51 protein-coding genes (2 of these 51 only partly in view) are annotated in these 57671 nt (G+C 65.2%); 26 read left to right on the plus strand and 25 right to left on the minus strand.

Annotated elements, in window-relative coordinates; all coding sequences use genetic code 11:
• The 6 genes from MTX21_RS21905 to MTX21_RS21930 all read left to right on the plus strand — a co-directional run.
• On the plus strand, nt 1-136 hold the 3' end of the coding sequence (locus tag MTX21_RS21905) for a phosphoglycerate kinase (protein WP_280966762.1). It extends 1058 nt beyond the left edge of the window; only the last 136 of its 1194 coding nucleotides appear in the window; its start codon lies beyond the left edge, outside the window; it ends in the stop codon at nt 134-136.
• Nucleotides 137-175: 39 nt separating this feature from the next.
• Nucleotides 176-1243, plus strand: coding sequence for a class II fructose-bisphosphate aldolase (gene fba / locus MTX21_RS21910; protein WP_280966763.1), 1068 nt, complete (start codon nt 176-178; stop codon nt 1241-1243).
• Nucleotides 1244-1532: 289 nt separating this feature from the next.
• Nucleotides 1533-2558, plus strand: coding sequence for a class I fructose-bisphosphate aldolase (locus tag MTX21_RS21915; protein ID WP_280966764.1), 1026 nt, complete (start codon nt 1533-1535; stop codon nt 2556-2558).
• Nucleotides 2559-2560: 2 nt separating this feature from the next.
• Nucleotides 2561-3235, plus strand: coding sequence for a thiamine phosphate synthase (locus MTX21_RS21920; RefSeq protein ID WP_280966765.1), 675 nt, complete (start codon nt 2561-2563; stop codon nt 3233-3235).
• Nucleotides 3236-3244: 9 nt separating this feature from the next.
• The gene (locus MTX21_RS21925; RefSeq protein WP_280966766.1) at nt 3245-4345 is read left to right on the plus strand and encodes a tetratricopeptide repeat protein; all 1101 of its coding nucleotides are present in this window, start codon (nt 3245-3247) and stop codon (nt 4343-4345) included.
• 100 nt (nt 4346-4445) lie between these two features.
• Nucleotides 4446-5237, plus strand: a complete 792-nt coding sequence (locus tag MTX21_RS21930; RefSeq protein WP_280966767.1) for an inositol monophosphatase family protein — start codon at nt 4446-4448, stop codon at nt 5235-5237.
• A gap of 131 nt (nt 5238-5368) precedes the next feature.
• On the opposite strand, the gene MTX21_RS21935 is transcribed toward MTX21_RS21930, so the two are convergent.
• Both MTX21_RS21935 and MTX21_RS21940 read right to left on the minus strand, forming a co-directional pair.
• Nucleotides 5369-8518: a multidrug efflux RND transporter permease subunit gene (locus MTX21_RS21935; RefSeq protein WP_280966768.1), complete on the minus strand. Its 3150-nt coding sequence runs from the start codon at nt 8516-8518 to the stop codon at nt 5369-5371.
• A gap of 6 nt (nt 8519-8524) precedes the next feature.
• Complete coding sequence (locus tag MTX21_RS21940; protein WP_280966769.1) at nt 8525-9721, minus strand: efflux RND transporter periplasmic adaptor subunit; 1197 nt, start codon at nt 9719-9721, stop codon at nt 8525-8527.
• A 412-nt stretch (nt 9722-10133) separates the two neighbouring features.
• On the opposite strand from MTX21_RS21940, the gene MTX21_RS21945 reads away from it, so the two are divergent.
• The 3 genes from MTX21_RS21945 to MTX21_RS21955 all read left to right on the plus strand — a co-directional run bounded on the left by MTX21_RS21945 (nt 10134) and on the right by MTX21_RS21955 (nt 12729).
• Nucleotides 10134-11150: a flagellar motor protein MotA gene (locus tag MTX21_RS21945; protein WP_280966770.1), complete on the plus strand. Its 1017-nt coding sequence runs from the start codon at nt 10134-10136 to the stop codon at nt 11148-11150.
• Nucleotides 11151-11254: 104 nt separating this feature from the next.
• A complete protein-coding gene (locus MTX21_RS21950; protein ID WP_280966771.1) occupies nt 11255-12283 on the plus strand; it encodes a peptidoglycan -binding protein in 1029 nt (342 codons plus the stop codon).
• Nucleotides 12283-12729: a GNAT family N-acetyltransferase gene (locus tag MTX21_RS21955; RefSeq protein WP_280966772.1), complete on the plus strand. Its 447-nt coding sequence runs from the start codon at nt 12283-12285 to the stop codon at nt 12727-12729. The genes MTX21_RS21950 and MTX21_RS21955 overlap by 1 nt, the downstream gene beginning before the upstream one ends.
• A 276-nt stretch (nt 12730-13005) precedes the next feature.
• Here MTX21_RS21955 and MTX21_RS21960 read toward each other — a convergent pair whose 3' ends face one another.
• The gene (locus MTX21_RS21960; RefSeq protein ID WP_280966773.1) at nt 13006-14853 is read right to left on the minus strand and encodes an ABC transporter ATP-binding protein/permease; all 1848 of its coding nucleotides are present in this window, start codon (nt 14851-14853) and stop codon (nt 13006-13008) included.
• Between the two features lie 202 nt (nt 14854-15055).
• On the opposite strand from MTX21_RS21960, the gene rpmE reads away from it, so the two are divergent.
• Entirely contained in the window at nt 15056-15283 is a 228-nt protein-coding gene (gene rpmE / locus MTX21_RS21965) for a 50S ribosomal protein L31 (RefSeq protein ID WP_063701089.1), read from the plus strand.
• 115 nt (nt 15284-15398) lie between these two features.
• On the opposite strand, the gene MTX21_RS21970 is transcribed toward rpmE, so the two are convergent.
• Both MTX21_RS21970 and MTX21_RS21975 read right to left on the minus strand, forming a co-directional pair.
• Complete coding sequence (locus tag MTX21_RS21970) at nt 15399-15908, minus strand: DUF1465 family protein (RefSeq protein ID WP_280966774.1); 510 nt, start codon at nt 15906-15908, stop codon at nt 15399-15401.
• A gap of 536 nt (nt 15909-16444) precedes the next feature.
• The gene (locus MTX21_RS21975; protein WP_280966775.1) at nt 16445-16636 is read right to left on the minus strand and encodes a DUF1192 domain-containing protein; all 192 of its coding nucleotides are present in this window, start codon (nt 16634-16636) and stop codon (nt 16445-16447) included.
• A gap of 114 nt (nt 16637-16750) precedes the next feature.
• Between MTX21_RS21975 and MTX21_RS21980 the strand changes: the two genes are divergently transcribed.
• Both MTX21_RS21980 and MTX21_RS21985 read left to right on the plus strand, forming a co-directional pair.
• Nucleotides 16751-17749, plus strand: coding sequence for an NAD(P)H-quinone oxidoreductase (locus MTX21_RS21980; protein WP_280966776.1), 999 nt, complete (start codon nt 16751-16753; stop codon nt 17747-17749).
• Nucleotides 17750-17890: 141 nt separating this feature from the next.
• Complete coding sequence (locus tag MTX21_RS21985; protein ID WP_280966777.1) at nt 17891-20767, plus strand: EAL domain-containing protein; 2877 nt, start codon at nt 17891-17893, stop codon at nt 20765-20767.
• Nucleotides 20768-20956: 189 nt separating this feature from the next.
• Here the strand turns inward: MTX21_RS21985 and MTX21_RS21990 are convergent, their stop codons facing one another.
• Nucleotides 20957-21217, minus strand: a complete 261-nt coding sequence (locus MTX21_RS21990) for a hypothetical protein (protein ID WP_280966778.1) — start codon at nt 21215-21217, stop codon at nt 20957-20959.
• Nucleotides 21218-21364: 147 nt separating this feature from the next.
• On the opposite strand from MTX21_RS21990, the gene MTX21_RS21995 reads away from it, so the two are divergent.
• Entirely contained in the window at nt 21365-22861 is a 1497-nt protein-coding gene (locus MTX21_RS21995; protein ID WP_280966779.1) for a sensor domain-containing diguanylate cyclase, read from the plus strand.
• 230 nt (nt 22862-23091) lie between these two features.
• Here MTX21_RS21995 and MTX21_RS22000 read toward each other — a convergent pair whose 3' ends face one another.
• Complete coding sequence (locus MTX21_RS22000; RefSeq protein ID WP_280966780.1) at nt 23092-23967, minus strand: UTP--glucose-1-phosphate uridylyltransferase; 876 nt, start codon at nt 23965-23967, stop codon at nt 23092-23094.
• Between the two features lie 199 nt (nt 23968-24166).
• Between MTX21_RS22000 and MTX21_RS22005 the strand changes: the two genes are divergently transcribed.
• Both MTX21_RS22005 and MTX21_RS22010 read left to right on the plus strand, forming a co-directional pair.
• Nucleotides 24167-25546 (plus strand): lytic murein transglycosylase, encoded by a 1380-nt coding sequence (locus MTX21_RS22005; protein ID WP_280966781.1) that lies wholly within the window; start codon nt 24167-24169, stop codon nt 25544-25546.
• 171 nt (nt 25547-25717) lie between these two features.
• Nucleotides 25718-27436 (plus strand): SGNH family hydrolase, encoded by a 1719-nt coding sequence (locus MTX21_RS22010; protein ID WP_280966782.1) that lies wholly within the window; start codon nt 25718-25720, stop codon nt 27434-27436.
• 196 nt (nt 27437-27632) lie between these two features.
• Here MTX21_RS22010 and MTX21_RS22015 read toward each other — a convergent pair whose 3' ends face one another.
• Nucleotides 27633-28010 (minus strand): CsbD family protein, encoded by a 378-nt coding sequence (locus tag MTX21_RS22015; RefSeq protein ID WP_280966783.1) that lies wholly within the window; start codon nt 28008-28010, stop codon nt 27633-27635.
• Between the two features lie 64 nt (nt 28011-28074).
• Nucleotides 28075-28812 carry an SDR family oxidoreductase gene (locus tag MTX21_RS22020; protein WP_280966784.1) on the minus strand — a complete coding sequence of 246 codons (738 nt, stop codon included), beginning with the start codon at nt 28810-28812 and terminating at the stop codon, nt 28075-28077.
• A 101-nt stretch (nt 28813-28913) separates the two neighbouring features.
• Between MTX21_RS22020 and MTX21_RS22025 the strand changes: the two genes are divergently transcribed.
• Together MTX21_RS22025 and MTX21_RS22030 are read left to right on the plus strand one after the other, a co-directional pair.
• Nucleotides 28914-29693, plus strand: coding sequence for an SDR family NAD(P)-dependent oxidoreductase (locus MTX21_RS22025; protein ID WP_280966785.1), 780 nt, complete (start codon nt 28914-28916; stop codon nt 29691-29693).
• 98 nt (nt 29694-29791) lie between these two features.
• Nucleotides 29792-30679, plus strand: a complete 888-nt coding sequence (locus MTX21_RS22030) for a TauD/TfdA family dioxygenase (protein ID WP_280966786.1) — start codon at nt 29792-29794, stop codon at nt 30677-30679.
• 194 nt (nt 30680-30873) lie between these two features.
• Here MTX21_RS22030 and MTX21_RS22035 read toward each other — a convergent pair whose 3' ends face one another.
• On the minus strand, nt 30874-31518 hold the full coding sequence (locus tag MTX21_RS22035; RefSeq protein ID WP_280966787.1) for a YqgE/AlgH family protein: 645 nt from the start codon (nt 31516-31518) through the stop codon (nt 30874-30876).
• Between the two features lie 140 nt (nt 31519-31658).
• Between MTX21_RS22035 and MTX21_RS22040 the strand changes: the two genes are divergently transcribed.
• The 3 genes from MTX21_RS22040 to MTX21_RS22050 all read left to right on the plus strand — a co-directional run bounded on the left by MTX21_RS22040 (nt 31659) and on the right by MTX21_RS22050 (nt 35143).
• Nucleotides 31659-32501 carry a protein-disulfide reductase DsbD domain-containing protein gene (locus tag MTX21_RS22040; protein ID WP_280966788.1) on the plus strand — a complete coding sequence of 281 codons (843 nt, stop codon included), beginning with the start codon at nt 31659-31661 and terminating at the stop codon, nt 32499-32501.
• A gap of 261 nt (nt 32502-32762) precedes the next feature.
• Nucleotides 32763-34166, plus strand: a complete 1404-nt coding sequence (locus tag MTX21_RS22045; protein ID WP_280966789.1) for a flippase — start codon at nt 32763-32765, stop codon at nt 34164-34166.
• Nucleotides 34167-34318: 152 nt separating this feature from the next.
• Nucleotides 34319-35143 (plus strand): sulfite exporter TauE/SafE family protein, encoded by an 825-nt coding sequence (locus tag MTX21_RS22050; RefSeq protein WP_280966790.1) that lies wholly within the window; start codon nt 34319-34321, stop codon nt 35141-35143.
• Nucleotides 35144-35350: 207 nt separating this feature from the next.
• Here the strand turns inward: MTX21_RS22050 and MTX21_RS22055 are convergent, their stop codons facing one another.
• From MTX21_RS22055 to cysG, 12 genes are all read right to left on the minus strand, one after another.
• On the minus strand, nt 35351-36139 hold the full coding sequence (locus tag MTX21_RS22055) for a 3-hydroxybutyrate dehydrogenase (protein ID WP_280966791.1): 789 nt from the start codon (nt 36137-36139) through the stop codon (nt 35351-35353).
• Nucleotides 36132-37316: a DUF3734 domain-containing protein gene (locus tag MTX21_RS22060; RefSeq protein ID WP_280966792.1), complete on the minus strand. Its 1185-nt coding sequence runs from the start codon at nt 37314-37316 to the stop codon at nt 36132-36134. The genes MTX21_RS22055 and MTX21_RS22060 overlap by 8 nt, the downstream gene beginning before the upstream one ends.
• A gap of 78 nt (nt 37317-37394) precedes the next feature.
• Nucleotides 37395-37898 (minus strand): CAP domain-containing protein, encoded by a 504-nt coding sequence (locus MTX21_RS22065; protein ID WP_280966793.1) that lies wholly within the window; start codon nt 37896-37898, stop codon nt 37395-37397.
• Nucleotides 37899-38113: 215 nt separating this feature from the next.
• Nucleotides 38114-39148 (minus strand): sulfate ABC transporter ATP-binding protein, encoded by a 1035-nt coding sequence (locus MTX21_RS22070; RefSeq protein ID WP_280966794.1) that lies wholly within the window; start codon nt 39146-39148, stop codon nt 38114-38116.
• Nucleotides 39138-40049 (minus strand): sulfate ABC transporter permease subunit CysW, encoded by a 912-nt coding sequence (gene cysW / locus MTX21_RS22075; RefSeq protein WP_280966795.1) that lies wholly within the window; start codon nt 40047-40049, stop codon nt 39138-39140. The genes MTX21_RS22070 and cysW overlap by 11 nt, the downstream gene beginning before the upstream one ends.
• Nucleotides 40050-40059: 10 nt before the next feature.
• Entirely contained in the window at nt 40060-40896 is an 837-nt protein-coding gene (gene cysT / locus MTX21_RS22080) for a sulfate ABC transporter permease subunit CysT (RefSeq protein ID WP_280971310.1), read from the minus strand.
• Between the two features lie 38 nt (nt 40897-40934).
• A complete protein-coding gene (locus MTX21_RS22085; protein ID WP_280966796.1) occupies nt 40935-41924 on the minus strand; it encodes a sulfate ABC transporter substrate-binding protein in 990 nt (329 codons plus the stop codon).
• 124 nt (nt 41925-42048) lie between these two features.
• Complete coding sequence (locus MTX21_RS22090; protein WP_280966797.1) at nt 42049-42780, minus strand: phosphoadenylyl-sulfate reductase; 732 nt, start codon at nt 42778-42780, stop codon at nt 42049-42051.
• Nucleotides 42777-43292: a DUF934 domain-containing protein gene (locus MTX21_RS22095; RefSeq protein WP_280966798.1), complete on the minus strand. Its 516-nt coding sequence runs from the start codon at nt 43290-43292 to the stop codon at nt 42777-42779. The genes MTX21_RS22090 and MTX21_RS22095 overlap by 4 nt, the downstream gene beginning before the upstream one ends.
• Complete coding sequence (locus MTX21_RS22100) at nt 43279-44934, minus strand: nitrite/sulfite reductase (RefSeq protein ID WP_280966799.1); 1656 nt, start codon at nt 44932-44934, stop codon at nt 43279-43281. The genes MTX21_RS22095 and MTX21_RS22100 overlap by 14 nt, the downstream gene beginning before the upstream one ends.
• 10 nt (nt 44935-44944) lie before the next feature.
• Complete coding sequence (locus MTX21_RS22105; RefSeq protein WP_280966800.1) at nt 44945-45262, minus strand: DUF2849 domain-containing protein; 318 nt, start codon at nt 45260-45262, stop codon at nt 44945-44947.
• On the minus strand, nt 45259-46686 hold the full coding sequence (cysG, locus tag MTX21_RS22110; protein ID WP_280966801.1) for a siroheme synthase CysG: 1428 nt from the start codon (nt 46684-46686) through the stop codon (nt 45259-45261). The genes MTX21_RS22105 and cysG overlap by 4 nt, the downstream gene beginning before the upstream one ends.
• A 244-nt stretch (nt 46687-46930) precedes the next feature.
• Between cysG and cysD the strand changes: the two genes are divergently transcribed.
• The 4 genes from cysD to MTX21_RS22130 all read left to right on the plus strand — a co-directional run bounded on the left by cysD (nt 46931) and on the right by MTX21_RS22130 (nt 52546).
• On the plus strand, nt 46931-47725 hold the full coding sequence (gene cysD / locus MTX21_RS22115) for a sulfate adenylyltransferase subunit CysD (RefSeq protein ID WP_280971132.1): 795 nt from the start codon (nt 46931-46933) through the stop codon (nt 47723-47725).
• A 20-nt stretch (nt 47726-47745) separates the two neighbouring features.
• A complete protein-coding gene (gene cysC / locus MTX21_RS22120) occupies nt 47746-49683 on the plus strand; it encodes an adenylyl-sulfate kinase (RefSeq protein ID WP_280966802.1) in 1938 nt (645 codons plus the stop codon).
• A gap of 416 nt (nt 49684-50099) precedes the next feature.
• A complete protein-coding gene (locus tag MTX21_RS22125; protein WP_280966803.1) occupies nt 50100-52265 on the plus strand; it encodes a malate synthase G in 2166 nt (721 codons plus the stop codon).
• Between the two features lie 80 nt (nt 52266-52345).
• On the plus strand, nt 52346-52546 hold the full coding sequence (locus MTX21_RS22130) for a CsbD family protein (RefSeq protein ID WP_280966804.1): 201 nt from the start codon (nt 52346-52348) through the stop codon (nt 52544-52546).
• Nucleotides 52547-52823: 277 nt separating this feature from the next.
• On the opposite strand, the gene MTX21_RS22135 is transcribed toward MTX21_RS22130, so the two are convergent.
• The gene (locus tag MTX21_RS22135; protein ID WP_145927457.1) at nt 52824-52979 is read right to left on the minus strand and encodes a Thivi_2564 family membrane protein; all 156 of its coding nucleotides are present in this window, start codon (nt 52977-52979) and stop codon (nt 52824-52826) included.
• A gap of 267 nt (nt 52980-53246) precedes the next feature.
• Here MTX21_RS22135 and MTX21_RS22140 point away from each other — a divergent pair, with 267 nt between their 5' ends.
• A complete protein-coding gene (locus MTX21_RS22140) occupies nt 53247-55343 on the plus strand; it encodes a methyl-accepting chemotaxis protein (protein ID WP_280966805.1) in 2097 nt (698 codons plus the stop codon).
• 140 nt (nt 55344-55483) lie between these two features.
• On the opposite strand, the gene MTX21_RS22145 is transcribed toward MTX21_RS22140, so the two are convergent.
• Nucleotides 55484-56140 (minus strand): DUF2865 domain-containing protein, encoded by a 657-nt coding sequence (locus tag MTX21_RS22145; protein ID WP_280966806.1) that lies wholly within the window; start codon nt 56138-56140, stop codon nt 55484-55486.
• Nucleotides 56141-56162: 22 nt separating this feature from the next.
• Nucleotides 56163-56945 carry a L,D-transpeptidase gene (locus MTX21_RS22150; protein WP_280966807.1) on the minus strand — a complete coding sequence of 261 codons (783 nt, stop codon included), beginning with the start codon at nt 56943-56945 and terminating at the stop codon, nt 56163-56165.
• Nucleotides 56946-57158: 213 nt separating this feature from the next.
• Between MTX21_RS22150 and MTX21_RS22155 the strand changes: the two genes are divergently transcribed.
• A protein-coding gene (locus MTX21_RS22155) for an AI-2E family transporter (RefSeq protein WP_280966808.1) crosses the window boundary here: on the plus strand, nt 57159-57671 show its beginning. The gene runs 603 nt beyond the window's last position; the window shows 513 of its 1116 coding nt (coding positions 1-513); it begins with the start codon at nt 57159-57161; its stop codon lies beyond the right edge, outside the window.

Consider the following 57671-nt stretch of genomic DNA (forward strand, 5'->3'; position numbering starts at 1 on the left):
CGGCGACACCGTCGCGGCGTTAAACCAGGCCGGCGTGGGCGCCGATTTCACCTACGTCTCGACGGCCGGTGGCGCATTTCTTGAATGGATGGAAGGCAAGCCCCTGCCCGGCGTCGAAGTTCTGCGCGTCAAGTAATCTATCGGCCGGACAGGCCCAAACGGGAGAAAAGGACAGATGGCTCGGATCACGTTACGTCAATTGCTCGACCACGCGGCGGAGAACGATTACGGCGTACCGGCCTTCAACATCAACAACATGGAGCAGGCGCTGGCGATCATGGACGCGGCCAACCAGGTCGACGCGCCCGTCATCATCCAGGCCTCGCGCGGTGCGCGCTCCTACGCCAACGATGTCATGCTCAAGCACATGATGGACGCGGTGACCGAGATCTATCCGCACATCCCGGTCTGCGTGCATCTCGACCACGGCAACGAGCCCGCGACCTGCATGACCGCGATCCAGGCCGGCTTCACCTCCGTGATGATGGACGGCTCGCTGAAGGTCGACGGCAAGACCCCCGGCGACTGGGGCTATAATGTCGGCGTCACCAAGACCGTGACCGACATGGCCCATCTCGGCGGCATCTCGGTCGAGGGCGAGCTCGGCGTACTCGGCTCGCTCGAGACCGGCATGGGCGACAAGGAAGACGGCCACGGCGCCGAAGGCAAGCTGTCGCACGACCAGCTCCTGACCAATCCGGACGAGGCCGTGAAGTTCGTCAAGGAGACCAAGGTCGACGCGCTCGCGATCGCGATGGGCACCTCGCACGGCGCCTACAAGTTCACCCGCAAGCCGGACGGCGACATCCTCGCCATGAACGTGATCGAGGAGATCCACCGCAAGCTGCCGAACACGCACCTCGTCATGCACGGCTCCTCGTCCGTGCCGCAGGACCTCCAGGACATCATCAACGCGCATGGCGGCAAGATGAAGCCGACCTGGGGCGTGCCGGTGTCGGAGATCCAGCGCGGCATTAAGAACGGCGTGCGCAAGATCAACATCGACACCGACAACCGCATGGCCATGACCGGCCAGATCCGGAAAGTGCTCAAGGACCATCCGGAAGAGTTCGATCCGCGCAAGTACCTGAAGCCCGCCATGGAGGCGATGACCAAGTTGTGCAAGCAACGGCTCCAGGAGTTCAACACCGCGGGCCAGGCCTCCAAGATCAAGAAGGTCCTGACCACCGCCGAGATGGCCAAGCGCTACGCCAAGGGCGAGCTCGACCCGAAGGTGGCGTGATCTATCCCTCCCTCTCCCCGCTCTTCGCGGGGAGAGGGTTGGGGTGAGGGGCTGCCTCAACGTTCACGGTAGCAGGACGAATTCGCGGAGAGCCCCCCTCACCCGGAATCCGCGCTTTCAGCGCGCATTCCGACCTCTCCCCGCAAGCGGGGCGAGGTAAAGGCCCAGCCGGCCCAACGCCTACCCCAGCCGATGCCCCTTTACCCTGCGACGAACGTTAACTCGGCAATTGCCCGAGAACGGTCTATTTTCGCAGGCAAGGGCAGAATCGTTTTGGGAGGACCTCTCGATGAATCTGACTGAGCTCAACAGGATCGCGACCGCCATGGTCGCTCCCGGCAAGGGAATCCTTGCCGCCGACGAATCTTCCGGCACCATCAAGAAGCGTTTTGACGCGATCGGCGTGGAATCGACCGAAGCCAACCGCCGTGACTATCGCGAGATGCTGTTCCGGTCGAAGGAGGCCATGAGCCAGTACATCTCCGGCGTCATCCTGTTCGACGAGACGATCTGGCAGGACGCCAAGGACGGCACGCCGCTGATCAAGCTGATCGAGGAGAGCGGCGCCATTCCCGGCATCAAGGTCGATGAGGGCACGCAAGCCCTGCCGATGTGCCCGGGCGAACTCGTCACGGTCGGGCTCGACAAGCTCGCCGAGCGCTTGAAGAAATATCATGAGCGCGGCGCGCGCTTCGCCAAATGGCGCGCGGTGATCGATATCGGCAGCGGCATCCCCTCGATGACGGCGATCCGCGTCAACGCGCATGCGCTGGCGCGGTATGCCGCGCTGTGCCAAGCCACGCAGATCGTGCCGATCGTCGAGCCGGAAGTGCTGATGGACGGCGATCATGACATCGACCGCTGCTTTGAGGTGACCCAGCGCGTGCTCAACAAGACGTTCCAGGAATTGCGCGTGCAGCGCGTCGCGCTCGAAGGCATGGTGCTCAAGCCCAACATGGCGATATCAGGCAAGAAGTGCGCAAAGCAGGCCTCCGTGGAGGAGGTCGCGGAGAAGACGGTGCGGCTCCTGAAGTCCTGCGTGCCGGCGGCGGTGCCCGGCATCGCCTTCCTTTCCGGCGGCCAGTCGGACGAGGAAGCGACCGCGCATCTCAACGCGATGCACAAGCTCGGTCCGCTACCGTGGGGACTGACCTTCTCCTACGGCCGCGCATTGCAGGCCGCGCCGCAGAAGGCCTGGTCGGGCAAGGCCGAGAACGTCGCAGCCGGGCAACGTGCCTTCAGCCATCGCGCGCGGATGAACGGCCTTGCCGCGAAGGGCGAATGGACGAGCAGCCTGGAAAAGAAGGCGGCCTAGACTTGTCGGACAAATCGCCTCCGCCGCGCCCGGCGCCGCGCCTCTATCTCGCGACGCCGATCGTCGATGATCCCGCCTCGCTCCTCGCCGAGTTGCCTGGCCTGCTCGCATCCGCGGATGTCGCAGCCGTCCTGCTGCGGCTGAAACAGACCGACCAGCGCACCATGATCTCGCGGATCAAGGCCTTCGCACCGGTCGTGCAGAACACGGGCGCCGCGCTGCTCATCGACGGCCACAGCGAACTGGTCGCGCGCGGCGGCGCCGATGGTGCGCACCTCTCCGGCATCGCCGCGCTGGAAGAGGCGGTGCCCTCGCTCAAGCCCGATCGCATCGCCGGCGTCGGCGGGCTCACCACGCGGCACGATTCCATGAGTGCGGGCGAGATGGGCGCGGACTATGTGCTGTTCGGCGAGCCGGATGCAGAGGGCCAGCGGCCGTCGGCCCAGGCCATCGCCGAGCGGCTGGACTGGTGGGCGGAGCTGTTCGAGCCGCCCTGCGTCGGCTTTGCCACTTCGCTCTCGGAAGCCCACGACTTCGCCGGCAGCGGCGCCGATTTCGTGCTGGTCGGCGATCTCATCTGGGGCGATCCACGCGGGCCTAAGGCCGCGCTGGTCGAGGTCGACGCCGCCATCAAGAAAGCCTATGCGGCTCCCCCCGCGCGCCAGGGGCACGGCTAGCGGCAGACCATGAAGCTCTCTCGCATCACCTTCTTGGCCACGCTGGCTCTGACAGCGCCCGCGGCCGCGCAACTCCAGATCACTCCGCCGGCGGCAACTCCGAGCGCGCCCTCCGCAAAACCCAACGAAAAGCCCAAAGAAGCGCCCAAAGAAACGCCAAAGACGAAGCCGCACACGATCACAAAGAAGAAGGACGCCACGCCGTCGCCAAAGCCGTCGGCATCGCCGAGCCCGCCGCCCGCCGCCACCGTGATCCCCGCACCCCCGACCGACAATTCCAATGTCGATCTGGTGTTCGGCGCTTATCAGCGCGGCCAATACAAGACGGCCTTCGATCTCGCCACCAGCCGCGCCCAGGCCGGCGATCCCAAGGCGATGACCATGCTGGGCGAGCTCTATGCCAATGCTATGGGCATCAAGCGCGACTACGCCAAGGCGGTGGAATGGTACAAACGCGCCTCGGATGCCGGCGACCGCGAGGCGATGTTCGCACTGGCGATGATGCGCATTGCCGGTCGTGGCGGACCGGTCGACAAGAGCGAGGCGGTCAAGCTGATGGCGTCCGCCGCCAAGCTCGGCGAGCCGAAGGCCGCCTACAATCTCGCGCTGCTTTATCTCGACGGGCAGACGCTGCCGCAGGACGTCAAGCGCTCCGCCGAGCTGCTCCGCCAGGCGGCCGATGCCGGCCTGCCCGAGGCGCAATACGCGCTCGCGACCTTCTACAAGGAAGGCACCGGCGTACCGAAGGACCCCGACAAGGCGGTGCGGCTCTTACAGGCGGCCTCGCTCGCCGACAATGTCGATGCCGAGGTCGAATACGCGATTGCCATGTTCAACGGCACCGGCACGCCGAAGAACCAGCCGGCCGCCGTCGCGTTGCTCCGCAAGGCGGCGCGCCAGAACAGCGCCATCGCGCAGAACCGGCTGGCCTGGGTGCTGATCAACGGCATGGGCACGCCGGTGGACAAGGTCGAGGGGTTCAAATGGCACATCGTCGCCAAGACCGCCGGCAAGGGCGATCCGGAGCTCGACAAGCAATTGGCCGATTTACCGGCCGACGACCGGGCCAAGGCCGAGGCCGCCGCCAAGAAATGGCTCGGGACCAAATGACTTGACGCAATGACTTGACGCAAAGCCCCTCGCAGGGCACCCAATCCCCTCAAATGGGCGCGGTTCCGCGCCGTCTCTCCCCCGATCAAGACCAGAGCTCATGCTGTATTCCGCCACTATCAATGTCATGGTCAAGGCAGCGCGTCGCGCCGGCCGCAGCCTCAAGCGCGATCTCGGCGAGATCGAGCATCTCCAGGTCTCGCTGAAGGGTCCCGCGAATTTCGTCTCGCTCGCCGACAAGCGCGCGGAAGAGATCCTCTACCAGGACCTCGCCAAGGCCCGGCCCGGCTACGGCTTCATCGGCGAAGAGGGCGGCACCCGTGAGGGCACCGACAAGAGCCACACCTGGATCGTCGATCCCCTGGACGGCACCACCAACTTCCTGCACGGCATCCCGCAATTCGCCATCTCGATCGGGCTCGCGCGCGAAGGTACTGTCATCGCGGGCGTGATCTACAATCCCGCCAACGACGAGCTCTACATCGCCGAGCGCGGCAAGGGCGCCTTCCTCAACGACCAGCGCCTGCGCGTCGCCGGCCGCCGCCAGCTCAACGAATGCGTGGTGGCCTGCGGCCTGCCCCATATCGGCCGCGGCGACCACGAGGAATTCCGCCGCGAGATGACCGCGATCCAGAACCGCGTCGCAGGCCTGCGTCGCTTCGGCGCCGCCTCGCTCGACCTCGCCTTCGTCGCCGCCGGCCGCCTCGACGGCTACTGGGAGCGCAACCTCTCCCCGTGGGACATCGCCGCCGGCCAGATCATGGTCAAGGAAGCAGGCGGCACCGTGAGCGACATCGAAACGCCGGGCGATGCGCTGACAACCGGCCACGTCGTGTGCGGCAACGAGTTCGTGCACGGCGAGCTGGTGAAGATCTTGCGGAAGGCGGCTTAGGGCGAAGGCCGCGCCGCGTACTGTCATCACCCGCGAAAGCGGGTGATCCAGTATTCCAGAGACGGCGCAGCTAGGATCGAGAAGCCGCGGCGTACTGGATGCCCCGCCTTCGCGGGGCACGACAGTATGCGTTATGGCTTCACCGGTGCCGGCGGTCCATACACTTCCGCCTTCGCCGCTTTCGGCTCCCGGTCCCCTGCGAGCACGCGCTGCACGGAGACGAAGAACACCGGCACCATCAAGAGCGCGAGGATGACCACCGCGATCATGCCGCCCATCACGACGGTGCCGAGCGATTGCTGGCTGGCACCGCCGGCGCCGTGGGCGATCGCCATCGGCAGCACGCCGCAGATGAAGGCAAGGCCGGTCATCAGGATCGGGCGGAAGCGCAGGCGGCAGGCCTCGATGGTGGCTTCCAGCAGCGGCTTGCCTTCCTTGCGCAGGTCCTTGGCGAACTCGATGATCAGGATCGCGTCCTTGGCGGCAAGGCCGATGATGGTGATCAGGCCGACGGTGAAATAGACGTCGTTCGGCAGGCCGCGCAGCATCGCCGCGATCACCGCGCCGGTGACACCGAGCGGCACGGTGAGCAGCACCGCGAGCGGAATGGTCCAGCTCTCGTAGAGCGCGGCCAGACACAGGAACACCACGAACACCGACAGCGCCAGCAGGAACGGCGCCTGCGAGCCCGACAGCTTCTCCTGCAGCGACTGTCCGGTCCATTCATAGCCGAAGCCGCGCGGCAGCCTGCCCGCAAGCTTCTCCATCTCGGCGATCGCATCGCCCGAGGTGAAGCCGGGCTTCGCCTCGCCGGAGATGCGCACGGCCGGATAGTAGTTGAAGCCGGCGATCTGGGTCGGACCGCGCGCCCATTCGACGGTTGCGAAGGACGAGAACGGCACGAGCTGGCCGCGGCTGTTCTTGACGTTGTAGTTGAGGATGTCCTCGGTCCTCATGCGGTCGCGGCTGTCGGCCTGGACCACGACGCGCTGCATGCGGCCGCGGTTCGGGAAGTCGTTGATGTAGTTCGAGCCGAGATTGGTCGAGATCGTGTTGTTGATGTCCTCGAACGTCACGCCGAAGGCGCCGGCCTTCTCGCGGTCGATCACGAGATTGACGACGCCCGCCTCGGGCAGGCCCTCGATATAGACCTTCTGCAGCACCGGGCTCGCATTGGCGTCCGCGATGAGCTGGTCGGCGGCGCGCATCAGGGCCGAATAGCCCTTCTGGCCGCGGTCCTGAAGGCGGAACGAGAAGCCCGAGGAGTTGCCGAGATTGTCGATCGGCGGCGGCTGCAGCGCCGAGATTTTTGCATCGCGGATCGAGGACAGGTCGCGGTTGATGTCCGAGACGATCGCGGCTGCCGAATCCTTCGGCCCGCGCTCCGACCAGTCCTTCAGCGTGATGAAGGCCTGCGCCGTGTTCATGCCCTGGCCGGAGAAGCTGAAGCCGGTGAGGAAGGTGACATCCTTCACGCCTGGCCGCTGCGCCAGATATTTCTCGACCTTCTCGATCACGGCCTCGGTGCGGGCATAGGACGAATCCGACGGCGTCTGCACGTCGGTGGTGACAAAGCCCTGGTCGTCGACGGGCAGGAAGCCGCCGGGCAGGTTGATGAAGGCCCAGGATAGGCCGACCAGTAGTGCCGCATAGACCAGCATCAGCCGGCCCGTGCGCTTGAGCGAGAAGGCGACGGTGCGGGAATAGCCCTCCTTGCCGCCTTCGAGCATGCGGTTGAACCAGCCGAACACGCCCTTCCGCGCGTGGCCATGGCCGGCCGCAACGGGCTTGAGCAACGTCGCGCACAGCGCCGGCGTCAGCGACAGCGCGAGGAAGGCGGAGAAGCCGATCGCGGCGACCATGGTGACGGAGAACTGGCGGTAGATGATGCCGACCGAGCCCGGGAAGAACGCCATCGGCACGAACACCGCCATCAGCACCAGCGTGATGCCGATGATGGCGCCGGTGATCTGCGACATCGCCTTGCGTGTCGCCTCCTTCGGCGGCAGGCCTTCCTCGGCCATGATACGCTCGACGTTCTCTACGACGACGATGGCGTCGTCGACGAGGATGCCGACCGCGAGCACCATGCCGAACATCGAGAGCATGTTGATGGAGTAGCCGGCAAGCAGCAGCGTGGTACAGGCGCCCAGGAGCGCCACCGGCACCACGATAGTCGGGATGATGGTGTAGCGGATGTTCTGGAGAAACAGGAACATCACCACGAACACCAGCACCACGGCTTCGACCAGCGTCGTCAGCACCTTCTTGATCGAGGCCTCGACCACGGGCGTGATGTTGTAGGGGATCTCGTAGCTGATATTGGCCGGGAAGAAGCGCGACAGCTCCTTCATCTTCTCTTCGACCGCGCTCGCGGTCGCGAGCGCATTGCCGGTCGGCGACAGCAGCACCGAAAGACCCGCGGTCGGCTTGCCGTTCAGCCGCGTATTGAACTGGTAGCTGAGGCCGCCGACCTCGACGCGCGCGACGTCGCGCAGGCGCACGGTCGAGCCATCGGGATTGGCGCGCAAGATGATGGCGCCGAATTCATCGGGCGAGGAGAGCTGGCCCTTGACCAGCACCAGCGAGGACGTGCGCTGGTTCGCGGTCGACGGCTCGGCGCCGATGCTGCCCGAGGCGACCTGCGCGTTCTGCGCCGCGATCGCCTTGTTGACGTCGTCGGCCGTCAGCCCATAGCCGACGAGCTTGGCCGGATCGACCCAGACGCGAAGCGACCGCTCCGTCGAATAAAGCGTGGCGCGGCCGACGCCGGGGATGCGGCGGATCTCGCCGAGCACGTTGCGGATCATGAAGTCGCCGAGCCCGACTTCATCCAGGCTGCCGTCGGTCGAGTTCAGCGTGATGATCTGAAGCACTGCGCTCGAGGCTTCCTCGATCAGAATGCCTTGCTGGATCACCGCACGCGGCAGGCGCGCCTCGACGCGCTTGATGCGGTTCTGCACCTCGACCGAGGCCGCGCCGGTGTCGGTGCCCGGCACGAAATTGGCAATGATCTCGACCTGGCCGAGCGAGTCGCTGGTGGATTCGAAATTGAGGATGCCGGAGGCGCCGTTGAGCTCCTCCTCGATCAGGCGCGTAACGCTGTTGTAGAGGTTTTCCGGCGAGGCGCCCGGGTAGCTCGTCGAGATCGAGATCGAGGGCGGCGCGATGATCGGATATTGCGCGATCGGCAGCAGCGGGATCGCGATCGCGCCGATCAGACAGATGAATAGCGCGACGACCCAGGCGAAGATCGGCCTGTCGATGAAGAAGCTCGGCATGGCGCGTTACCGCGTGACCTGCTGCGCGTGCCGGTTGTCCGCGGTCGCATCCGCTTCCGACCAGGATTGCGGCTTGACCTTGTCGCCGGCCGCGAACTTCTGGAAACCTTCGACCACGACCTTGTCGCCGGCCTTCAGCCCGTCGGTGACGAACCAGATGCCGTCCTGCACCGAACCGGTGCGCACCGCCTGCACCGCGATGCGATTGTCGTCCTTGACGACGAACACCTCGCTGCCGCCGCCGCCATTGCGCTGAATCGCCTGCTGCGGCACCGCGATCGCGTCGGAGTCGAGACCCTGGTCGATGCGCACGCGGACATACATGCCCGGCAAGAGCTCGCGCTTGGGATTGCGGAACTCGCCGCGCAGGGTCACCTGCCCGGTATGGGCGTCGACCTTGGCATCGGAGAAAAGCAGCTTGCCGTCGAGCGAATAAAGGGTGTTGTCGTCGAGCACGAGGCGCACCTTGGCGGCATCGGCGGCGATGCGCTCGAGGTCGCCGCTCTCGAAGGCGCGGCGGAGCTGGTTGAGCTCGGTCACCGACTGGGTGAAGTCGGCATAGATCGGATCAAGCTGCTGGATGGTGGCGAGATTGGTCTCGTTCTGGACCGCGAGCGCGCCCTCGCTGACCAGGGCCGCGCCGACCACGCCGTCGATCGGCGCGCGCACGGTGGCGTAGTCCAGATTGAGTTTTGCGCGCGCGAGCTCGGCCTTGCGGCCCTCGACCTCGGCATGGGCCTGGCGCTCGGCCGCAACCGCCTTCTCATTCTCGGCTTCGGGGGCAGCGCGCTGGCTCGTGAGCGTGGCAATGCGGCGCGCCTGCTGCTGCGCCTGCATCAAGGCCGCCTCGGCCTTGGCGAGCGCCGCTTCGTTGGCCATCACCTCGACCTCGAACGGGCGCGGATCGATCCGGTAGAGCGGATCACCCGCCTTCACCTCGCTGCCCTGACGGAACAGGCGCTCGACCACGATGCCGGAGACGCGAGGCCGCACTTCGGAGACGCGCGTCGGCGCGATGCGGCCGGGCAGTTCGCGCACCACGGCGCGCGGCTGCGGCTTGACGACGACGATGCTGACATCGGGGTCGGCGGGCTGGGTGGCGGAGGAGATGGCTGAGCTGGATTCGTCGCAACCTGCAAGCAGCGGCGCGAGGGCCGCGAGCATCAATGCAACGCATGCCGATCGCGCACGAAGTCCTGACATGGAGAGAAGTGCCCCGAAGTTGTTGATACTGAATCACGCTCCGCGCGAGCCCGTTCTGGGCAATTCCGCGCGGTTGATGCCGTCAAAATAGAATGGACGTGCTGCGACGCAACGCATGATCCGGGCGGCTCAATGTCACACGGCCTATCGTGCTGAGTTCAGGCCGCTTTTCTGGATTCACCGGATTGTGAGTCGGGTTCCATCGCTGCGCGCTGCGACAGAACATCGCAATAATTCGGCTGCCATCGTCCGATCGTGGCCGACGCGCCGCTGAGGAAATGCTGCGCGATCGAAGTGCGGTTTCGGCCTTGGGTTCCCTGCCTGCCCGAATTCGGCGATCGGGCGCTTTTTTTGGGCTCGCGCTGTGCCATAGTGCGGGCCGCTCAGGCTTTCGTAACGGATGACATCGGCTATGCGCACGCCGTCAGGCACCTCGCCTCACATGGACATCGAACTCACCAAACTGTCGTCGCCCAGCGTGTTTCTCGTGCGGATGCTCGTCTTCCTGGTGCTCTGCACTCTGATCTCCGTGGTGCTCTACAAGCAGATAGCGAATGCCTTTTTCTTCAATCCGGGCCTCAACGCGCTGATCGGGGCGGTCCTTGTCATCGGCATCATTCTCTCCTTCCGGCAGGTCATCCGGCTCTATCCAGAAGTGAGGTGGGTCAACAGCTTCCGGATTGCCGACCCGGGGCTGGTGCCGAGCGGCCACCCGCGGTTGCTGGCGCCGATGGCGGCGATCCTCGGCGGCGAGCGGACCGGACGCATGACGATCACGCAGCAGACCATGCGCCATCTGCTCGACTCGATCGCGACGCGCCTCGACGAAGCCCGGGATATCTCCCGCTACCTGACCGGACTCTTGGTCTTCCTCGGCCTGCTTGGCACCTTCTGGGGCCTGATCGAGACGGTCGGCTCGGTTGGCGCGATTATTGGCGGCCTGAAGGTCGGCGGCGATGCCGGCGCGCTGTTCGACACGCTGAAAGAGGGCCTCGCCGCCCCGCTCGGCGGCATGGGCATCTCGTTCTCGAGCTCGTTGTTCGGCCTCGCCGGCTCGCTGATCCTCGGCTTTCTCGACCTGCAATCGAGCCAGGCCCAGAACCGCTTCTACACCGACCTCGAAGACTGGCTCGCCACCACCGTGCGCGAATATGGCCGCGGCGAGGTGACCGTCGCAGCCGGCGGCGGCGTCGCCGGCGGCGAGCTGCAGGCCGCGGTCGAGCGGCTGCGTTCGGTGCTGGAAGAGGGCAGCGCGAGCCGCGGCACCACGGCCGCGATGGCAAGCCTTGCCGAAGCCATCCAGGCGCTGGTCTCGCACATGCGCACCGAGCAGCAGATGATCCGCGAATGGGCCGACGGCCAGGGCGAGCAGAACCGCGAGATCCGGCGCCTTCTGGAACGCATCGCGCGCCAGCCGGAGAAGAGTTGAGGATTCGCTGAGCCCAGCGCGTTACTTAAGATGTGGGTCCCGGCTCTGCGGAGCAGCGTTGCACGCTGCGCCGCGTCCGGGACTCGGAAGTGGAGATAAACGAAATGGCTCTAGCCCGCGCCCGCCGCAGCGACGGCCCCTTCAATTACTGGCCCGGATTCGTCGACGCGCTGTCGACGCTGGTGCTGTCGATCGTGTTCCTGTTGTCGGTGTTCCTGGTCGTGCAGTTCTTCCTGTCGCAGGAGGTGACCGGCAAGGACAAGGCGCTGGAACAGCTCAACGCCAAGATCGCGCAGCTCAACGAACTCTTGTCGCTGGAGAAGCTGGGCAAGCTCAGCCTCGACGACCAGGTGGCACAGCTCAAGGCCGGCCTCGCTTCCGCCGAATCCGAGCGCGACCGCATGAAGGGCCTCTATGAGGGGCTCGCCAGTGCCGGCAACGACGCGCAAGGCAAGACCACCGAGCTCAACAAGGCGCTGGACTCGGAGAAGGCCGTCTCGGCCCGGGCGCTCGCCCAGATCGAGGTGCTGAACCAGCAGATCAGCGCGCTGCGGCGGCAGCTCGCGGCGCTCGAGGAAGCGCTCGATGCCTCCGAGAAGCGCGACAAGGAATCGCAGAGCCGGATCGCCGATCTCGGCGCGCGCCTCAACGTGGCGCTGGCGCAGCGCGTGCAGGAATTGTCGCGCTATCGCTCCGAATTCTTCGGCCGCCTGCGCGCCATTCTCGGCAATCGTCCCGACATCCGCGTCGTCGGCGACCGCTTCGTGTTCCAGTCGGAAGTGTTCTTCGACACCGGACAGGCGACCCTGTTGCCCGAGGGCCGCGCCGAGCTCGATACCGTGGCGAACGCGCTGATCGAGCTCGACAAGAAGATCCCGACGGAAATCGCCTGGGTGCTGCGTGTCGATGGTCATACCGACATGCGGCCGGTCAACGGCCCGAACTTCAAGTCCAACTGGGACCTGTCCGCGGCCCGCGCCATCTCGGTGGTGCAATATCTGATCTCGCTCGGTGTGCCGGCCCAGCGCCTGGTCGCCGCCGGCTTCGGCGAATTCCAGCCCCTCGACCCCGGCAACACCGAAGAGGCCTACAAGCGCAACCGCCGCATCGAGCTGAAGCTGACGGAGCGGTAGTGAGCGCCCTCCGCCTCCGCCCCTACCGCGCAGAGGACGAGGCCGCGTCCATCGACCTCTGGCATCGCACCTGGCAACAGGCTTATCCGCAGATCGACTTCGCGGCGCGCCTCGAATGGTGGCGCGAACGCTGGCGCAAGGACCTGGTGCCGAAGGCCTCAATCGTGGTCGCCGAACAGGACGCCGCGCTGATCGGCTTCGTCACCATCGACGGCGAAGGCTATCTCGACCAGCTCGTGGTCGATCCCGACCACTGGGGCTCGGATGCAGCGCGGCTGCTGGTGGATGAGGCCAAGCGCCTGTCACCGACCGGCGTCACCCTGCTCGTCAACAAGGACAACGCCCGCGCCATCCGCTTCTACGAGCGCAACGGCTTTGCGCATGCGGGCGACGACGTGAACCCAACCTCAGGACGGCCGGTGCTGCGGATGGCGTGGAAGCCGTAACGCGCCGCGTCCCAACTAAAATCTCGAAAACAACCCCATGCAAAGTAGAACCGCAGTCGCCGGCGGCGGGACGTAAGTGCATCAAGCCCAATCATTTACGGGCGCAATGGAGCAATCCAGGTCCTCTCCGCAGTCATGCCCCGCGCAGGCGGGGCATCCAGTAAGCCGCGGCTTCCCCGTATCCTCGCACTGCCTCTGGGATACTGGATCACCCGCTTTCGCGGGTGATGACACCGTGAGTGGGGTGGCGGTCAGAACGCCTTACGCGCTCTCGAACTACGCGCCCTCGAACTGCAACCTTGCCAGCCTGGCATAAAGCCCGTTCGCCGCGACCAGCTCTGCATGCGTGCCCTGCTCGACGATCCTGCCCTGGTCCATCACCAGGATGCGGTCGCAGGAGAGCACGGTTGCGAGCCGGTGTGCGATCACCAGCGTGGTGCGGTGGCTCATCAGCTCTTCGAGCGCGGTCTGCACCAGCGTCTCGCTTTCGGCATCGAGCGCCGAGGTCGCCTCGTCGAGCAGCAAGAGCGGCGCATCACGCAGGATCGCGCGCGCGATCGCGATGCGCTGGCGCTGGCCGCCGGACAATGTCACGCCGCGCTCGCCGAGCGGAGTCTCGAAACCGTCGGGCAGGCGGCGAATGAACTCGGCGGCGTGGGCGAGCTCGGCGGCGCGCTCGACCTCGGCATCGGTCGCATCGGGTCGCCCGAAGCGGATGTTCTCGCGGGCGCTGGCGGCAAACACAGTCGACTCCTGCGGCACCAGCGCGATGCGTGCGCGGAAATCGCGCGGGTCGGCCGCCATGACCGGCACGCCGTCGAGCGAGATCGCGCCGCCCCGCGGATCGTAGAAGCGCAGCAACAGATGAAAGATCGTGCTCTTGCCGGCGCCGGACGGGCCGACGATCGCGACCTTCTCGCCGGGGCGCACCGTGAACGAGACGGCGTCCAGCACATTGACGTCGGGCCGCGCCGGATAGGCGAAGCTGACATGATCGAAGCCGACCTCGCCGCACGCCGGCGTCGGCAGCGCCCGCGGAGAAGCGGGCGCGGTGATCTCCGGCTGCACATGCAAAATCTCGAACAGGCGCTCGGCGGCGCCCGAGGCGGCCGAGACCTCACCCCAGACCTCGCTGAGCTGGCCGAGACCGGCGGCCGCGAACGCGGCATAGAGCACGAACTGGCCGAGCCGGCCCGGCGTGATGGCGCCGGTCAGCACGTCGTGCGAGCCGATCCAGAGAATCGCGACCACGCTGGCGAACACGATGAAGATGATGATGGCGGTGAGCACCGCACGCGCCTGGGTCGAGGTGCGCGCGGCCTCGTAGGCCTGCTCGACCTCGCCGCCGAACCGCTTCTCCGCCAGCCCCTCGCTGGTATAGGCCTGCACGGTGCGGATCGCGCCGACCAGCTCGCCGGCATAGGCCGAGGCATCGGCGAGCGTATCCTGCGCGTTGCGCGACAGCCGCCGCACCCAGCGTCCGAACGCGACCAGCGGCAGCACGATCAGGGGGATCGCCAGCAGCACGAAGCCGGACAGGCGCGGACTCGTGATCACCATCATCGCCGCGGCGCCGAGGAACATCATGAGGTTGCGCAGCGCGATTGAGACGGACGCGCCGACCGCGGATTTGATCTGGGTGGTGTCGGCGGTGAGGCGCGACACCAGCTCGCCGCTGCGCGCAGAGTCGAAGAAGGCCGGCGACAGCGAGAGCAGATGGGCGAAGACGTCGCGCCGGAGGTCAGCGACGATGCGCTCGCCGATCGTCATCACGAGGTAGTAGCGCGAGGCACTTGCGAGCGCGAGCACGGCGACCACCGCGATCATCACGGCAAAGTAGCTGTTGATCAGCGCGATGCCTTCCGGCGTGAGGCCGAAATCGATCATCCGCCTTACCGCGACAGGCACCAGCAGCGTCGTCAGCGCCGCGATCGTCAGCGCGACGAAAGCGAGCGCCGCCCGGCCGCGATAGCGGCTGACATAGGGCGCGAGCGCGAGCAGCGGACGCAGTCGCGCCCGGCCCTTCGCCGGCTGCTCGATCAGCTCCGCCTCGATCGACGGGGTCTCGGCAGGCCCGGCTTCGCCCTCATGGTACCGATGGTCAAGCCGTTCCACTGCGCTCATGACATCCCGACCCGATAGACAACTCCGCTCCACATAGGCCGGTTGCCGGGGGAGTGGCAAATCCGGGATGTCCCTTAAGTGACAGCCCGGTTCTGCTTGTCCGGCAGTGGCTTGTTTTAGGGGTTTCCGTGCGGTATAGAGCCGGCCAAATCCGTCATCGATAGTCACTCAAGTGAGAGGCGCCGGGCGCCGGCGAATTGCCATGAAAGCCGAAATTCATCCGAATTATCATACGATTACGGTCGTGATGACCGACGGAACCGAGTACCAGACCCGCTCCACCTGGGGCAAGGAAGGCGACAAGCTGCACCTCGACATCGACCCGAAGTCGCATCCGGCCTGGACCGGCGGCGCCCAGCAGATCATGGATCGCGGCGGCCGCGTCTCGCGCTTCCAGAAGAAATTTTCCGGTTTTCTCAAAAAGGATTGATCCGGCCACTTCGGCCGCGAACGCAAAACGCCCCTGGGAGACCAGGGGCGTTTTTGTTTTCCGGGTTGTCATTCCGGGTTCGCGCTTCGCGCGCCCGGAATGACGGTGAATGGACTTACCGCTCGAACGCGGCCTTGAGCGCGTTCAGGTGCGGCACCAGCGGGTTGCCGATCGCGGCGTGATCGGTCGGCGGGGTGTGGATGGTGGTGTCGAGACGGCGCACACGCGCCTGCAGGCTCATCGAGCGGTGGATCAGATCCTGCAACTGCGCCGGCAGCTTCTCGATGGTATCGGCGGGACCGGGATCGGCGGCGGTGAGCTTGACCTTGGTCTTCTCGCGGTTGGCCTGGACGAGCGTCATCTCACCTTCCTTGACCGCGCGATGCAACAGCAGCCACGAGGCGAGCTGCATCAGGCGCGTGGTGAGACGCATGCTCTCGGTCGCGTAGGTGAGGCTGACGGCACGATCGAGCGCCTTGGCCTCAGTGCGGCCGGCGCCGTCGAGATAGGCGGCGGTTTCTTCGACGAGGTCCATCCCCTCACGGAACAGGGCGCCGAACGCCGCAGAATTGGTGAACCGCTCGCTGAGTTGAACGAGAGCGCCGTCGGCTTGCAAACGTTCCATGGTTAACGCCCCTTACGCAACTGTTACCGTCCGGCTTTGGCGCCGGCTTATGATGAACAAATCATTGCGCGGGCGGGAGGCGGAGTCCAGCGGCAAGCGCGGATATGGTTTCCGCGGGTCTTTCCTCGGAATACAACCGACGCGAGACAAAAAAGAGCCGCCGGAGACCGGCGGCTTTGAAAGTTGATAACAGGGAGGCGTCAAACAGAGTGGACAGGAGCCACTCGGTGTCCAAACGAGGACGGTTCCAGTCATAAACCCGAAAGCTTAATCGACCGTAAACGAGCAAATATTTTGAGAGTTCGTTAGCCATGTCGGTCATTGGCCGAGCGGGGTCCGCGCGTTTCTCTGTCCCGCCGTCATTCCGGGACGCGACGAAGTCGCGAGCCCGGAATCCATAGCCACGAGCGGACGGAATGGCCCGGCCCTATCAGCCTGCCTGTTTCAAAGGCCTGGATTCCGTGCTCGGCGCTGGCGCGCCGCCCCGGAATGACGCAGGGATGTTCGACGCCGCGCGTCGCAAAATGCGCGCGTTGCTACGACTTGAAGAAATTATTCGCCGCATCGCGCGAGGCGCGCTTCTTGGTGGCGGCTTCCTCTAACCTTGCGATTTCCGCCTTCAGCAGCGCGACGCGCTCGGTCAGCTCCTCCACCGACAATAGTGAGAGATCCTGTCCGATCTCGTGGCTGATCTTCTTGCGAGGCCGGTCGTCGTCTTCCATCGGCATCGTCGTTCCTCCTGCGTTCGCGCGGCCAAACGAGGCTGAGACGGTTGCCAGCGTGAAGCGCGCTGGCTAATCAATGGCCCACATTTCCATCTCGCACCCTTGCAAGGACAAATCATGGAAAAGCTGCCCGCGCAAATGACCGTGGTCGCCATCTCCAAGCCCGGCGGACCCGAGGTGCTGGTGCCGGAACAGCGGGCGCTGCCGCAGCCTGGCCCCGACGAGATCCTGATCAAGGTGCAGGCCGCGGGCGTCAACCGGCCCGACGTGGCGCAGCGCTCCGGGTCTTACCCGCCGCCGCCCGGCGCCAGCGACCTGCCGGGACTCGAGGTCGCCGGTGAGGTGGTGGCTGTCGGCAGCAACGCCAAGCGGCACAAGATCGGCGACAAGGTGATGTCACTCGTCGCCGGCGGTGGCTATGCGCAGTATTGCATCGCTCAGGACGGCCAGGCCATGAAGGTGCCCCCGGCGTTGTCGATCAAGGAAGCCGGCGCGCTGCCGGAGACCTTGATGACGGTCTGGCACAACGTGTTTGAACGCGGCGGGCTGAAGGCCGGCGAAACGCTGCTGATCCATGGCGGCTCCTCGGGCATCGGCACCATGGCGATCCAGCTTGCGAAAGCGTTCGGCGCGAAGGTGATCGTCACCGTCGGCTCGCAGGACAAGATCGATGCCTGCCTGAAGCTCGGCGCGGACCGCGCCATCAACTACAAGACCGAGGACTTCGTCGCTGTGGTCAAGGCGGAGACCAACAATGCCGGCGCCAACCTGATCCTCGACATGGTCGCCGGCGAGTATGTCGATCGCAACTATGATGCCGCAGCGGTCGACGGCCGCATCGTGCAAATCGCGACCCTCAACGGCCCCAAGGTCAACGTCAACATCGCCAAGGTGATGGTCAAGCGCCTGACGCATACCGGCTCGACGCTGCGCCCCCGTAGTAATGCGGACAAGGCGGCGATGGTGGCCGCGATCGAGGCGAAAGTGATGCCGCTTCTGAGCGAGGGCCGCGTCAAGCCACTGATGGACAGCAGTTTCCCGCTGGAAAAGGCCGCAGACGCGCACCGGCGGATGGAGACCAGCGCACATATTGGCAAAATTGTGTTGGAGGTCTAGGCCAACGGCCCACAGGGGATAAGCGGAAACCCTTTGATTTTCCTCGCTTTCGTGGCATCTATCGCAGAGCGCCGAACCGTCTCGTTCGTTCGGACAAACGCCTTGCACTGAAGAGTTTGCGTCGAACGCGGAGAACTGGCCTTGCGTCTGATCAGGTGCCTCGCGCCCATAGCGCTGGGCCTCATGATTCTTGTCGGCGCGTGCCCGGCGCGCGCGCTTGACGCCGTCAGCGTCCGCAGCGACGCGCCCGCGATCGACCTTACCGGCGTTCTCGAACATCAACGCAGCGACACCGACCGCATCCAGGTCTCCACCGCGCCCGGCACCGATGGCATCGTCCGCCGCATCGAGGTACGCGCCCGCGAAGGCGGCCAGAACTGGGTGGTGTTCGCGCTCGCCAACAATACCGACGACCAGCTCGACCGCCTGATCGTCGCCCCGCATTATCGCATCGTGTCATCGGGCCTGCTGTGGCCCGACCTCGGGCTGTCGCGCATCGCGACCATCACGCCCTCGGTCGGCGACCGACCGGAGCGTCAGGAAAGCGCGACCGCAGACGTGTTCCGCATCACGCTCGACCCCGGCGCCGTCGTCACCTTCGTCGCGGAATTGCGCACCGACAAGCTGCCGCAGCTCTATCTGTGGGAGCCGGAGGCCTATAAGGACAAGGTCAACTCCTTCACGCTCTACCAGGGCATCGTGATCGGCATCTCCGGCCTGCTTGCACTGGTGCTGACCATCCTGTTCGTGGTGAAGGGCAGCATCATGTTCCCGGCGGCCGCGGCGCTGGCCTGGGCGGTGCTGGTCTATATCGGCGTCGATTTCGGCTTCTGGGGCAAGGTGCTCGACATGTCGAACAACGCCGAGCGCATCTGGCGCGCGGCGGGCGAGGCGATCCTCGCGGCGACGCTGCTGGTGTTCCTGTTCGCCTATCTCAACTTGAGCCGCTGGCATGTGCGCTATTCGCACATCACCGTGGGCTGGCTCGCGTTCCTGGGCTCGCTGGTCGCGCTCGCTTTGTTCGATCCGGCCGTGGCCTCCGGCATCGCGCGCATGTCGCTGGTGCTGATTGCCTTCGCCGGCTTTGCGCTGATCGTCTATCTCTCCACCCACGGCTTCGACCGCGCCGTGCTGCTGATCCCGACCTGGTTCCTGCTGGTGGTCTGGGTGGTCGCGGCCGGTATGACGGTCGCCGGCTCGGTCACCAACGACATCGTCGGTCCGGCGCTGCTCGGCGGCCTCGTACTGATCGTGATGCTGATCGGATTCACGGTGATGCAGCACGCCTTCGCCGGCGGTGGCGCCACCACCGGCGTCGTCTCCGACATCGAGCGGCGGGCGCTGGCGCTGGCCGGCTCCGGCGACCTGATCTGGGACTGGGACGTGTCGGCCGACAAGGTTTTCACCAGCCCCGAGACAGAGGCCCTGCTCGGCCTGAAGCGCGGCACGCTGGAAGGTCCGGCCGCGTCGTGGCTCGAGGTGCTGCATCCGCTCGACCAGGATCGCTTCCGCGCCGCGCTCGACAGCGTGCTCGACCAGCGCCGCGGCCGCCTGGTGCAGGACTTCCGCCTGCGCACGCCGGACGGTCACTTCATGTGGTTCGCGCTGAAGGCGCGTCCCGTGGTCGGCTCGGACGGCGAGGTTTCGCGCGTGGTCGGCACCCTCACCGACGTCACCGAGCTGCGCAACGCGGAAGAGCGCCTGCTGCACGACTCCGTGCACGACAACCTCACCGGCCTGCCCAACCGCAAACTGTTCATGGACCGGCTCGGCGCGGTCGCGCATTTCGCCAAGACCATGCCGACGCTACGGCCGACGCTGATGGTGATCGACCTCGACCGCTTCAAGCAGGTCAACGATTCCGTCGGTATCGCGGTCGGCGATTCCATCCTCTTAACGCTCGCCCGCCGCCTCACCCGCATCCTGAAGCCGCAGGATACGCTGGCGCGGCTTGCCGGCGACCAGTTCGGCCTGATCCTGCTGTCGGAGCAGGATCCCGCCCGCATCACCGCCTTCGCCGAGACCATCCGCAAGACGATCCGCGCGCCGATCGCCTTCAACGACCGCGAGATCTTCCTGACCGCCTCGATCGGCCTCGCTTTGTCCGATCCGCAAGTGCAGCTCACCGACGAGATCATCAAGGATGCTGAGCTTGCGATGTATCATTCCAAGCGCATCGGCGGCGACCGCATCGACGTCTACAAGCCGGTGATGCGCGCCCGCAAGACCGACCGGCTGACGCTGGAAAGCGAGCTGCGCCGCGCCATCGAGCGCCAGGAGATCACGATCTTGTACCAGCCGATCGTGCGGCTGGAGGATCGTTCGATCGCCGGCTTCGAGGCGCTGTCGCGTTGGGATCATCCCAAGCTCGGGCGCATGTCGCCGTCGGAGTTCATCAGCATCGCGGAAGAAACCGGCCTGATCGTCGATCTCGGCATGTTCGTGCTCGACCAGACCGCAAAGCAGCTCGCGATCTGGCAGCGCGCGATGCGCTCGCGCGATCCGATCTTCGCCTCCGTCAACGTCTCCTCGCGGCAGTTGCTGCGCCACGATCTCATCCACGACATCCGCACCGTGCTGTCGCGCTCCTCGGTCGCGCGCGGCACGCTGAAACTGGAGCTGACGGAATCGCTGGTGATGGAGAATCCCGAGCATGCGGCGCAGATGCTGACGCGGATTCGCGAGCTCGGCACCGGGCTCTCGCTCGACGATTTCGGCACCGGCCACTCCTCGCTCGCCTATCTGCAGCGATTCCCGTTCGACACAATCAAGATCGACCAGTCCTTCGTCCGCACCACCAGCCGCGGCACGCGGCCGGTGATCCTGAAGTCGATCATCGCGCTTGCGCACGATCTCGGCATGGATGTTGTCGCCGAAGGCGCCGAGACCGATTCCGACGCGGTCGAGCTGTACCAGATGGGCTGCGAATACGCGCAAGGCTTTGCCTTCGGCGAGCCGATGGATGCCGACGCCGCGATGCGGCTGCTCACCGAAGTGCGGCTGGAAGCGGCGAGCTGATCTCGACGCAGGCGGGCTCTTCTGCCTTCTCCCCTTGTGGGAGAAGGTGGCGCGAAGCGCCGGATGAGGGGTCTGTCTCCGCAAACTCAACTCGACGAATTGACGCGCGGAGAGAGACCCCTCACCCGTCTCGCCGCTACGCGGCGAGCCACCCTCTCCCACAAGGGGAGAGGGAAAGACAGCGCGCCCTCACCTCTGCGCCGATTTCTGCTTCCTGAACCGCACGCTCTGGCCGTCCGGCATCCGCGTCGCGACGAAGCCGGCGGCAAGGCAGGCTTCGCGCTGCGGCATCCGGATGTCGGGGCTGCGCAGGCTATCCCACCATGAGGCGCGCTGCGCTGCGCGCGGCAGCGCGGCACCGATGATCTCCTCGATCTGCTCAAAGCTCAGCACGAACTCCGTCTGCTTCTGTCGCATCAGGTAATCGCGTAGCGCGTCGTAGTCGTTCACCGCCGTCCTCATCTCGCTGGTCCGAAGCTCTGCTTTGCGCAAAAGCGTGAGCTTCGGAAACCAATTCTTAACTCATTGCACCACCGCCGTCCCGACTTAAACACTACGCAATCATTCGGGCGCATCCACTAATGTCGGGAGCAAGCGATGCTGTCTGGATGGCGCGAAGCCATGGCCCGCCGGCCGTGGCGGATTTCGGCGAAGCTGCTGATCATCTCGTCGGTCGTGACGGTGATCGGCTTTTCCGCCATTTGCGTCAACGTCATGCTGGACATGCGGCGCGGCGAGGAGGCGCTCGCGCGCCAGACGCTGGAAAACCTGGCCACCACCATCGAGGCCGACATCAGCCGCAATATCGAGATCTATGACCTGTCGCTGAAGGCGGTCGCGAGCAGCATGCTGCTGCCCGAGATCGGGACCGTTTCGAAGCCGATCCGCCAGCTCATCCTGTTCGATCATGCCACTACGGCTAGGCACTTCGGCGCCATCCAGGTGTTCGATGCCGAAGGCAAGCTGACCATCGACGCCTCCACGCTCGATCCGCTGCCGGAGAGCCGCGGCGACGAGGACTATTTCAGGGTTCACCGCGACAATCCCGGCGCCGGACTGTTCATCAGCCGTCCGATGTTGTTCCGCGGCGCCTATTCGATCGTGCTGAGCCGACGCATCAGCGACACCGATGGCGGCTTCATGGGGGTCGTCGCCGGCTCGATCCGCTTCAGCTATTTCCACGAGCTGTTCGAGCGGTTGAACCTCGGGCCCGAGGACACCATCACCGTGCTCAAGCGCGACCGCACCATCATGATGCGGCGGCCGTTCGACCTCGACGTGATCGGCAAGAACCTGTCCGAGCGCCAGAACTGGAAGGCCGACAATCTGAAGGCCGGCGGCTCGTTCGCAGGACAGGGACCGATCGACGAAACGCCACGCCTCTACGTCCGCAGCAGCGGGGCCAGTCCGCTGTTCGTGGTGGCCGGCAAGCCGCTCTACGTGGTCTTTGCGCTGTGGCAGACGGAGGCCCTGCGCATCGGCGTCGTGGTGCTGGTGCTCGCACTTTTCATGCTGGGCTCGACGGTCGTGCTCGCCCGCGAGATCGGCCGGCGCGCCGAGGCCGAGCGCAAGCTCGAGGAGATGGCGACGACGGACGCGCTGACGGGCCTGCGCAACCGGCGCAAGTTCGATTCCGTCATCGACCAGGAATGGCGCCGCGCCATGCGCCAGCAGACGCCCGTCGCGCTTCTGATGATCGATGCCGATCACTTCAAGGCCTACAACGACACGTTCGGCCATCAGGCCGGAGACCAGGTGCTGATCGGCATCGCCATCTGCATTTCCGATTCGGTGCGTCGCGCCGGCGATTGCGCCGCGCGTTATGGCGGCGAGGAATTCGCCGTGCTGCTGCCGAACACCTCGGCGACCGACGCGTTCAAGATCGCCGAGATGATCCGCGCCAAGGTGCAAGGCTGGTCCGATGACCAGACGATGTCGACCGTGTCCTGCGGTGTTGCGAGCATCGTTCCCACTGCCGGCCTGGACTGGTCGATCCTGGTGAACGCCGCCGACAAGGCGCTCTACGCCGCCAAGGCCGGCGGCCGCAACCAGTCCGTGGTCGCGAGCCTGCCGAAGCTGTCGCTGGTGGCGTGAGTCTCCGGCGCAACGCAGTCATTTTGAGTGCGAAGCAATCCCCGCATCTTCGGTGTCGCCCCGGCGAAGGCCCATACCGGGGAGTCCATCGATTGCGCACGGTCGTCCTACCGAACAACGAGTCTTCGCCAAACTACTCCCTGTGGTTATGGGTCCCGACCTTCGCCGGGACGACGCCAGGAGAGATTGGCGAGTTGGATTCGAAATAACGCGTGGCGAGATACCTCCCGCTACTGCCCCAGATACTTCTTCATCTCCGCGATCAGGCCGTCGCGCAGGTCGGGGCGCTTCAGGCCGTAGGCGATGTTGGCGCGCAGGAAGCCGGCCTTGGAGCCGCAATCATGGCGCTCGCCCTCGAACTCGACGCCGTAGAACTTCTGCGACTTGGCGAGCCCGATCATGGCGTCGGTGAGCTGGATCTCGCCGCCGGCGCCGCGCTCCTGGGTCTCCAGGATCTTGAAGATCTCGGGCTGGAGAATGTAGCGGCCGGTGATCGACAGATTGGAGGGCGCAGTGCCCTTCGGCGGCTTCTCGACCATGCCGTCGACCTCGAACATCTTGCCGTTGCGCTTGCCGACGCCGCAGATGCCGTATTGATGGGTCAGATGATCCGGCACCGCCTCGACCGCGAGCAGGTTGGATTTTTCACCGAGCGTCGCTGCCGTGTCGATCATCTGCTTCAGGCAGCCGGGCGCATTGAGCACGAGTTCGTCGGGCAGCACGACCGCGAACGGCTCGTTGCCGACGATGTCGCGCGCGCACCAGACCGCATGGCCGAGGCCGAGCGGTGCCTGCTGGCGGGTGAAGCTGACGGCGCCCGCATCCGGCTGGTTCTGCGTCAGAATCTCCTGCTCGGCCTTCTTGCCGCGCGCGGCGAGCGTGGTGTCGAGCTCGAACATCCGGTCGAAATGATCTTCGATGACGTTCTTGTTGCGGCCGGTGACGAAAATGAAATGCTCGATGCCCGCTTCCTTGGCCTCGTCATAGACGTACTGGATCAGCGGCTTGTCGACGATGGTCAGCATCTCCTTGGGCATCGCCTTGGTGGCGGGCAGGACACGGGTGCCGAGGCCGGCGACCGGGAATACAGCTTTGCGGATTTTCATGGGATTGATCGAATACCTCGAGAGACGCGTGAGCAATGACGGCTTGCTAGACGGTTTGCAGCCGCTAACAAAGGCGGATGTAGGGCCCTTGCCCGGCGGATTTGATAACAAGGCCGCCTACAAAACTTCACCTTTGTTAAGATATTGGCAACCGTAACGAGGCCTCCTGAAGGCGGATTTTCGGCCGGACGGGTGGGACATGAGGCAATCAGTGGCAGGAATGGCGAAATTCGCGAGGCCTTTGACCGGCGCAACAATGCTCGGCGCCGCACTGCTGTTCCCGTTGCCCACACATGCGCAGGCCCAGAACGGCCTGTCGAATCTGTTCGGCGGCATTTTTTCCGGCTCGAACCCGGCGCCTTCGCAAGGAGCGCCCGGCGGTGCCCAGCCCTGGAGCGGCGAAGACGGTGCCTCCGGCCATCCGCTGATGACGGCGGCGGCAATCCGCGAGGCGGCGGGCAATTTCAACAATTGCGTTGCCGGGATGTGGCCCGATGCCGCACGGCGCGGCATCACGCAGGAGAATTTCCAGCGCTTCACCGCGGGCCTGTCGCCCGACCTGCGCATCATGGATCTCCTGGATTCACAGCCGGAGTTCACCAAGTCGATCTGGGATTATCTCGACATCCTCGTGAGCGACAACCGCCTGGCCAGGGGCCGCGAGATCCTCACCAAGTACAAGGCGCAGTTCGACGCCACCGAAAAGGCCTATGGCGTCGACCGCTACATCGTCGCCTCGATCTGGGGCATCGAATCCAACTACTCGACGCAGATGGGCGACCGCAGCGTGCTGCAATCGACGGCGACGCTTGCCTGCATCGGCCGCCGCCAGGCCTATTTCAAGGATGAATTCCTCTCCGCGCTGGAGATCCTCAACCGCGGCGATCTCAGTCCGGAGCAGATGCGTGGCTCCTGGGCCGGCGCGTTCGGCCCGACGCAGTTCATGCCGACCGCGTTCAAGCGCTATGCCGTCGATGCCGATGGCGACGGACGGCGCGACGTGGTCGACGATCCCTCGGACCTGATCGCCTCCACCGCCAACAATCTGAAGAAGGACGGCTGGCAGGCCGGCCAGACCTGGGGCTTCGAGGTCGTCGTGCCCAGGGACTTCAACTACATGCTGGCCGATCGCGCCAAGGCGATGACGATCGCGCAGTGGGAGAAGCTCGGGATCACCCGTCCGACCCGGCAGCCGTTCCCGCATCCGGCCGAGAAGGCCTATCTGCTGGCGCCCGCCGGCGCCGAGGGGCCGGGCTTCCTGATGCTGCAGAACTACCGGGTCATCATGAAATACAATCCGGCCGAGGCCTACGCGTTGGCGATCGGCCATTTCGCCGACCGCCTGCGCGGCGGCCAGCCCTTCACCCAGTCCTGGCCGCGGCAGGAACGGGAACTGTCCCGCGCCGAACGGCTCGAGCTGCAGCAGCTTCTCGCCCAGCGTGGCTTCTACAAGGGCACCCCGGACGGCCAGTTCGGCGGCCAGACCCGGGAGGCGCTGCGCAACTTCCAGGCCTCGATCGGGGCGCCTGCGGACGGATTTGCCTCCTCCGACATGCTGGAACGGCTGCGGGGACGCTGAAACCGAGGCGAAAGTAACCCTGAACGGGAATTTTGACGGCCGGCCTTGACGGGGACGGCCGATCCCCGTGTATGGCCCAAAGAATCTGCAAGAGAATCTGCCCGTTTGCGGCCCGATTCCGTTATTATATTCGAGCCTATTCCAACAGCCGTTGCTGCGGCCCGAGATCGCATGTCGAAGCCAAAGTCCCTGTTCAAGGCGCTGACCGAGACCGGCCCGTTGATCGCGCTGGGGACGGCGCTTGCGATCCTGGTCTCGGTTGCAGGACCCGCCTCGGCGCAGTTCTTCAACTTCCCAGGTTTCGGCGGCTTCGGCGGCGGCCCTCCGCAGCGCTCGGCCCCGCCACCGCGCCATGGCGGCGGCTGGTTCGGCGGCGACTTCTTCGCGCCGTTCCAGCAGCCACAGCAGCAACAGCAGGCACCGCGTCAGGATTTTTCGCGCGCCCCCGCGCCGGCCAAGCGCGACACGACGCCAGAGAAGAACGTGCTGGTGATCGGCGATGCCATGGCGGACTGGCTCGCCTATGGCCTCGAAGACGCCTACACCGAACAGCCCGACATGGGCGTTATCCGCAAGCACAAGACCACGTCCGGCCTGATCAAGTATCAGCCGCGCGGCGAGCCCTCCGACTGGGCAGCCGCGGCCAAAGGCATTCTCGAGACCGAAAAGCCCGACGTCATCGTCGTGATGCTCGGCCTCAACGACCGCATCCAGATCCGCGAGCCTGCATCCGACAAAACGGAGAAGGCATCGGACAAGAAGAACGACAAGGGCGCACGCGTCAAGGGAAAGCCCGGCGAGACCAAACCGAGCGGCCCCGACACCGCCGCCAAGCCGGAGGACAAGCCGGCCGACAGTGACCTGCCGCAAGACGACGCCGATAGCGCCGATGCGCCGCAAACCCCGGCACCTGAGAAGGCCGCGCGCTCGCCCAACGGCGTCTATGAATTCCGCGACGACCGCTGGGTCGAACTCTACAGCAAGAAGATCGAGGAGCTGGCCGCCGTCCTCAAAGCCAAGGGCGTGCCGGTGCTCTGGGTCGGCCTGCCAGCGATCCGCGGCCAGAAGGGAACGGCGGACATGCTGTTCCTGGATTCGCTCTATCGCGAGGGCGCGGGCAAGGCCGGCATCACCTATGTCGACGTCTGGGACGGTTTTGTCGACGAAGCCGGCCGCTTCCTGCAGAAGGGCCCCGACTTCGAAGGCCAGATCCGTCAGCTCCGCAGCTATGACGGCGTCTATTTCACCAAGGCCGGCGCACGCAAGCTCGCGCACTATGTCGAGCGCGAGATCACGCGCCTGCTCGCAGGACGTTCCGGTCCGATTGCGTTGCCGAGCGAGCCGGCGACTCCCGACACCAGCGCCGAGCCCGGCAAACCTGCGCCGCGGCCACTGGCGGGCCCGATCGTGCCGCTGGTTGCCGCCTCGATCTCGACCGATCAATTGCTGGGCGGGCCGGGCTCGCGTCCCGCCGCCGTCGATGCGCTCGCTGCGAGGACGCTGGTGAAGGGCGAACCGCTGACGGCGCCTGCGGGCCGTGCCGACGACTATTCCTGGCCGCGCCGCGAAGTTGGCCGCGAGCAGGCCAAGGGCGATACCCCGATGGCGACGACGACACCTGGGGGCAGCGGCGCCACGCCCGGTTCCTCGGGCTCGCCGGGCGCAGCCGCGGCGATCGCGCCGCCGAAGCCCGCGCCGAAGAAGCCTCCGGCACCACCGCAGCAACAGCAGCAGCCGGCGCAGGCAACGCCCTCATTCCGCGATTTCTTCGGCTTCGGGTCTCCGTCACCGCCCCGTCAGTTCACGCCCGCACCGCGCAATCCGAATCTGAACCCGGCGATCCCGCGTCCGCCGGCGAACGTGGGACGAGCGGCGGAAGTGATCCGGTGATTTTTCGCTGAGACCTGTCCCGGACGCGGCGCAGCGCCATCAGCGCGTTTGCGCGCGTCTTCAACACGCTATGGGTGATGCGCCGCAGAGCCGGACCCAGTTTCGTGCGACATCAACAAAGGAATGGGCTCGGCTCAGCAGCGCCGCGTTTCACGCCGCACTGCGTCCGGGGCACGAGACACGACGTGATGGGCTCTCAGCCGTAGTAGCGCCAGCGCGACGGCGGCGGGCGGCGCGCAGGACGCGAGATCAGCAAGGCGAGCGCAAAGCCGATGCCGCCGGCGATCAAGAGCGCGCCGAGCGGATTGTCCTGCACCCTCTTGGCGATGGCCTGCGTGCCGTCGCGGAACGTGTCGCCGCTCGCCTCATAGGCATCTTTTGCGTAGCTGGTGGCGGTGTTCGCTGCTTCGCGCGCCGTGTCCTTTGCCTGGCCGTACAGGTTCTGCACCGTGCCGGCAGCCTCGCGTGCCCGGCCTGACGCTTGCGTCTTTGCATCTCCCGCCATCTCACCCACGGTACCTTCCACGCCGCCCGCCATTTCCTTGGCCGATCCGATAATCCGATCCGGGTCCATGATATTCCTCCTCGGTGATCCGCCGAAGTAACCGATCAGGCTGAGCGCGGTTCCTTGTATTCGCCTACAGAATGAGCCCGCCATCGACGACGATGGTCTGGCCGACGACGTAGGATGACAAGGGCGATGCCAGAAACAGCGCCGCACCTGCCATATCGGCCGGCGTGCCCAATCGGCGCAGCGGAATGCGCGCCAGCGCGCCTTCGAGCCGCTTGGGATTGTCGGTCGTCACCTTCGTCATCTTGGTGTCGACCAGTCCGGGTGCGATGCCGTTGACGCGGATACCATCCTCGGCCCAGGCCTCGCCCAGCGTCCGCGTCAATCCGACCGCGCCGGTCTTCGACGCGTTGTAGGCGGGATTGCCCATGGTGGAGTGATAGGCTGCGGTCGACGAGACGATGATCAGCGATCCCTTGGCTTCCCGCAGCATGGAATGAAATCGGCTCGCGCAGGCCATCAGGCTCATCAGGTTGACCTCGACGACCTTGCGAAAGCCCGCCATCTCGAATTCGCCGCGGCGGTAGAGCACCGCGCCCTGCGCGAGCACGAGCACGTCGAGCCGCTCGAAGGACGGCTTGAAGGTCTCGATCGCACCGGCACTGCTGACATCGAGCTGCGCGTAAGCGAGACCCGTGAGGTCGGAGCCTTCCTCCGCCGAATAATCCGTGGCGTGGGTGCGGGTGCCGCAAACCGCGACATGCGCACCCCTGGCGCGAAAGGCCTGCGCGATTCCGTTGCCGATGCCGCTGGAACCGCCGACGACCAGCACCTGCTTGCCTGTAAAATCGAGCTCGTTCGTCATCGCGCCGCTCTCCCTTTGCTTTTGCTTGTTTGACCTGTCTGCGGATCGATGCAAGCCTTGTCAATCTCGCAACAAGAAGCAAGCAGGTCCGAGGAAACAGCATGTCCGACTTCAAGCAGCTCAGCCGGTCCGTGAACGGCCTGAGCGTTCTCGTCACCGGTGCCGCGAGCGGCATGGGGCGCGCGACGGCGCGCGTGTTCGCCGCCGAAGGCGCGAACGTCGCCGTCACCGACTTTGACGAGCAAGGCGCGCAGGCGGTTGCGACGGAGATCGTCGCGAGCGGCGGCGCGGCGCGGGCCTGGAAGCTCGACGTGGCCAATGCCGGTGAGATCAAGCGTGTGGTCGGCGATGTCGCGGCGCATTTCGGCGGGCTCGACATCATCGTCAACAATGCCGGCATCTCCGTGCGCGTCGCGATCGACGATGAAGTTTACGAGGACGCTTGGGCCAAGGGCATCGCCGTGATGCTGACGGCGCATCCGCGCATCATCCGCGCGGCGCTTCCACATTTGCGCAAATCGAAGAGCCCGCGCATCGTCAACATCGCCTCCACCGAGGCGCTCGGCGCCACCGCACTGCACAGCCCCTATTCGGCGGCGAAGGGCGGGGTGGCGAGCCTCACCCGCTCGCTCGCGGTGGAGCTCGGCCGCGAAGGCATCACCGTCAACTGCATCTGCCCGGGCCCGATCCGTACCGCGATCACCGATCGCATCCCGGAGGAGCACAAGACCATCTATGCCAAGCGCCGCACCGCACTCGGCCGCTACGGCGATCCCGAGGAAGTCGCGCACATGACGCTGAGCCTGTGCCTGCCGGCCGCATCGTTCCTGACCGGCGCAGTGATCCCGGTCGACGGCGGCCTGATGGCGCGCAACGCGTAAGAGCCATGCAGGCCTGGCGTTGACATCGGCGGGTGCGTGAGTAGCCTTTTTCGATAGCAGAGCGGGACCAACCGCTCGCGGTCCGCGGGAGAAACGCCATGACGATCGCCATCCGGCAGCTTCAAAAGCATTTTGTCGGCGAGGTTTCGGGCCTCGACCTGCGTCAGCCACTTAACCCGGAGCAGGCGCGCGAGATCGAGGCCGCGATGGACAAGTACGCCGTGCTCGTCTTCCACGACCAGGACATCACCGACGAGCAGCAGATGGCGTTTGCGCTGAATTTCGGCCAGCGCGAGGACGCGCGCGGCGGCACCGTGACCAAGGAAAAGGACTACCGGCTCAACTCGGGCCTGAACGACGTCAGCAATCTCGGCAAGGACGGCAAGCCGTTGGCGAAGGACAGCCGCACGCACCTGTTCAATCTCGGCAACTGCCTCTGGCACTCCGACAGCTCGTTCCGCCCGATCCCGGCAAAATTCTCGCTGCTGTCGGCGCGCGTGGTGAACCCGAAGGGCGGCAACACCGAATTCGCGGACATGCGGGCGGCCTATGACGCGCTCGACGACGAGACCAAGGCGGAGATCGAGGATCTCGTCTGCGAGCACTCGCTGATGTATTCGCGCGGCTCGCTCGGCTTCACCGAATACAGCGACGAGGAGAAGCAAATGTTCAAGCCGGTGCTGCAGCGGCTGGTGCGCACGCATCCCGTCCATCGCCGCAAGTCGCTCTATCTCTCATCGCATGCCGGCAAGGTCGCGGGCATGAGCGTGCCCGAAGGCCGGCTGCTGCTGCGCGACCTCAATGAGCACGCGACGCAAGCAGAGTTCGTCTACGTCCACAAATGGAAGCTGCATGATCTCGTGATGTGGGACAATCGCCAGACCATGCACCGCGTCCGCCGCTACGACCAGTCGCAGCCCCGCGACATGCGCCGCGCAACGGTGGCCGGCACCGAGCCGACGGTGCAACAGCAGGCGGCGGAGTAGGGTTCAGTCAGCAGACGTGGTGATCGCCCGGCTTGACCGGGCGATCCAGTATTCCAGAGACAGTCGTCGTCAAACAGCCGCGGCGTACTGGATGCCCCGGTCCCGGCTTCGCCAAGGCTACGCCGGGCCACAAGGGTGCTCGGCCGCCGAAGCTTCAGCGAAGGCGGCAAGCCGGGGCATGACAGCTCGCGCTTTTACGCGTGCCCCGCCTCGTTCGAGAGCATGCCGGGATCGATGCCGATCTTGCGCAGGGCGCGCGCATATTTGTCGTCGACGTCGTCGCCGAAGATCAGATCCGTATCGGCATCGCAGTGCAGCCAGCCGTTGCTCTGGATCTCGGTCTCGAGCTGGCCGGGCGCCCAGCCGGCATAGCCAAGCGCGAGGATGGCGTGCTTCGGCCCGGAGCCGTTGGCGATCGCTCGCAATATGTCCACGGTTGCGGTGAGGCAAACGCCGTCGTCGATCCTGAGCGTCGCGTTCTCGATAAAGAAGTCGCTGGAATGCAGCACGAAGCCGCGCCCGGTGTCGACCGGGCCGCCGCGCAGCACTTTCATGCTTTCGGCATTCTCCGGCAACTTGATCTGCTCGCCCTTCTTGATGATGCCGAGCTGCACCAGAAGTTCGGGGAAATCGATGCTGCCGGCAGGATGATTGACGATGATGCCCATCGCGCCTTCCGCCGAATGGGCGCAGAGATAGATCACCGAGCGTTCGAAGCGGGGATCGCCCATGACGGGCATCGCGATCAGAAGGCGGCCGTCGAGATAGCCGGCCGAATTATGCGGCGCGGAGCCCGCAGTCTGGGTGCTCTCGCCAGTCCTTTTGCCTTCAGGAGCCATGGGAAGCACTCCGGTTTCAATTCCTATCCTGATGTCGGGCCCGGCGGCTGTCAAATCAAGGCTTGAAGAGACCCGATTCAAGTGCATCCATCACAAGCAATTCAATGGTTTGCCCCGGGGTGACCCTGTAAAGACGTGCTATGCTCACAAGAGTTCCCATGCGTGCGGCGATTGGCGTCGCAACAACCCTGCTTGCGTCGTCGCTGGCGTTTGCGGCCCACGCCGACGACGCTTCGCCTTGGCAGCGCGACGCACATTCCGCGGTGCGGCTGCTGGCGGGATCGCGCAGCGGCTCGGTCCTGCTCGGCGGCATTGCTTTTCAGATCCAGCCGGGATGGAAGACCTACTGGCGCACGCCCGGCGATTCCGGTGTTCCGCCGCGGTTCGACTTCTCGAAGTCGGACAATGTCGAGGCGGTGACGGTCATGTGGCCGGCGCCGCAGAAATTCGACGACGGTGCCGGCGGCCATTCGATCGGCTACCACGACCAGGTCGTGCTGCCCCTGCGCATCGTGGCCAAGGCGGCCGACAAGCCGGTGACGCTGCGCGCCGAGATCAATTACGCGGTGTGCGAGAAGCTCTGCATTCCCGTCGAGGCCAGCGCCGAGCTCGGTTTCAACAGCGTCGCCTCGACCGAGGACGCCAATCTGCGTGCAGCGTTGGACACGGTACCCAAGCCCGGCAATATCGGCGATCCCAATCCGCTCACCATCCGCGACGTCAAGCGCGACGGCGCCACCAAGGTGATCGTCGACGTGGTCGCGCCGGCGGATGCGCGCAACGTCAACCTGTTCGTGGAAGGACCGACGCCCGACTGGGCGCTGCCGATTCCGGCCCTGGTCGAGCACAGCCCCTCCGGCGTCAAGCGCTTTTCTTTCGAACTCGATGGACTGCCTCCAGGCGCCAAGGCTGATGGCGCCGCGCTGAAGTTCACGCTGGTCGGGCCGGAGAAGTCGTACGAGTTCAACGTCAATCTGCAGTAAGATCGTCCTGGACAAGCGAGCGCTTGGCAACGCGCAGCGTTGTCCAATAGCGAGCGCTGATCCAGGACCCATGACCACCGGCGGCGGTTTGGCGGCGCGGCGTCTATTATCTCGTTCAAACGACATCTCCCCGGGGTAATGGTCCTGGCTTTCGCCAGGACGACGTTGGGGCTGCAGCATGCCCGCACCCAACCGAATCTTAACGAATGGTTGCTAGGTCGAAGGCTGCTGCAGCATGCGGCTCGCCCAGGGATTTTCGACGTGGCCGTGACGGACACCCAACCCGCAACGACCGGACCGGCCGGCCTGATCGCGCGGCTGCGCGGCAAACTGGTGGGCGGCTCGAGCGAAGCGTCGCTGACGCGGCGGCTTGCAGGCACCATCTTCGTCATCCGCGTGATCAGCGCGGGCCTCGCCTATTTCTCGCAGGTGCTGCTCGCGCGCTGGATGGGCACATCCGACTACGGCATCTACGTCTACGTCTGGACCTGGGTCCTGCTGCTCGGCAGCATGATGGATTTCGGCATCTCGGCCTCCGCGCAGAAGATCATTCCGGAGTATCGTACCAGCGGCGAGCATGCGCTGCTGCGCGGCTTTCTCTCCGGCGGCCGCTGGCTGACCTTCGCCGTCTCCACGCTGGCCTCGCTCGGACTTGCCGGTATCGTAAAACTGCTTTCGCCGTGGATCGATCCCGCCGAGGAGCTTCCGCTCTACATCGGCTGCATGACGCTGCCTGCCTTCGTCGTTGCCAATACCCAGGATGGCATCGCCCGCTCGCACGACTGGATGCAGCTCGGCCTGATGCCGCAATTCATCATCCGCCAGGCGCTCGTCATCGGCATCACGGCCTGCGCCTTCCTGCTCGGCTATCATCTGGGCGCCGTTGCCGCCATGGTCGCGAGCGCCGGCGCTGTGTGGATCGCGATGACAGGCCAGATGGTGGCGCTGAACCGCAAGCTCGCCGACCACGTCGAGCCCGGCCCCAAGGCCTATGACGTCACCGGCTGGCTCGCCGTCTCGCTGCCGATCCTGCTGGTCGAGAGTTTCTACCTGCTGCTCTCCTACACCGACGTGCTGGTCCTTCAGCAGTTCCGTCCCTCCAACGAAGTCGGCGTCTATTTCGCGGTGGTGAAGACGCTGGCGCTGGTCTCCTTCATTCACTATGCGATGTCGGCGACGACGGCGCATCGCTTCGCCGAATACAACGCACTCGGCGACAAGGCGCGCCTGTCGGCTTACGTCGCGCACGCCATCAATTGGACTTTCTGGCCTTCGCTGGCGGCGACCATCGTGCTGCTCGCGCTCGGCAGGCCGCTGCTCTGGCTGTTCGGCCGGCAATTCGTGGGCGGCTACGACATCATGTTCGTCGCCGCGATCGGGCTCGTGGTGCGCGCCGCGATCGGCCCGGTCGAGCGTCTGCTCAACATGCTCGGCCAGCAGAGGATCTGTGCGCTAGCCTATGCGCTGGCCTTCGTGATGAACTTGGTGCTCTGCGTGACCCTGGTGCCGCGCTTCGGCGGCCATGGCGCCGCGGCCGCGACCTCGATCTCGCTCACCTTCGAGACGGTGCTGCTGTTCTGGATCGTCAGGCAGCGGCTGGGGCTGCATGTGCTGGCGTTCGGCAAACAGGCTGTGGGGGCTGCCCTGCCCCATAGGGAACAGTGATTTCGCCGGACGCACGCGAACAGGGCAAAATGGCTGCCCATCTCCGACCCGCAGCATGATTTTTCTTATTTGATCCAAGCGGTTGCGCCGCAGGGAAAGTTTATTCTACGTCATATTGCCCAAATGACGAGATAAACCTAAGATTCCCTCGCATGATCGATCCACTCTACGTCGCGTCCGGATTCGGTGTCGGCCTGCTTGTCGGCATGACCGGCGTGGGGGGCGGCTCGCTGATGACGCCGCTCCTGATCCTGTTGTTCGGCGTCCATCCATCGACCGCGGTCGGGACCGATCTGCTCTATGCCGCCGGCACCAAGACAGGCGGCAGCGTGGTGCATGGCTGGTCGCGCAGCGTGCATTGGCCGGCGGTGCTGCGGCTCGCCAGCGGCAGCATTCCAGCGAGCGCGCTGACGCTGTTCGTGCTGTGGGAGCTCGATCTCAAGAGCGATGCCGAGCGCAATCTGGTCAATCTGGTGCTGTGCTTTGCGCTGATGCTGACCGCGATTTCACTGATCTTCCGCAAGTCGATCATGGAGCGTTATCGCCGGCGCCTGGAACGGCTCGATGACCGCGCCACGGCGATTGCGACTGTCGTCACCGGCGTCGTGCTCGGCGTGCTCGTGTCGATTTCCTCGGTCGGGGCCGGCGCGGTCGGGGTGACCGTGCTGCTGCTGCTCTACCCGCGCCTACCGATGGCGACCATCGTCGGCTCCGACATCGCGCATGCGGTGCCGCTGACGCTGGTGGCCGGCACCGGGCACTGGATCCTCGGCTCGGTCGACTGGCACCTGATGGGCGTGCTGCTGATGGGCTCGCTGCCCGGCATCATCGTCGGCAGCTACAGCGCGACCCGCATGCCGGAAACGGTGCTGCGCCTCGCACTGGCCTGCGTACTCGTCGTGGTCGCCAGCAAGATCATGTTCACGGAACTGAACCTGTCATCCGCCATCGTGACGGCTCTGGCCTGGAGCCATTAAACGAACGGCGCGCCTCACTCTCACTGTCATCGCCCGCGCAGGCGGGCGATGACAGTATTCCAGAGACAGCACGAGGACACGGAGAAGCCGCGGCGTACTGGATGCATCGGTCCCGGCTCCGCCAAGGCTACGCCGGGCCACGAGGGTGCTCGGCCGCCGAAGCTTTGGCGAAGGCGGCGAGCCGGGGCATGACGAGGAGCCAGTCCGTTACTCCGCCGTCCAGCCGCCGTCGATCGAGAGGTTGGTGCCGGTAATCTGCGCGGCATCGTCGCTGCACAGGAACAGCGCCAGCGCCGCGACCTGCTCGGAGGTGACGAATTCCTTGGTCGGCTGCGCGTCGAGCAGCACATCGTTGATGACCTGCTCGCGCGTGAGATTGCGCGCCTTCATCGTGTCGGGGATCTGCTTCTCCACCAGCGGTGTCCAGACATAGCCCGGGCTGATGCAGTTGCAGGTGATCTTGTTCGTCGCAACCTCCAGCGCCACTGTCTTGGTCAGGCCGGCGATGCCGTGCTTGGCCGACACGTAAGCCGACTTGAAGGGCGAGGCGACCAGCGAGTGCGCCGACGCCGTGTTGATGATGCGGCCCCAGCCGCGCTTCTTCATGCCTGGCACCGCGGCGCGGATGGCATGGAAGGCCGAAGACAGGTTGATCGCGATGATCTGGTCCCACTTCTCGATCGGGAATTCCTCGATCGGCGAGACGAACTGGATGCCGGCATTGTTGACGAGGATGTCGACCGAGCCGAATGTCTTTTCGCCGAGCGCTATCATCTCCGCGATCTCTGCCGGCTTGCTCATATCGGCGGGCGAATAGATCGCCTTCACCTTGAAGTCGGACTCGATCTTCGCGCGCTCTTTCTCGATGTCTTCGGGCGAGCCGAAGCCGTTGATGACGACGTTGGCGCCGGCGCTGGCGAAGGCGCGTGCATAAGCGAGCCCGATGCCGCTGGTTGATCCGGTCACGACGGCGTTCTTGCCTGACAGACTACCCATTTTGTTCGCTCCTTTTGGCCGGGGGCGCGGAGACGTCCCCTGTGAGATCGTAGGTCACCATGGTCTCGCCGGACTGCGGCCGCTCGAGCCAATCCTTGTGGCGCATCGACAGATGGACGTCGCGCACCCCGGCTTCCCAATGCTCGACCATGGCGACGTGCGAGAAGTCGTAATCCTTGGATGAGGATTCGTAGTTCTTGCTGCGATAGATCAGGTGCACGACGGTCACGGTGCTTTCGCACGCCGCCTTGGAAAGGAATTCGACGGACGGATCGTTCTTCAGATAGTCCGGCAGCTTGCCGATCAGGTCGCGCACGGCCCGGCGGGCATTGTGGAGCTGCTTGTTCTTGTCGGTGTTCATCCGCGTCCGGCTGGAATAGCGGATGTCCTTCTCGCGCTCGGCTGCCTCGAGCAGCGAGGTCGGCAAATCCCCGCGCGCGCTGAACAGGTCGACCTGGAAGATCAGCATGTCGCGCTGGGATTCGGCATCGAGCACGTAGTCGAGCGGCGTGTTGGAGGCGATGCCGCCGTCCCAATAATGCTCGCCATCGATCATGACGGAGGGAAAGCCCGGTGGCAGCGCGCCGGAGGCCATGATGTGCTCGGGGCCGATCTTCTTGCCGAGCTTCTTGAACTCGTAATTGTCGAAATATTTGAAGTTGCCCGAGGTGACGCCGACCGCGCCGACCGACAGGCGCGTCTTCAGGTCGTTGATGCGGTCGAAATCGACCAGCCGTTCCAGCGTCTTCTTCAGCGGCGCGGTGTCGTAATAGCTCTCCGCTTCGGGATGGCCCGGCGGCCAGAGCGGCGCGGGCGGGACGCGCGGGACGAAGAAGCCGGGCACGCCGAAGGTCGCGATCAGTGCGGCGCTGGTGGAGTTGAACAGTTCGCGGCTGTGATCGCTCTTGCCGATCGGCTTCCAGGGCACCGGCGCCGAGACCATCTCCCAGAATTCCTTCAGCCGCTTGACGCGGGTGAGGCCCTCATTGCCGGCGATGATGGCCGCGTTGATGGCGCCGATCGAGATGCCGGCAACCCATTCCGGCTCGAAGCCGTAGCCGCACAGCGCCTGATAGGAACCGGCCTGATAGGAGCCGAGCGCGCCACCGCCCTGCAAGACCAGGACACGTTGCGCATTTGCGGGGACACTGGCGACTTCCGGGCTATGATCGGTCATGCGGGAACAATAGCAAAAGGCGAGCCACCGTGGCGACAGTCCGCCGCGGCGTCAATGCATCCCGGGATCAAGTCTGGCTTATCGGGGGTCGGTCGAGGCCAGGATCATGGTCCAGAACACCTTGTATTTGGTGCCCGGAGCGTAGCTCGCCGCTATGCCCAATTTTGTGACACCGCTCTTGAGCATGTTGGCCCGGTGCGGAGGCGAGTCGCGCCAGCCGGAAAACGCTTCTGCCAGCGTATGATAGCCGGCCGAGATGTTCTCGACCGCGACGGTGGCCGGATAGCCGCCTGCATTGAGGCGCTTGCCCAGGGGTGCGCGGACGTCATGGTCCATCTTGTTCGCCGCCGCCATGGCGTTGGACTGGGATTCGGCGAGCATCGTCAGGTCGGGGTCGATGATGACGGTGCCGAGCCCGTTGTTCTGCCGGTACTGCGAGATCATCACTGCGGCCGCCTGCGCATCGAGCTTCGCGCCCGGGACCGCCATGTCCGCATACATGGACGGTTGCTGGATCGGCGCTTCGTTGCCCGCACAGCCGGAGAGCAGCAAAAGAATGAGAATTGCGGCCGCGGCGCGCATGAGTAAGGCCCCCAAATGAGGGGGCCGTTGTTGCATACCAACCGTGGCTGAAAGGTGAATTTTGAAGAAAATTGCACCCGACGTCATTCCAGGCTGCGCGACGCGCAGACCGGGAATCTCGCGCCACAAACTCGGGATTCCGGGTTCGATGCAGAGCCTGTCATCGGACCGGCCGAACGCCGGACCCGGCGGCATCGCCCCGGAATGACCGGAGGTTAGCCCGCAAATATCCGGTAACGACGGGGCTCGAGGCCGATCGTGTCGCCGGCGCGAAGTTCCTTGTCGCGGGGGGCGTCGATCTCGATGGTTTCGCCACCGAACAGCGCCACTTCGGCTCGCTGCACCGGGCCGAAATTCCGGACCTGCTGCACGGCGCCCTCAAAGGCTCCGCTGCCGGCCGGGCCGACCAGCATGTCATGTCGCCTCACGAACAGTCGTGACGCGCCAGGCGTGATGCCCTCGGCTATCAGATTGAGCGGGCGATCGCCGAGCCGGACTGCTCCACCCGCCACCTCGACCGGCAGCACGATGGATTCGCCGATGAAGCCGTGCACGAAGGCGGTGGCGGGATTGTCGTAGACCTCGTCGGGCGAGCCGATCTGCTCGATCTTGCCCCTGTCCATCACCACGACGCGGTCGGCGACTTCGAGCGCCTCCTCCTGGTCGTGGGTGACGAAGATCGAGGTGACGTTGATCTCGTGGTGCAGCGAGCGCAGCCATTTGCGCAGTTCTTTTCGTACCTTCGCATCGAGCGCGCCGAACGGCTCGTCGAGCAGCAGAAAGCGCGGCTCGATCGCGAGCGCACGGGCAAGCGCGATGCGCTGGCGCTGGCCGCCGGAGAGCTGGCTCGGATAGCGGTCGGCGAGCCAGTCGAGCTGCACGAGGTCGAGCAGCTCTTTGACGCGCGCACGAATGGTCGATTCATTCTTGCGGATGGCGCGCCGCTGCACGCGCAGGCCGAAGGCGACGTTCTCGAACACCGTCATATGGCGGAACAGCGCGTAGTGCTGGAATACGAAGCCGACGTGGCGCTCGCGCGCGCCCTGCGCCAGCGCGTCCTCGCCATTGAAGGAGACTTCGCCGGCATCAGGCCAGTCGAGTCCGGCGATGATCCGAAGCAACGTCGTCTTGCCGGAGCCGGATGGGCCGAGCAGTGCCAGCAATTCGCCATTGTCGACCTTGAGGTCGACGCCATCGAGCGCCGCGAAGCTGCCGAACTTCTTGACGAGATTCCTGACTTCAATGGTCACGGTCGTCGTGTCCTTCGCGCAGATGACGTTCGAGAACGGTCTTGGCGATCAGCGTGATCAGCGCCAGCATCGCGAGCAGCGAGGCGATCGCAAAGGCGGCAACGAACTGGTACTCGTTGTAGAGAATCTCGACCAGCAGCGGCATGGTGTTGGTCTCGCCGCGGATGTGGCCGGAGACGACCGACACCGCGCCGAACTCGCCCATGGCGCGCGCGTTGCAGAGCAGGACGCCGTAGAGCACGCCCCATTTGATGTTGGGCAGCGTGACGCGGAAGAAGGTCTGCAGGCCCGAGGCGCCGAGCGAGATCGCGGCCTCCTCCTCCTGCGTGCCCTGCTCCTGCATCAGCGGGATCAGCGCGCGCGCGACGAACGGGAAGGTCACGAAGGTGGTCGCCAGCGCAATGCCGGGCACCGCGAACAGGATCTGGATATTGTGCTCGCGCAAGGCACCGCCGAAGTAGCCTTGCGCGCCGAACAACAGCACGAAGACGAGGCCCGAGATCACCGGGCTCACCGAGAACGGCAGGTCGATCAGCGTGATCAGGAAGGTCTTGCCCTTGAAGTCGAATTTGGCGATCGCCCAGGCCGCGACCAGGCCGAATACGAGATTGAGGCCGACCGAGATCAAGGCAACCAGCAGCGTCAGCTTGATCGCAGCCAGCGCCTCGGGCTCGGAGAGCGCAGCAAGATAGGCCAGGATGCCCTTCGAGAACGCCTGCGTGAATACCACCACCAGCGGCAGCACGACGAAGACGGTAAGGAAGAGGACTGCAAGCGTGATGATGGCGATGCGCACCGCCTTCGGTTCGGTGCGGAGGTTGTCCTGCGCGGCCGCCGCGTGCGCACGCGCCTTCGCTTGCGACGACGAGAGCGAGACGATATCTGCGATCTGCATGGTCATCGCATCCGCCTCAACGTGCCGGAATCCGGGTATGCGCCCAGCGTTGCAACCGGTTCACCGCGAAGATGACCACGAATGACACGACGAGCATGACGGCCGCGATCGCGGTCGCATCGGCATAGCGGAATTCGGAGAGCCGGATCACGATCAGGAGCGGCGCGATCTCGGAGACGTTGGGCAGATTGCCGGCAATGAAGATCACCGAGCCATATTCGCCAACGGCGCGCGCAAAGGCGAGCGCAAGTCCAGTCAGCAGCGCGGGCGCGAGCGAGGGCAGGATCACGCGGACGATGGTCTGCCAGCGGCTCGCCCCTAAACTACCTGCGGCCTCCTCGATCTCGGGATCGAGATCCTGGAGCACCGGCTGCACGGTGCGGACCACAAAGGGAATGCCGATGAAGATCATGGCAACGAAGATGCCGAGCGGCGTGAACGCCACCTTGATGCCGAGGGCAGCGAGCGGTGCGCCCAGCCAACCCTTCTCGGCGAACAGCGAGGTCAGCGCGACACCGGCAACCGCCGTCGGCAGCGCGAACGGCACGTCGACAATGGCATCGAACAGCCGCCGGCCGGGGAAGCGGTAGCGCACCAGCGCCCAGACGATGATGCTGCCCATGACCAGATTGACGCAGGCCGCCGCGAAGGCGAGTCCGAACGAGACCCGTAATGCGTTCAGGGTGCGGCGGCTGGAGAGAATGTTCCAGAACTGCTCGGGGCTAAGCTCGAGCGACTTCAGGAACAGCCCGGCGAGCGGAATCAGGACGATGATCGACAGCCAGGACAGCGTCAGTCCCATCGTGAGACCGAAGCCCGGCAACGTCCGGCGTCGTGTTGCGATTGCGCTCACCAGAACCCCTGTGACAGCCGTCGTTGCGCAATGCCCGATCAGTTCTTGTATATCTGATCGAAGACGCCGCCATCGGCGAAATGTTCCCGCTGCGCCTTGGTCCAGCCGCCGAACACGTCATCGATCGTGAATAGCTCGACCTTGGCGAACGAGCTTTCGTACTTCTTGGCGATCTCCGGATCGCGCGGACGGTAGAAATTGCGCGCGGCGATCTCCTGGCCTTCCCTCGTGTACCAGTACTGGAGATAGGCATCGGCGGCGTTGCGGGTGCCCTTCTTGTCGGCAACCTTGTCGACGATCGCGACCGGCGGTTCGGCGAGGATCGACTGCGGCGGCGCCACGATCTCGAACTTCTCCGCGCCGAACTCCTTCAGGGCGAGGAACGCCTCGTTCTCCCAGGCGAGCAAGACGTCGCCGACGCCGCGCTCGACGAAGGTCACGGTCGCGCCGCGCGCACCGGTATCGAGCACCGGAACCTGCTGGTAGAGTTTTCCGATGAAGTCCTTGGCTTTGTCGGCCGAACCATACTTCTTCTGCGCAAAACCCCAGGCCGCCAGATAATTCCAGCGCGCGCCGCCCGAGGTCTTCGGGTTCGGCGTGATCACGGCAACGCCGGGCTTGAGCAGATCGTCCCAGTCCTTGATGCCCTTGGGATTGCCCTTGCGCACCAGGAAGACGATGGTCGAGGTGTAGGGTGATGAATTCTGCGGCAACCGCTTCTGCCAGTCGGCGGCAGTGAGCCCCTTGGCGGCAATGGCGTCGATGTCGTAGGCGAGCGCGAGCGTCACGACATCGGCCTGCAATCCGTCGATCACCGCGCGCGCCTGTGAACCGCTGCCGCCGTGCGACTGTTTGATCTCGACGCTCTTGCCGGTCTCCTTCTGATAGACGCGTGAAAACGCCTTGTTGAATTCGACGTAGAGCTCGCGCGTCGGATCGTACGACACGTTCAACAGATTGATGTCAGCGGCGAGAGCCGAGCTTGCCCAGAGCAGTCCTGCAGCGAGCGGAACGATACGACGCATCATATCCATCTCCATTCACTTCGGTGACGTCAGTGTCAGCGAAGGCGTGCAGACATAACTCGGGGCGAAATGCGCTTAAGTCAACGGAACCGGATTTCCTTGTTCGCAGCGTGGCAGCCCGACTGTGCTACGAAATCTTCATCGTGTGAATGCCGCATTCTGTCTTGGTCCGGCCGCGCCACCGGCCGGCGCGGGAATCCTCGCCTTCGGCCGTCCGGCTGGTGCAAGGCATGCAGCCAACGGACAGGAATCCTGACGCGACCAAAGGGTGCCGCGGCAATTTGGCGCGGATGAAAATCGCTTCCAACTCCTCGCGCGAGACATTCGCGAAGGGATTGAACTTCAACCGCGCGCCATCGTCCTCGACCACTGGAATGTCGGCGCGCGCGTTGCCCTGGAAGCGCTTGCGGCCATTGATCCAGGCCGAGAACGGCTTTAGCGCACGCGCCAGCGGCTCGACCTTGCGGATGCGGCAGCAGGCGTCCGGATCGGAGAACCAGAGCTCGCGGTCCGGATCCTCGCGCGACAGTGTCTCCTCCGCCGGCTTGATCGAACGGACGTCCTGCAGCCCGAGCGTCGCAATCAGCGTGTCGCGGTAGGCCAGCGTCTCCTCGAACAACCAGCCGGTATCGAGGAAGATCACGGGGATGGCGGCATCGACGTCCGCCATCACCTTGAGCAGCGTTGCCGATTCCGTGCCGAAGGACGAGACGAGTGCGAGCTTGTCGCGGCCAACCGCCTTCAGCGCCGCGGCGATGATCTCCGCGGGTGACGCATCGCGCAGGCTGCGGGCGAGTTCTTCCGCCGAGGGCAATGCGGATACCGGCGTGGACGAAACCTGAGGCGCGATCGCGTTCACGTGCCAACACCCTCGGAATGGCGGAGCTGCATGCGCCGGTGCAGCGCCGTGATGCGGCCATCTCCGGTCGGCTGATAGAACACCGAATAGCGCTTGGCGGTCTGCATGAAGGCTTCCGCGTCGGCCTGCTTCTTGACGTCGAAGGCATCGAAGCCCGCGCGCAGCATGAACACGAACTGGTCGCGCAGCACCTGTCCGGTTGCGCGCAGCTCGCCGCGATAGTCGAAGCGCTCGCGCAAGAGCCGCGCCTGGCTGTAGGCGCGTCCATCACGGAAGGTCGGAAACACCAGCGCCACCGCCGCAAGCCTGCCGAGATAGGGCACGAGCTCGTCGACGTCGCGGTTGTTCGGCCAGATCACGCCGACCTTGCCGGCGCGCGCGAGGAAGGCCTCCGCATCGCTGAGGAAGCGCTCAGCCGGCACCAGGATGTCGCCGCTTTCGGGCAGCGGCGTGTCGACGGCGAGCTTGGTGAAGCTGTCGTCGACGATCTTTCCGCCGTTAACGAGTGGCATAGACACGCTCCTTGAAGGGCTCGACGCCGAGACGTTTCACCGTGTCGATGAACAGCTCTTCCGGACGTTCGCGCAACGCGAGATAGGCTTCCACGACGTCCTCGACGACGTCGGCGACCTCGTCGAATTTCACGCCGGGGCCGATCAGATTGCCGAGCGCGGCATTCTCGTCGGCGCGGCCACCGATGGTGATCTGATAGACCTCCTCGCCGTTCTTCTCGACGCCGAGAATGCCGATATGGCCGACATGGTGATGGCCGCAGGCATTGATGCAGCCCGAGATGTTGATGTGCAGCCGCCCGATCAGGTTGGCGAGCTCGTGATTGGCGAACCGCCGCGTCAACTCCTGCGCGATCGGGATCGAGCGCGCATTCGCCAGCGAGCAATAGTCGAGCCCGGGGCAGGCGATGATGTCGGTGATCAGGTTGACGTTCGGCGTAGCCAGCCCGAGCTTGTCGAGCGCCTTCCACAGCGCCGGCAGGTCGCGCTTGGCGACGTGCGGCAACGCCAGGTTCTGCTCGTGGCCGACGCGGATTTCGCCGAAGGAATATTTGTCGGCGAGATCGGCGAGTGCATCCATCTGCTCGGCAGTGGCATCGCCCGGAGGCTTGCCGGTCGGCTTCAGCGAGATCGTGACGATGGAATAGCCCTGGACCTTGTGCGCGGCGACCGAGTTCTTGCGCCACGCCTCGAAGTCCGGATCGGCCGCGGCCTGGCGCAGCTCGTCCGGCATGTGCGGGAGCTTCTCATAGGCCGGATAGGTGAAGCGCGAGCGGATGTCCTCGATCACCTCATCGTCGATCTGGAGCGAGGAGTTGCGAATGTGCTGCCACTCGTCCTCGACCTCGCGGGAGAATTTCTCGATGCCGAGCTCGTGCACCAGGATCTTGATGCGCGCCTTGTAGATGTTGTCGCGGCGGCCGTACTGGTTGTAGACGCGTAAGATCGCCTCGATATAGCTCAGGATATCGCGGCCATGCACGAAATGCTTGATGGTCTTGGCGATGAACGGCGTGCGGCCGAGACCGCCGCCAACCAGCACTTCGAAACCGGTCTCGCCCTTCTCGTTCCTGACCAGCCTGAGGCCGATGTCGTGAATCTTGATCGCGGCGCGGTCATGGTCCGACGCGGTGATCGCGATCTTGAACTTTCGCGGCAGGAACGAGAACTCGGGATGCAGCGTGGTGTGCTGGCGGATCAGCTCCGACCAGATGCGGGGATCCTCGATCTCGCCCGGGGCGACGCCGGCCCATTGGTCCGAGGTGACATTGCGCATGTTGTTGCCGGAAGTCTGCATCGCATGGATGCCGACCTCGGCGAGATCGGCCAGCGCATCCGGCAGCTCGGCGAGCTTGATCCAGTTGAACTGGATGTTCTGCCGCGTGGTGAAATGGCCGTAGCCGCGATCGTAGGTCCGCGCGACATGCGCCAGTCGTCGCAACTGCTTCGACGCCAACGTGCCATAGGGAATCGCGACGCGGAACATATAGGCGTGCAGTTGCAGATAGACGCCGTTCTGAAGCCGCAGGAGCTTGAATTCGTCCTCGGTGAGCTCGCCGGAAAGGCGCCGCTTCACCTGGTCGCGAAATTCCGAGACACGCTCGTTGACCAGCGTGCGGTCGATTTCATCGTAAGCGTACATAAAAAGTGCCTTAAGCCTGGACCGGCTGCCCGATGGTCACACCGGTGCGGCGGATCTGTTCGCGCAGATTGCCGGGTTCGATCTTGCCGTCGTCGCCGACCTGCACCGGGGCGATATAGGCGCCCACGGCGCCGACGTCATCAGCAACGGACTCCGCGAGCAACGCTTTCGCGTCATCGGAGTTGCACACGATCGCGGCCTGCGAGAGGTCGGCGGACCAGTCCTTGGCGGCGGTGCGATAGACCACCGCACCATCCCAGGTGCGGTTGGCAGTGACGACCGAGGGGCCGGCGATGCGGATCTTCTTCTGTTCAAGTGGGGAGGTCATTCGGCTGCATCCAACAGGTCTGAGATGATTTGCTTGGGGGTTTCACGGCGAAGGGAACCGGCATGCCGGACCACCTCGCCGATGATGAGAATGGCAGGACCGCCATTGGTCCGCCTGACGAGCTCGGGCAGGTCACGCAGCGTGCCGATCGCGGCTTGTGCATCGGGCCGGGTGACGCGGGCAAACACGCCGACCGGCGTCTCTGGTGAACGTCCCGCGGCGAACAAGCCTGCGCGCACGGCGGGCGCTGCAGTCATGCCCATGTAGACGACGACGGTCATCCTGGTGTCGGTCAGCGTCGACCAGTCGACGGTCTCGGCGTCGCGCGCCTTGTGCGCGGTAAGGAAGGTGACGCGGGTCGCTTCATGGCGGTAGGTGAGCGGCACCTCGAAATCGGCGGCGCCGCCGATGCCAGCGGTGATGCCGGGAATGATCGAATAGGCAACGCCAGCCGCTCGCAGCGCTTCGATCTCTTCACCCCCGCGGCCGAACACGAAGGGATCGCCGCCCTTCAGCCGCACCACGCGCTGTCCGGCCTGTGCGGCCTCGATCATCCGCCTGTTGATGGCGTCCTGTCCGATGCCGGGCTTGCCGACACGGCGGCCGACGGCAACGCGGGTGGTGTCGCGGCGGATGCGGTCGAGAATTTCCACCGAGACCAGCTCGTCATGAAAGACGATATCGGCATCCTGCAACGCGCGCAGCGCCTTGATGGTGAGCAGATCAGGATCGCCGGGGCCGGCGCCAACCAGCGTCACGGAGCCCTCCGGCTTGCCAGCGCGTGCGAAGGCGGACGGATCGGAAATTTGCGCAAGCGCAGCTTCCGCCTCGCCCTTGCGGCCGGCGAGCACGGAGGCGCCGATCGGACCATCGATCACGCGCTCCCAGAAGCGGCGGCGCAGCGGAAACTCGGCGATGCGCTCGTTGATGGATTTGCGGAAGCCGCCGATGAACTCGGCGAGCTCGCCGATGCGGGCCGGCAGCAGTGCCTCGATCTTCTCGCGGACGCGCCGCGCGACCACCGGCGAGGTGCCGCCGGTGCCGACTGCGACCACGACATCGCCGCGATCGACGATTGCCGGGAAGATGAAGCTGGAATGCTCGAGGTCGTCCATCACGTTGACGGGCAGGCCGAGCGCCTTGGCGCGAACCGACATCGCCACCCCAATGTCGCCCGCCCCGGCGCAGACGATGGCGATGACGCCAGCAAGGTCGGCAGTCAACGGATCGCCGACAGCGAATTCGATGCGCGCCACGTCGTCGGGAGCAAGCCCGCCGAGGTCATGATTGCCGTCGATCGCATGCACGCGGATGCGCGCACCGGCTGCGGCGAGCACGCGCAGCTTGGCGCGCAAAAGCTCGCCCGCGCCGATGAGAACCACCGGACCGGCCTTGAGATCGAGGAACACCGGCAAGAACCGCATGCGATACTCGCTTCCCCCAATTCGGGGTTGACTGGAATTATTTTCTATATATGTGTCGTTTCTAGCGCGCAAAGAGAAAATTTTTTCTTCTCTTCTGCACTGCAACTATAGAATTTTCGCCTCCAAACGCAAAGTGACAGAGATGCATCTTCTCAAGGACGATTCCGCAGCCGACGGACTGAGCAGCCCAGCGCTCGCCGAGCGCGTGCGCGCGCAAGAATTTTCTGCCGACCTTGCCCCGAGCATGGACCACCTCGATCAGCTCGAGGCGCAGAGCATCTACATCTTCCGGGAAGCCTTCGCCCGGCTGAAGAAGATCGCCCTGCTGTGGTCGCTCGGCAAGGATTCCAACGTCATGATCTGGCTGGCGCGCAAGGCGTTCTTCGGCCGCATGCCGTTCCCGGCCCTTCACGTCGATACCGGCAAGAAGTTTCCGGAGATGTATCGCTTCCGCGATCACTACGGGAAAGAGTGGGAGCTCGACCTCCGCGTCGATCCCTGCCCGCCGATCGATGCCGTCGATCCGACCTTGCCGCCGGCGGCGCGGTCGGCCGCGCGCAAGACCGAAGGTCTGAAGATGGCGCTCGCCAAATACGGCTTCGACGGCCTGATCGCCGGCATCCGTCGCGACGAGGAGGCGACGCGCGCCAAGGAGCGCGTGTTCTCGCCGCGCGGGCTCGAAGGCAATTGGGACGTGCGCGACCAGCCGCCGGAATTCTGGGACCAGTTCAACGCCTCGCCGCCCCCGGGCGCGCATCTGCGCATCCATCCGATCCTGCATTGGACCGAGGCCGACATCTGGGCCTACACCAAGCGCGAGAACATTCCGATCATCCCGCTCTATCTGTCGCAGAACGGCAAGCGCTACCGCTCATTGGGCGATGCCGACATCACCTTCCCGGTGAATTCGACGGCGGCGAACATCGACGAGATCCTGATCGAGCTCGAACAGACCAAGGTGCCGGAGCGCGCCGGCCGCGCGCTCGACCACGAGACCGAGGACGCCTTCGAGCGCCTGCGCGTCGCCGGCTATCTCTGACCTCAGGACGTAACGCGGCTATGAACATGATCGTCACCACGGCTTCGCCCGCCACTCCGAACGGCACCACGTCGATGCCAAATGGCACGACGCGACCGCAAGTCCGCATCGTCATCGTCGGCCATGTCGACCATGGCAAGTCGACGTTGGTCGGCCGTCTCCTGCACGAGACCGGCAGCCTGCCCGAAGGCAAGCTCGAGATGCTCAAAGCCGTCAGCGCGCGGCGCGGCATGCCGTTCGAATGGTCGTTCCTGCTCGATGCGCTGCAGACCGAGCGCGACCAGGGCATCACCATCGACACCACGCAGATCCGATTCCGCACCAATTCGCGCGACATCGTGCTGATCGACGCGCCCGGCCACGCCGAATTCCTGCGCAACATGATCACCGGTGCCTCGCAGGCCGACGGCGCGGTGCTGATCATCGACGCGCTCGAAGGCGTGCGCGACCAGACCCGGCGGCACGGCTATCTCTTGCATCTGCTTGGCGTGAAGCAGGTCGCGATCGTCGTCAACAAGATGGATCGCGTCGACTTCGCCGCCGACCGCTTCAAGGCGATCAGCGACGAGATCTCCACACATCTCGAGGGCCTCGGCGTGACGCCGACCGCGATCATCCCGATCTCCGCCCGTGACGGCGACGGCGTCGCCGAACGTACCGACCGCATCGGCTGGTACAAAGGTCCGACCGTGGTCGAGGCGCTCGACCGGCTCGAGCCTGCGCGCCCGCTCGAAACGCTGGCACTGCGCCTGCCCGTTCAGGCGATCTACAAGTTCGACGACCGCCGCATCGTCGCGGGCCGCATCGAATCCGGCAGCCTCAAAGCGGGCGACGAGATCGTGATCATGCCCGCCGGCAAGATCGCGAAGATCAAGACGGTCGAGAGCTGGCCGGTGACGCCGGTCGCGACGCGGCAGGGCGCGGGACGATCGGTCGGCATCACGCTCGACCGCGAACTGTTCGTCGAACGCGGCGACATCGTCGCGCATGCTGGCACCGCGCCGCGCGACACGCGACGGCTGCGCGCGCGTATCTTCTGGCTGCACGACAAGCCGCTTGCCAAGGGCGACCAGCTCCTGGTGCGCTGTGGACCGAAGGAGAGCCGCGCCACGGTTGTCGCGATCGAGAAGGCGGTCGATCCCGGCGAATTGTCGAGCACCGAGAACAAGGCGATCGGCCGCAACCATGTCGGCGAGATCGACATCTCTCTTTCCAATCCGATCGCAACCGATCCCTACACCGAGAATCCGCGCACCGGGCGCCTCGTGATCGAGGTGTCGGGACGCATCGCCGGCGGCGGCCTGGTGCTGTCCGTCGATGCCGGCCAGCGCGCCGTGCCCGTCGACATCGTGCCGGTGGAATCGGCGCTGCGGCCCGACGAGCGCTCCGCGCGCTACCGTCACAACGGCGCGGTGATCTGGCTCACCGGCCTGCCCGCATCCGGCAAGTCGACGCTGGCGAAGGCGCTGGAGCGGCGGCTGTTTACGAATGGCGGCTCTCCCATCCTGCTCGACGGCGACACGCTGCGCGCCGGACTCAACGGCGATCTCGGCTTCTCCACCGCCGATCGCAGCGAGAATATCCGCCGCCTCGCCGAAGTCGCCACGCATCTGGCGCGCAACGGCCATATCGCGATCGTCGCCGCCGTCTCGCCGGCCCGCGAGGACCGCGCCGCCGCGCGCCGCATCGCCGACACCGCGTTTCGCGAGATCCATGTCGCAACGCCGGCAGCCGTGTGCGAGGAGCGTGACCCCAAAGGCCACTACAAGAAGGCTAGAGCCGGCGCGCTTGCCGCCTTCACCGGCATCGGCAACGACTACGAGACGCCCAAGGCCGCCGAGCTCGTGATCGACACCTCGGCGCGGACGGTCGCGGATGCGACGGATGAGATCGAGCGCATGCTCAAGGCGACCGGCGTGCTGTTCGACGAGATGGTCGACCTCGCGGCGAATATTTGAGGCGGCTCTTTCGCGAGAGGCGTCGCGCTTGATCCGCACAAGCGACCGCGTCCCCTCCCCCCTTGCGGGGGAGGGCTAGGGAGGGGTGCCACACGGCATACTCTCTCAATCATTAAGCGAAGCGCTCGCTCCGTCGATTTCGGACACACCTTTTCTTGGGCTACCCCCTCCCCCGCCCTCCCCTGCAAGGGGGAGGGAGCGCACTGTGCCTGCTTCGCGATCGAGGCTCCCTTCTGAGCAAGAGCTCAGCACGCTAAGCCGCACCACTTCTTGACATTTTGACAAGCGTTTAGGGGCCTTCTCACGGCCCCGGTTTTGGGGCTAATAGGGCCCCGAAGCCGTCCTTTGCGGGCGCATTTTGCTGCTGTCGGGTCAAAAGCAGCCCAAAACAGCCAATTCCAACAAGAAAGCCCATCATGAAACGCGTCGACGCCCATGGATTGAAGATCGCCCCGGTCCTGTTTGATTTCATCGCCAAGGAAGCGGCCCCGAAGACAGGCATCGCGCCGGACGCGTTCTGGGCCGGGCTGGCCGCCATCCTTGGGGATCTTGGGCCGAAAAACCGGTCGCTGCTTGCGGTTCGCGACACGCTCCAGGCCAAGATCGACGACTGGCACCGCGCCAACAAGGGCAAGCCGTTCGACATCGATGCCTACACCGCGTTCCTGAAGGAGATCGGTTATCTCCTGCCCGAGCCGGCGACGCAGAAGGTCGAGACAGCCAATGTCGACGAGGAGATCGGCAATATCTGCGGCCCTCAGCTCGTCGTGCCCCTCACCAATGCGCGCTACGCGCTGAACGCGGCGAACGCGCGTTGGGGCTCGCTCTATGACGCCTTCTACGGCACCGACGCGATCCCGCATGATCCTTCCAATACGGCTAAGGGTTACAACAAGGCGCGCGGCGACAAGGTGATCGCCAAGGCCAAGGCGTTCCTCGATGCTGCCGTGCCGCTGGCGACCGGCAGCCACACCGACGTCACCGCCTACAGCGTCGTCGCCGGCCAGCTCGCGGTGAAGCTGAAGAGCGGCAATGCCACCGCGCTGAAGAACGCAGGCCAGTTCGCGGGCTTCCAGGGCGATACGGCGGCACCTTCCGCGGTGCTGCTCGTCAACAACGGCCTGCACGTCGAGGTCAAGATCGACCGCAATAACCCGATCGGCAAGGACGATCCGGCCGGCGTCGCCGACATGATCATGGAGGCCGCGGTCTCCACCATCCTCGACATGGAGGACTCGGTCGCCGCGGTCGATGCCGAGGACAAGGTGCTGGTCTATCGCAACACGCTCGGCCTGATGGACGGCACGCTGTCGGCAGATTTCGAAAAGGGCGGCAAGACGCTGACGCGTGCGCTCAACGCCGACCGCAGCTACAAGACGCCGGACGGCAAGGGCGAAGTCAAGCTGCATGGCCGCAGCCTGCTCCTGATCCGCAACTGCGGTCACCACATGTTCACCGACGCGGTACTGGACGAGACGGGCGAGGAGATTCCGGAAGGCATCCTCGATGCCGCCGTCACCGGCCTTCTCGCTATCCACGACCTCAAGGGCCTGTCCAAGGTCAAGAACAGTCGCACCGGCTCGGTCTATATCGTCAAGCCGAAGATGCACGGCCCCGACGAGGTGGCGCTGACCTGCGAGATCTTCGGGCGCGTCGAGAAGATGCTGTCGCTGCCGGAGAACACGCTCAAGGTCGGCATCATGGACGAGGAGCGGCGCACCACCGTCAACCTCAAGGCCTGCATCCAGCAGGCCTTGAAGCGCATCGTCTTCATCAACACCGGCTTCCTCGACCGCACCGGCGACGAGATCCACACCTCGATGGAAGCGGGTCCGATGATCCGCAAGAACGAGATGAAGGCGCAAGCGTGGATCAAGGCCTATGAGGACTGGAACGTCGACATGGGCCTGATCGACGGGCTGCCCGGCCATGCCCAGATCGGCAAGGGCATGTGGGCCGCGCCCGACAAGATGGCGGACATGCTGGCCCAGAAGCTCGCACATCCGCAGGCCGGCGCCACCACCGCCTGGGTGCCCTCGCCGACCGCAGCCACGCTGCATGCGCTGCACTATCACCAGGTCAACGTGATCGCGCGCCAGCAGGAGCTCGCCAAGGGCGGTCCGCGCGCGAAACTTTCCGACATCCTCACCATTCCGGTGTCGAAGTCGAACTGGGCGCCCGACGACGTCAAGCAGGAGATCGACAACAACTGCCAGGGCATTCTGGGCTATGTCGTGCGCTGGATCGACCAGGGCGTCGGATGCTCCAAGGTGCCCGACATTCACGACGTCGGCCTGATGGAAGACCGTGCGACCTTGCGCATCTCCAGCCAGCATCTCGCCAACTGGCTGCATCAGGGCGTCATCACCGAGCCACAGGTGATGGAATCGCTGAAGCGCATGGCCGTCGTCGTCGACAAGCAGAACGCAGGCGACGCGCTCTACAAGCCGATGGCGCCGTCCTTCGACGGCGTCGCCTTCAAGGCCGCGTGCGACCTCGTCTTCAAGGGCCGTACGCAGCCGAACGGCTACACCGAATACATCCTCACCGCCCGCCGCCGCGAGGCCAAGGCCCTGGGCTGATCAGGCGAAACGTCGCGGCGCGCAGCGGAACGGCGGCGCGCCGGTCGCGTTGTCCGGCCATCAACCGATTGGAGATGGTCATGGACTGGAATCGGATCGAAGGAAACTGGAAGCAGTTCAAGGGCTCGGCCAAGGAGAAGTGGGGCAAGCTCACTGACGATGACCTCAGGCTGATCGAGGGCCGTCGCGAACAACTCGAAGGCCGGCTCCAGGAACGCTACGGCAGAGCCAAGGACCAGGTTCGTCAGGACGTCGACGACTGGCTCAAGTCGCTGCACTAGAGCGGCATGCAACCAGCCCCGGCGCACGCCGGGGCTTTTTTGTTGGAAGGCTCGTAGCTGCGCCGATGAATCCATCATCGTCGTCCTGGGCAAGCGAGCGCTTGGCAACGCGCAGCGTTGTCCAATAGCGAGCGCCGATCCAGGACCCATTACCACCGCTCTGCGTGCTAGCACACTTGCTGCTCGCAGTGCCGCGCCGCAACTGAATCCTGGGGTAATGGGTCCTGGCTTTCGCCAGGACGACATCGAACAAATTGAGCTTGGATTCGCTGCTCCGCTAGAACACCGTGAGATATTTCAGCAGCGACACGACACCGATAATGATGACGATGATGCGCGCAATCTGCTTGGCGCGGCCATCCATCGGCAGCATGTTGATGAGATAAAGAACGAGAATAACGACGAGAAAGGTGACAAGTACGCCGATCAGCATTGCAAAGCCCCCTTCAGGCGATTCCTAACGATGTCCTAACGCGAGCCACGCATTCCCGGTTCCACGTCGGCAAGTCACTGCAATTTCCGGTTGCCAAGCCGGCGTCGGGCGGAGCGCTCGCAGAATTCACCGGTAACGATCTGTTAAGCCCGCGACTTGTCCGCTCTCCGCGCACAAGTCGCAGGCTTCGTCGAGCACGTAACGTGCGCGTTACAGGTCTATTTATCCCTTTTTGCGAAAAAATGCGGGGTTCGGGGGGATTCCATCATGCTTCGACGTCTGACTGTTTCGGCGCTGCTCCAGTCCGTCATCGCACTTCTCGCCGCTTGCGTGGTGGCGCTGCTGGTAACGACCGCCTGGCAATCCTGGGAGCGGCTGCGCGCGACCGGCCACATCGCGGCCGTCGCCGAGGCCTCCGCAAATGCCTTCAAGGCGATGCACAATCTGCGCACCGACCGCTCGTCGACGCCCCGGGTGCTGAACGGCGAGGCGCCGGTGTCACCCGAGATCGAAAAATTCCTCCGTGGCATTCACGACGCCGAGGTGCCGGCGATCCGCGCCACCGCTGCGCTGCTGCCGTCGATCCCGTTCGCCGAGGAGGCGACGCTGCTGGATCAGTTGAACCGGCAACTCGACAAGCTGGGGGCGCTCCAGACCGAAGCCTGGGACGAGATGCGTAAGCCGAAGAAGGCGCGGCGGGCGGCGCTGTCGAAGGAGTACACGGACCAGACCGGCGCACTGCTCGGAACGCTCGAGACGATCTCGGCGCGACTGACCGCAGTCGTCAATCACAACGATCCGCTGATCGACCAGCTCCTGTCGATCAAGCAGGCCGCCTGGCTCTTGCGCAATACCGCTGGCGAGGCCTCGGACCTCGTCGCCAGCGGGTTGGTCGCGACCGGGAGCCTGCCGCTGGAAGCGCAGCAGACCTACACCAAATCCGTCGGCGCGATCGAGAACGCATGGAGCGGGCTGGAATCCTCGACCTTGGGCATGAAGCTGTCTCCGGAGCTCGCCAGCGCGATGGGCGCGGCCAAGGCCGCCTATTTCAATCCGGACTATCTCGCGCTACGCGACCGGCTGATCGACCAGATCATGGTCGGCTCGAAAACCGACATGAGCGCCGATCAGTGGACGCCGCTGACCTCGCAGCGCATGGGCACCGCGGTCGCGGTGGCCGAGCGCGCGCTCGACGAGGCCCGCGACGATTCTGCCGTCCAGTACGCGGCGGCGGGTCGTGCGCTCGCGGTGCAGCTCGCGATGCTGCTGTTCGCAATACTGCTGACGGCCGGCGCGATGATCACGGTCACCCGCCGCGTCATCCGCCCCCTGCACAATATCCGTGACGCCGTGCTCAAGGTCGCTGGCGGCGACCTGACGGTCGACAGCGGCTATCTCGACCGCCAGGACGAGATCGGCGCGCTCGCCGGCGCGCTGGAGACATTCAAGCAGCAGGCGGCCGACAAGCTGAGAATCGAGGCGCAGGAGCGCGAGCACAATTCGGTCGCGGCAGCGCGTCAACGGGCAATCGAGCTTCATGTCGGCGAGTTCGAGGGCATGGTGCGCAACACCCTCGACCGGCTAAACCAGGCCTCGGGCGAGATGCGCAAGACCTCTTCAGAACTCTCCGCGGTCTCGCGTCAGACCAACGAACGGGTACAGATGGCCGGCAAGGCCTCAGGCGACGCCTCCATGAGCGTCGACAGCGTCGCTTCGGCGGCCGAGGAGCTCAGCGCCTCGATCAACGATATCAGCCAGCAGGCCGCGCATGCCGCAGGGATCGCCGGCCGCGCCGTCAGCCAGGCGCGCGAGACCGACGGCACCGTGCAGGGCCTGGCGAAGTCTGCCGGGCGTATCGGCGAGGTCGTCGGCCTGATCAACACCATCGCGGCCCAAACCAACCTGCTGGCGCTCAACGCCACGATCGAGGCGGCGCGCGCCGGCGAGGCAGGCCGCGGCTTTGCGGTGGTTGCATCCGAGGTGAAGTCGCTGGCGAGCCAGACGGCGAAAGCGACCGAGGAGATCTCCGAGCAGATCGCCGACATCCAGAGGGTCGCGGGCGACGCCATCAACGCGATCCAGGCAATCGGCGGTATCATCGGCGAGGTCAACGAGGTTGCCACCGCCATCGCCGCCGCCGTGCAGGAACAAGGTGCGGCAACGCAGGAGATCACCCGCAGCACGCAATATGCGGCGCAGGGCACCAAGAACGTCTCGGACAACATCACCGGCGTCAAAGCCGACGCCGACACCGCGGCCGGCGCGGCGGAGAACGTGAGACAGGCTTCGGAGATGCTGGAAACCCAGAGCCATCAGCTCGACCAGCAGGTCAGCGACTTCCTCGGCAAGATCCGGGCGGCGTAGGGCGCGGCGGCGTCACACCCTCAGTGTCGTCCCGGCGAAGGCGGAGATTGAGGCGGGAGTGTCGCAACTCACGCGACGTCGTCCTGGCGAAAGCCAGGACGACGGTGGAGCGATGACCCGACCGCCCTACCCCACCGTCCCTACTCCTTCGCGACCACCGGCAGATGGCGGAATTTGGCGCGGACCTTCGCCGGCAGCGGGGAGAAGTTCATCGCGCCGCCACCGCGATCGTCGGCGTTGCGATTGGCGACGACCAGGCCGTTCCGGCCGGCGACGATGTCGCCCTTGCGCAACGTCGGGTCGTCCTCGACCTTGACCGGCGCGAGTCCGACCGTGTCCTTGCCGTTACAGGTGCAGCCCGTCACGATCTCGTTGCGATAGCGGAATGCGTTCGGCAGGTCGGAATAGGATTGTCCGCTGTCGGTCGTGGCGTCGTCGATGTTGCTGCCATAGACCAGCGAAGTTTCCGCGGCCGGGCAAAAGCTCTTGCAGGATTGCGCCTTGCTCTCGGCGTCATTCCCTTGCGCCGGGAAGTAGCGTCCGTCGCAACCGCGCACGCAATAGGCCGCGCCGCCGCCGTAGACCGCCCGCGAGCGTGGTGTGTCGTAACGCGGCATGTCGTCGGTCGGGAACGGCAACTGGATCTGTGGCGGCGGCCGCAGGCGGAAACCGCCGAACAGCGCCGAGAAGAAATCCTCCGCATACGCTGGCGGCGTCGTCAGCGCGAGGCTGAGGGAGGCGGCGGCAAATAGCGCCGCCGCGGTCAGGGCCGGTTTGCTGATCGAACGTCTCGTCATGCGACCTCATGTACTCTTCAGTTCACGACGACGCCGAGATGTTCAGGGCCTGGCGGCCGGAAGGCTGCGTCGTCACCGCCGGGCGCTTGCGCACGGGATCGCCGCTCCTGTCGCCCCCGCTTCCCTTGGCCATCAGCGGCGCGTTCTTCGGCAGCACCACGACCCTGGCGCCGAGATTGACGCGGCCGAACAGGTCGATGACGTCCTCGTTGGTCATGCGGATGCAGCCGGAGGAGACGAACTTGCCGATCGTGGTGGGATCGTTGGTGCCGTGGATCCGGTATTCGCTCGAGCCGAGATATATCGCGCGTGCGCCGAGCGGATTGCCCGGGCCACCGGCGACGAAACGCGGCAGATAGGGCTGGCGCGCGATCATCTGGGCCGGCGGATGCCAGTCCGGCCATTCCGCCTTGCGCGCGACGTTCTGCACGCCCGACCAGGTGAAGCCCTCGCGGCCGACACCGACGCCATAGCGAATGGCGCGGCCGTTGCCGAGCACATAATAGAGATAGGTGTTGCCGGTATCGATGACGATGGTACCGGCCGGCTCGCTGCGGTCGAAGCTGACGATCTGCCGGCGAAGGCGCTCGGGCAGCGCGGTATCGTCGGAGGTTTGCGGCTCCTCGCTCAGGGTGGCCTGCGGAGCAGCCTGGCCGTGCGAATACGCCAGCGGCTGCATCGGCGCATAACCGAACATCTGGGCGTGCGCGGCGCCGAACGGCGCGGTCAACAATGCGGTCGCGAAGGCAAGCGCGGTGGCGGCGCGCGGCGAGAAGCGGCGGCGGACTGCAGATAACTTTGTCATGTGCTGCCCCATGGGATGTGTGCATCTGGGTGATGACGCACTGCCCCAACAAACGCCGCGGGACCGACTCAGGTTCCGAGGCCCTTTGCGGCAGCGACGTCACAGTCAAGCGAGTGCTTCTTCGCGAAGGCGCGACGGAACCCACATACGCCTGGCGCGTTGTGGCTTCATCAATGGGCGCGCGGAGCAGATTTTCCGTGCGGGAGAGGTATTGTGCGCGTCCTTCCCAGTGAACGTCTCATTCCCGGCAACGGCGAGGGCGCACCACTTTCCGACAGCCACCGCGAGCTGCCGCCCATCATCCGTCGTACCGAGTTCGTCGCGTTTGCGCTGGCGGGGCTGCTGGTGATTGCGATCGCCGCCGTGCTGTATGTCGGCAAGGCGTTCTTCCTGCCCGTCGTGATGGCCTTCGTCACCGGCACGATGCTGTCGCCGGCGGCGAGCTTCCTGGAGCGGCGGAAGGTACCGCGCGCGCTCGGCGCGGTGCTGATCGTGATCGCGGTGACCACCGTCGTCGCCTTCGTCGTCGCGCTGATCGCCTCGCCGGCGATGGAGTGGCGCTCGCGCCTGCCGGAATTGGGTGCGGAGCTGAAGGAGAAGCTGCACGTCTTCGATCGGCCGCTCGCGTTCTGGCAGGAGCTGCAGACGATGGTCGGCGGCAGCCCGGATGGGCTGCCGAGCTTCCAGATGCCGAAATTTGAATGGGTGCAGCCGACGCTGGAATTC

Origin of the sequence: Bradyrhizobium sp. ISRA430 (assembly GCF_029909975.1) — a bacterium.
Taxonomy (GTDB): domain Bacteria; phylum Pseudomonadota; class Alphaproteobacteria; order Rhizobiales; family Xanthobacteraceae; genus Bradyrhizobium.

Coding starts and splice junctions, on each gene's coding strand:
- fba (WP_280966763.1), top strand. CDS start 176: ATGGCTCGGATCACGTTACGTCAATTGCTCGACCACGCGGCGGAGAAC.
- MTX21_RS21915 (WP_280966764.1), top strand. CDS start 1,533: ATGAATCTGACTGAGCTCAACAGGATCGCGACCGCCATGGTCGCTCCC.
- MTX21_RS21925 (WP_280966766.1), top strand. CDS start 3,245: ATGAAGCTCTCTCGCATCACCTTCTTGGCCACGCTGGCTCTGACAGCG.
- MTX21_RS21930 (WP_280966767.1), top strand. CDS start 4,446: ATGCTGTATTCCGCCACTATCAATGTCATGGTCAAGGCAGCGCGTCGC.
- MTX21_RS21935 (WP_280966768.1), bottom strand. CDS start 8,518: ATGCCGAGCTTCTTCATCGACAGGCCGATCTTCGCCTGGGTCGTCGCG.
- MTX21_RS21940 (WP_280966769.1), bottom strand. CDS start 9,721: ATGTCAGGACTTCGTGCGCGATCGGCATGCGTTGCATTGATGCTCGCG.
- MTX21_RS21945 (WP_280966770.1), top strand. CDS start 10,134: ATGCGCACGCCGTCAGGCACCTCGCCTCACATGGACATCGAACTCACC.
- MTX21_RS21950 (WP_280966771.1), top strand. CDS start 11,255: ATGGCTCTAGCCCGCGCCCGCCGCAGCGACGGCCCCTTCAATTACTGG.
- MTX21_RS21960 (WP_280966773.1), bottom strand. CDS start 14,853: ATGAGCGCAGTGGAACGGCTTGACCATCGGTACCATGAGGGCGAAGCC.
- rpmE (WP_063701089.1), top strand. CDS start 15,056: ATGAAAGCCGAAATTCATCCGAATTATCATACGATTACGGTCGTGATG.
- MTX21_RS21970 (WP_280966774.1), bottom strand. CDS start 15,908: ATGGAACGTTTGCAAGCCGACGGCGCTCTCGTTCAACTCAGCGAGCGG.
- MTX21_RS21975 (WP_280966775.1), bottom strand. CDS start 16,636: ATGCCGATGGAAGACGACGACCGGCCTCGCAAGAAGATCAGCCACGAG.
- MTX21_RS21980 (WP_280966776.1), top strand. CDS start 16,751: ATGGAAAAGCTGCCCGCGCAAATGACCGTGGTCGCCATCTCCAAGCCC.
- MTX21_RS21995 (WP_280966779.1), top strand. CDS start 21,365: ATGCTGTCTGGATGGCGCGAAGCCATGGCCCGCCGGCCGTGGCGGATT.
- MTX21_RS22000 (WP_280966780.1), bottom strand. CDS start 23,967: ATGAAAATCCGCAAAGCTGTATTCCCGGTCGCCGGCCTCGGCACCCGT.
- MTX21_RS22005 (WP_280966781.1), top strand. CDS start 24,167: ATGAGGCAATCAGTGGCAGGAATGGCGAAATTCGCGAGGCCTTTGACC.
- MTX21_RS22010 (WP_280966782.1), top strand. CDS start 25,718: ATGTCGAAGCCAAAGTCCCTGTTCAAGGCGCTGACCGAGACCGGCCCG.
- MTX21_RS22015 (WP_280966783.1), bottom strand. CDS start 28,010: ATGGACCCGGATCGGATTATCGGATCGGCCAAGGAAATGGCGGGCGGC.
- MTX21_RS22020 (WP_280966784.1), bottom strand. CDS start 28,812: ATGACGAACGAGCTCGATTTTACAGGCAAGCAGGTGCTGGTCGTCGGC.
- MTX21_RS22025 (WP_280966785.1), top strand. CDS start 28,914: ATGTCCGACTTCAAGCAGCTCAGCCGGTCCGTGAACGGCCTGAGCGTT.
- MTX21_RS22030 (WP_280966786.1), top strand. CDS start 29,792: ATGACGATCGCCATCCGGCAGCTTCAAAAGCATTTTGTCGGCGAGGTT.
- MTX21_RS22035 (WP_280966787.1), bottom strand. CDS start 31,518: ATGGCTCCTGAAGGCAAAAGGACTGGCGAGAGCACCCAGACTGCGGGC.
- MTX21_RS22040 (WP_280966788.1), top strand. CDS start 31,659: ATGCTCACAAGAGTTCCCATGCGTGCGGCGATTGGCGTCGCAACAACC.
- MTX21_RS22050 (WP_280966790.1), top strand. CDS start 34,319: ATGATCGATCCACTCTACGTCGCGTCCGGATTCGGTGTCGGCCTGCTT.
- MTX21_RS22055 (WP_280966791.1), bottom strand. CDS start 36,139: ATGGGTAGTCTGTCAGGCAAGAACGCCGTCGTGACCGGATCAACCAGC.
- MTX21_RS22060 (WP_280966792.1), bottom strand. CDS start 37,316: ATGACCGATCATAGCCCGGAAGTCGCCAGTGTCCCCGCAAATGCGCAA.
- MTX21_RS22065 (WP_280966793.1), bottom strand. CDS start 37,898: ATGCGCGCCGCGGCCGCAATTCTCATTCTTTTGCTGCTCTCCGGCTGT.
- cysW (WP_280966795.1), bottom strand. CDS start 40,049: ATGACCATGCAGATCGCAGATATCGTCTCGCTCTCGTCGTCGCAAGCG.
- MTX21_RS22085 (WP_280966796.1), bottom strand. CDS start 41,924: ATGATGCGTCGTATCGTTCCGCTCGCTGCAGGACTGCTCTGGGCAAGC.
- MTX21_RS22095 (WP_280966798.1), bottom strand. CDS start 43,292: ATGCCACTCGTTAACGGCGGAAAGATCGTCGACGACAGCTTCACCAAG.
- MTX21_RS22100 (WP_280966799.1), bottom strand. CDS start 44,934: ATGTACGCTTACGATGAAATCGACCGCACGCTGGTCAACGAGCGTGTC.
- MTX21_RS22105 (WP_280966800.1), bottom strand. CDS start 45,262: ATGACCTCCCCACTTGAACAGAAGAAGATCCGCATCGCCGGCCCCTCG.
- cysG (WP_280966801.1), bottom strand. CDS start 46,686: ATGCGGTTCTTGCCGGTGTTCCTCGATCTCAAGGCCGGTCCGGTGGTT.
- cysD (WP_280971132.1), top strand. CDS start 46,931: ATGGACCACCTCGATCAGCTCGAGGCGCAGAGCATCTACATCTTCCGG.
- cysC (WP_280966802.1), top strand. CDS start 47,746: ATGAACATGATCGTCACCACGGCTTCGCCCGCCACTCCGAACGGCACC.
- MTX21_RS22125 (WP_280966803.1), top strand. CDS start 50,100: ATGAAACGCGTCGACGCCCATGGATTGAAGATCGCCCCGGTCCTGTTT.
- MTX21_RS22130 (WP_280966804.1), top strand. CDS start 52,346: ATGGACTGGAATCGGATCGAAGGAAACTGGAAGCAGTTCAAGGGCTCG.
- MTX21_RS22135 (WP_145927457.1), bottom strand. CDS start 52,979: ATGCTGATCGGCGTACTTGTCACCTTTCTCGTCGTTATTCTCGTTCTT.
- MTX21_RS22140 (WP_280966805.1), top strand. CDS start 53,247: ATGCTTCGACGTCTGACTGTTTCGGCGCTGCTCCAGTCCGTCATCGCA.
- MTX21_RS22145 (WP_280966806.1), bottom strand. CDS start 56,140: ATGACGAGACGTTCGATCAGCAAACCGGCCCTGACCGCGGCGGCGCTA.
- MTX21_RS22150 (WP_280966807.1), bottom strand. CDS start 56,945: ATGACAAAGTTATCTGCAGTCCGCCGCCGCTTCTCGCCGCGCGCCGCC.